The 56607-nt window shown below is 69.8% G+C and carries 53 protein-coding genes and 4 tRNA genes (2 of these 57 running past the window's edge); 23 read left to right on the top strand and 34 right to left on the bottom strand.

Translation table 11 applies throughout. From position 1 onward, the window contains the following. The 4 genes in view from VJN29_RS01145 to VJN29_RS01130 are tightly spaced (at most 60 nt apart) and all read left to right on the top strand, a layout consistent with a single transcriptional unit that may run on beyond the window. Positions 1–1162: the 3' portion of an FAD-dependent oxidoreductase gene (locus VJN29_RS01145; RefSeq protein WP_324141554.1), read on the top strand. Its footprint begins 551 nt before the window's first position; 1162 of the gene's 1713 nt are visible here — the last part of the coding sequence; the start codon falls outside the window, past its left edge; it ends in the stop codon at positions 1160–1162. A 60-nt stretch (positions 1163–1222) separates the two neighbouring features. Then, positions 1223–2560: an adenylate/guanylate cyclase domain-containing protein gene (locus tag VJN29_RS01140; protein WP_324141552.1), complete on the top strand. Its 1338-nt coding sequence runs from the start codon at positions 1223–1225 to the stop codon at positions 2558–2560. Positions 2561–2585: 25 nt separating this feature from the next. Beyond that, the gene (locus tag VJN29_RS01135; RefSeq protein ID WP_324141550.1) at positions 2586–3230 is read left to right on the top strand and encodes a GNAT family N-acetyltransferase; all 645 of its coding nucleotides are present in this window, start codon (positions 2586–2588) and stop codon (positions 3228–3230) included. A 4-nt stretch (positions 3231–3234) separates the two neighbouring features. After that, entirely contained in the window at positions 3235–4359 is a 1125-nt protein-coding gene (locus VJN29_RS01130) for an NAD(P)-binding domain-containing protein (RefSeq protein WP_324141548.1), read from the top strand. 298 nt (positions 4360–4657) lie between these two features. On the opposite strand, the gene ettA is transcribed toward VJN29_RS01130, so the two are convergent. The 4 genes from ettA to VJN29_RS01110 all read right to left on the bottom strand — a co-directional run bounded on the left by ettA (position 4658) and on the right by VJN29_RS01110 (position 10637). Further along, the gene (gene ettA / locus VJN29_RS01125; RefSeq protein ID WP_324141546.1) at positions 4658–6340 is read right to left on the bottom strand and encodes an energy-dependent translational throttle protein EttA; all 1683 of its coding nucleotides are present in this window, start codon (positions 6338–6340) and stop codon (positions 4658–4660) included. A gap of 142 nt (positions 6341–6482) precedes the next feature. Next, positions 6483–7064: a single-stranded DNA-binding protein gene (locus VJN29_RS01120; protein ID WP_324141544.1), complete on the bottom strand. Its 582-nt coding sequence runs from the start codon at positions 7062–7064 to the stop codon at positions 6483–6485. Positions 7065–7224: 160 nt separating this feature from the next. Further along, the gene (locus VJN29_RS01115) at positions 7225–8916 is read right to left on the bottom strand and encodes a GTPase (protein WP_324141542.1); all 1692 of its coding nucleotides are present in this window, start codon (positions 8914–8916) and stop codon (positions 7225–7227) included. After that, positions 8913–10637, bottom strand: coding sequence for a dynamin family protein (locus VJN29_RS01110; RefSeq protein WP_422653711.1), 1725 nt, complete (start codon positions 10635–10637; stop codon positions 8913–8915). The genes VJN29_RS01115 and VJN29_RS01110 overlap by 4 nt, the downstream gene beginning before the upstream one ends. A 165-nt stretch (positions 10638–10802) precedes the next feature. On the opposite strand from VJN29_RS01110, the gene VJN29_RS01105 reads away from it, so the two are divergent. Beyond that, positions 10803–10878, top strand: a tRNA-Arg gene (locus VJN29_RS01105). Positions 10879–10923: 45 nt separating this feature from the next. Here the strand turns inward: VJN29_RS01105 and VJN29_RS01100 are convergent. Further along, positions 10924–12102 (bottom strand): PrsW family intramembrane metalloprotease, encoded by a 1179-nt coding sequence (locus VJN29_RS01100; RefSeq protein ID WP_324141538.1) that lies wholly within the window; start codon positions 12100–12102, stop codon positions 10924–10926. A 50-nt stretch (positions 12103–12152) separates the two neighbouring features. Here VJN29_RS01100 and orn point away from each other — a divergent pair, with 50 nt between their 5' ends. From orn to VJN29_RS01080, 4 genes are all read left to right on the top strand, one after another. Continuing rightward, positions 12153–12788 (top strand): oligoribonuclease, encoded by a 636-nt coding sequence (gene orn, locus VJN29_RS01095; RefSeq protein WP_324141536.1) that lies wholly within the window; start codon positions 12153–12155, stop codon positions 12786–12788. A gap of 80 nt (positions 12789–12868) precedes the next feature. Beyond that, positions 12869–12944, top strand: a tRNA-His gene (locus tag VJN29_RS01090). Between the two features lie 69 nt (positions 12945–13013). After that, positions 13014–13400, top strand: coding sequence for a hypothetical protein (locus VJN29_RS01085; protein WP_324141534.1), 387 nt, complete (start codon positions 13014–13016; stop codon positions 13398–13400). Between the two features lie 25 nt (positions 13401–13425). Next, positions 13426–13501: transfer RNA gene (locus VJN29_RS01080), tRNA-Lys, on the top strand. A 256-nt stretch (positions 13502–13757) separates the two neighbouring features. On the opposite strand, the gene VJN29_RS01075 is transcribed toward VJN29_RS01080, so the two are convergent. Further along, the gene (locus VJN29_RS01075; RefSeq protein WP_324141532.1) at positions 13758–14141 is read right to left on the bottom strand and encodes a VOC family protein; all 384 of its coding nucleotides are present in this window, start codon (positions 14139–14141) and stop codon (positions 13758–13760) included. A 325-nt stretch (positions 14142–14466) separates the two neighbouring features. On the opposite strand from VJN29_RS01075, the gene VJN29_RS01070 reads away from it, so the two are divergent. The 5 genes from VJN29_RS01070 (at position 14467) to VJN29_RS01050 (ending at position 20424) form a co-directional block, all read left to right on the top strand. Then, positions 14467–15600 carry an aminopeptidase P family protein gene (locus VJN29_RS01070; RefSeq protein WP_324141530.1) on the top strand — a complete coding sequence of 378 codons (1134 nt, stop codon included), beginning with the start codon at positions 14467–14469 and terminating at the stop codon, positions 15598–15600. A gap of 157 nt (positions 15601–15757) precedes the next feature. Next, complete coding sequence (locus VJN29_RS01065; RefSeq protein WP_324141528.1) at positions 15758–17227, top strand: APC family permease; 1470 nt, start codon at positions 15758–15760, stop codon at positions 17225–17227. Beyond that, positions 17224–17667, top strand: coding sequence for a hypothetical protein (locus VJN29_RS01060; protein ID WP_324141526.1), 444 nt, complete (start codon positions 17224–17226; stop codon positions 17665–17667). Before VJN29_RS01065 ends, VJN29_RS01060 begins: the two co-directional genes overlap by 4 nt. Positions 17668–17670: 3 nt before the next feature. Then, positions 17671–19017: a dipeptidase gene (locus VJN29_RS01055; protein ID WP_324141524.1), complete on the top strand. Its 1347-nt coding sequence runs from the start codon at positions 17671–17673 to the stop codon at positions 19015–19017. Positions 19018–19050: 33 nt separating this feature from the next. Next, positions 19051–20424, top strand: coding sequence for a threonine/serine ThrE exporter family protein (locus VJN29_RS01050; RefSeq protein WP_324141522.1), 1374 nt, complete (start codon positions 19051–19053; stop codon positions 20422–20424). 31 nt (positions 20425–20455) lie between these two features. On the opposite strand, the gene VJN29_RS01045 is transcribed toward VJN29_RS01050, so the two are convergent. Further along, positions 20456–21952 carry an MFS transporter gene (locus VJN29_RS01045; protein ID WP_324141520.1) on the bottom strand — a complete coding sequence of 499 codons (1497 nt, stop codon included), beginning with the start codon at positions 21950–21952 and terminating at the stop codon, positions 20456–20458. A gap of 204 nt (positions 21953–22156) precedes the next feature. On the opposite strand from VJN29_RS01045, the gene VJN29_RS01040 reads away from it, so the two are divergent. Together VJN29_RS01040 and VJN29_RS01035 are read left to right on the top strand one after the other, a co-directional pair. Beyond that, positions 22157–23362, top strand: a complete 1206-nt coding sequence (locus VJN29_RS01040; protein ID WP_324141518.1) for a peptidoglycan-binding domain-containing protein — start codon at positions 22157–22159, stop codon at positions 23360–23362. A 156-nt stretch (positions 23363–23518) separates the two neighbouring features. Beyond that, positions 23519–23902: a VOC family protein gene (locus VJN29_RS01035; RefSeq protein ID WP_324141517.1), complete on the top strand. Its 384-nt coding sequence runs from the start codon at positions 23519–23521 to the stop codon at positions 23900–23902. Between the two features lie 54 nt (positions 23903–23956). Here VJN29_RS01035 and VJN29_RS01030 read toward each other — a convergent pair whose 3' ends face one another. From VJN29_RS01030 to VJN29_RS01015, 4 genes are all read right to left on the bottom strand, one after another. Then, positions 23957–24304 (bottom strand): co-chaperone GroES, encoded by a 348-nt coding sequence (locus VJN29_RS01030; protein WP_324141515.1) that lies wholly within the window; start codon positions 24302–24304, stop codon positions 23957–23959. Positions 24305–24338: 34 nt separating this feature from the next. Next, positions 24339–24596 carry a DUF3618 domain-containing protein gene (locus VJN29_RS01025; RefSeq protein WP_324141513.1) on the bottom strand — a complete coding sequence of 86 codons (258 nt, stop codon included), beginning with the start codon at positions 24594–24596 and terminating at the stop codon, positions 24339–24341. Positions 24597–24653: 57 nt separating this feature from the next. Next, positions 24654–25127 carry a thioredoxin-dependent thiol peroxidase gene (gene bcp / locus VJN29_RS01020; RefSeq protein WP_324141512.1) on the bottom strand — a complete coding sequence of 158 codons (474 nt, stop codon included), beginning with the start codon at positions 25125–25127 and terminating at the stop codon, positions 24654–24656. Between the two features lie 33 nt (positions 25128–25160). Further along, positions 25161–25241, bottom strand: a tRNA-Leu gene (locus VJN29_RS01015). A gap of 59 nt (positions 25242–25300) precedes the next feature. On the opposite strand from VJN29_RS01015, the gene VJN29_RS01010 reads away from it, so the two are divergent. Beyond that, on the top strand, positions 25301–25690 hold the full coding sequence (locus VJN29_RS01010; protein ID WP_324141510.1) for a RidA family protein: 390 nt from the start codon (positions 25301–25303) through the stop codon (positions 25688–25690). A gap of 72 nt (positions 25691–25762) precedes the next feature. On the opposite strand, the gene VJN29_RS01005 is transcribed toward VJN29_RS01010, so the two are convergent. The 6 genes from VJN29_RS01005 to clpS form a co-directional block, all read right to left on the bottom strand. Then, positions 25763–27334 carry a molybdopterin-dependent oxidoreductase gene (locus tag VJN29_RS01005; RefSeq protein WP_324141508.1) on the bottom strand — a complete coding sequence of 524 codons (1572 nt, stop codon included), beginning with the start codon at positions 27332–27334 and terminating at the stop codon, positions 25763–25765. Continuing rightward, entirely contained in the window at positions 27331–27963 is a 633-nt protein-coding gene (gene rdgB / locus VJN29_RS01000) for an RdgB/HAM1 family non-canonical purine NTP pyrophosphatase (protein ID WP_324141506.1), read from the bottom strand. Before rdgB ends, VJN29_RS01005 begins: the two co-directional genes overlap by 4 nt. Further along, a complete protein-coding gene (gene rph, locus VJN29_RS00995) occupies positions 27960–28712 on the bottom strand; it encodes a ribonuclease PH (RefSeq protein WP_324141504.1) in 753 nt (250 codons plus the stop codon). Before rph ends, rdgB begins: the two co-directional genes overlap by 4 nt. A gap of 112 nt (positions 28713–28824) precedes the next feature. After that, positions 28825–29592: an MBL fold metallo-hydrolase gene (locus tag VJN29_RS00990; RefSeq protein WP_324141502.1), complete on the bottom strand. Its 768-nt coding sequence runs from the start codon at positions 29590–29592 to the stop codon at positions 28825–28827. Between the two features lie 67 nt (positions 29593–29659). Beyond that, positions 29660–30241: a DUF2017 domain-containing protein gene (locus tag VJN29_RS00985; protein ID WP_324141500.1), complete on the bottom strand. Its 582-nt coding sequence runs from the start codon at positions 30239–30241 to the stop codon at positions 29660–29662. After that, entirely contained in the window at positions 30241–30624 is a 384-nt protein-coding gene (gene clpS / locus VJN29_RS00980; RefSeq protein ID WP_324141617.1) for an ATP-dependent Clp protease adapter ClpS, read from the bottom strand. The genes VJN29_RS00985 and clpS overlap by 1 nt, the downstream gene beginning before the upstream one ends. Positions 30625–30686: 62 nt before the next feature. Between clpS and VJN29_RS00975 the strand changes: the two genes are divergently transcribed. Continuing rightward, positions 30687–31976 (top strand): nicotinate phosphoribosyltransferase, encoded by a 1290-nt coding sequence (locus VJN29_RS00975; RefSeq protein WP_324141498.1) that lies wholly within the window; start codon positions 30687–30689, stop codon positions 31974–31976. 3 nt (positions 31977–31979) lie between these two features. Further along, on the top strand, positions 31980–32591 hold the full coding sequence (locus VJN29_RS00970) for an isochorismatase family protein (protein ID WP_324141496.1): 612 nt from the start codon (positions 31980–31982) through the stop codon (positions 32589–32591). Between the two features lie 6 nt (positions 32592–32597). Here VJN29_RS00970 and VJN29_RS00965 read toward each other — a convergent pair whose 3' ends face one another. The 7 genes from VJN29_RS00965 to VJN29_RS00935 all read right to left on the bottom strand — a co-directional run bounded on the left by VJN29_RS00965 (position 32598) and on the right by VJN29_RS00935 (position 43317). Continuing rightward, positions 32598–33629, bottom strand: coding sequence for a polyprenyl synthetase family protein (locus VJN29_RS00965; protein WP_324141494.1), 1032 nt, complete (start codon positions 33627–33629; stop codon positions 32598–32600). Further along, positions 33626–34177: a hypothetical protein gene (locus VJN29_RS00960; protein ID WP_324141492.1), complete on the bottom strand. Its 552-nt coding sequence runs from the start codon at positions 34175–34177 to the stop codon at positions 33626–33628. The genes VJN29_RS00965 and VJN29_RS00960 overlap by 4 nt, the downstream gene beginning before the upstream one ends. Then, complete coding sequence (locus tag VJN29_RS00955) at positions 34174–36270, bottom strand: FAD-dependent oxidoreductase (RefSeq protein ID WP_324141490.1); 2097 nt, start codon at positions 36268–36270, stop codon at positions 34174–34176. The genes VJN29_RS00960 and VJN29_RS00955 overlap by 4 nt, the downstream gene beginning before the upstream one ends. Beyond that, positions 36251–39523, bottom strand: a complete 3273-nt coding sequence (locus tag VJN29_RS00950; RefSeq protein ID WP_324141488.1) for an ATP-binding protein — start codon at positions 39521–39523, stop codon at positions 36251–36253. Before VJN29_RS00950 ends, VJN29_RS00955 begins: the two co-directional genes overlap by 20 nt. A 3-nt stretch (positions 39524–39526) precedes the next feature. Then, positions 39527–41149 (bottom strand): hypothetical protein, encoded by a 1623-nt coding sequence (locus VJN29_RS00945; protein ID WP_324141486.1) that lies wholly within the window; start codon positions 41147–41149, stop codon positions 39527–39529. Positions 41150–41269: 120 nt separating this feature from the next. Further along, positions 41270–41980: an IclR family transcriptional regulator gene (locus VJN29_RS00940; RefSeq protein WP_324141484.1), complete on the bottom strand. Its 711-nt coding sequence runs from the start codon at positions 41978–41980 to the stop codon at positions 41270–41272. Next, entirely contained in the window at positions 41980–43317 is a 1338-nt protein-coding gene (locus tag VJN29_RS00935) for a homogentisate 1,2-dioxygenase (protein WP_324141482.1), read from the bottom strand. Before VJN29_RS00935 ends, VJN29_RS00940 begins: the two co-directional genes overlap by 1 nt. 82 nt (positions 43318–43399) lie before the next feature. Between VJN29_RS00935 and VJN29_RS00930 the strand changes: the two genes are divergently transcribed. Together VJN29_RS00930 and fahA are read left to right on the top strand one after the other, a co-directional pair. Beyond that, positions 43400–44269, top strand: coding sequence for a hypothetical protein (locus tag VJN29_RS00930; protein ID WP_324141481.1), 870 nt, complete (start codon positions 43400–43402; stop codon positions 44267–44269). Further along, positions 44266–45501, top strand: coding sequence for a fumarylacetoacetase (gene fahA, locus VJN29_RS00925; protein ID WP_324141480.1), 1236 nt, complete (start codon positions 44266–44268; stop codon positions 45499–45501). Before VJN29_RS00930 ends, fahA begins: the two co-directional genes overlap by 4 nt. A gap of 11 nt (positions 45502–45512) precedes the next feature. Here fahA and VJN29_RS00920 read toward each other — a convergent pair whose 3' ends face one another. The 4 genes from VJN29_RS00920 to VJN29_RS00905 all read right to left on the bottom strand — a co-directional run bounded on the left by VJN29_RS00920 (position 45513) and on the right by VJN29_RS00905 (position 48706). Further along, the gene (locus tag VJN29_RS00920) at positions 45513–47108 is read right to left on the bottom strand and encodes a DHA2 family efflux MFS transporter permease subunit (RefSeq protein ID WP_324141479.1); all 1596 of its coding nucleotides are present in this window, start codon (positions 47106–47108) and stop codon (positions 45513–45515) included. 166 nt (positions 47109–47274) lie between these two features. Beyond that, positions 47275–48126: an RDD family protein gene (locus VJN29_RS00915; protein WP_324141478.1), complete on the bottom strand. Its 852-nt coding sequence runs from the start codon at positions 48124–48126 to the stop codon at positions 47275–47277. Positions 48127–48161: 35 nt separating this feature from the next. Further along, a complete protein-coding gene (locus VJN29_RS00910; protein WP_324141477.1) occupies positions 48162–48548 on the bottom strand; it encodes a pyridoxamine 5'-phosphate oxidase family protein in 387 nt (128 codons plus the stop codon). Further along, positions 48548–48706, bottom strand: a complete 159-nt coding sequence (locus VJN29_RS00905; protein WP_324141476.1) for a hypothetical protein — start codon at positions 48704–48706, stop codon at positions 48548–48550. Before VJN29_RS00905 ends, VJN29_RS00910 begins: the two co-directional genes overlap by 1 nt. A 102-nt stretch (positions 48707–48808) precedes the next feature. On the opposite strand from VJN29_RS00905, the gene VJN29_RS00900 reads away from it, so the two are divergent. Beyond that, positions 48809–49234, top strand: a complete 426-nt coding sequence (locus VJN29_RS00900; RefSeq protein ID WP_324141475.1) for a MarR family winged helix-turn-helix transcriptional regulator — start codon at positions 48809–48811, stop codon at positions 49232–49234. A gap of 3 nt (positions 49235–49237) precedes the next feature. Here VJN29_RS00900 and hppD read toward each other — a convergent pair whose 3' ends face one another. Then, positions 49238–50461 carry a 4-hydroxyphenylpyruvate dioxygenase gene (gene hppD / locus VJN29_RS00895; RefSeq protein WP_324141474.1) on the bottom strand — a complete coding sequence of 408 codons (1224 nt, stop codon included), beginning with the start codon at positions 50459–50461 and terminating at the stop codon, positions 49238–49240. A gap of 108 nt (positions 50462–50569) precedes the next feature. Here hppD and VJN29_RS00890 point away from each other — a divergent pair, with 108 nt between their 5' ends. Next, positions 50570–51100 (top strand): Lrp/AsnC family transcriptional regulator, encoded by a 531-nt coding sequence (locus VJN29_RS00890; protein WP_324141473.1) that lies wholly within the window; start codon positions 50570–50572, stop codon positions 51098–51100. Positions 51101–51190: 90 nt separating this feature from the next. Here VJN29_RS00890 and VJN29_RS00885 read toward each other — a convergent pair whose 3' ends face one another. The 5 genes from VJN29_RS00885 to VJN29_RS00865 all read right to left on the bottom strand — a co-directional run. Next, the gene (locus VJN29_RS00885) at positions 51191–53041 is read right to left on the bottom strand and encodes a bifunctional metallophosphatase/5'-nucleotidase (RefSeq protein ID WP_324141472.1); all 1851 of its coding nucleotides are present in this window, start codon (positions 53039–53041) and stop codon (positions 51191–51193) included. A gap of 148 nt (positions 53042–53189) precedes the next feature. Beyond that, positions 53190–54953 carry a DEAD/DEAH box helicase gene (locus tag VJN29_RS00880; protein ID WP_324141471.1) on the bottom strand — a complete coding sequence of 588 codons (1764 nt, stop codon included), beginning with the start codon at positions 54951–54953 and terminating at the stop codon, positions 53190–53192. An 88-nt stretch (positions 54954–55041) separates the two neighbouring features. Then, positions 55042–55374, bottom strand: coding sequence for a DUF3039 domain-containing protein (locus tag VJN29_RS00875; protein WP_324141470.1), 333 nt, complete (start codon positions 55372–55374; stop codon positions 55042–55044). Continuing rightward, positions 55371–56192 (bottom strand): glutamate racemase, encoded by an 822-nt coding sequence (locus VJN29_RS00870; protein WP_324141469.1) that lies wholly within the window; start codon positions 56190–56192, stop codon positions 55371–55373. Before VJN29_RS00870 ends, VJN29_RS00875 begins: the two co-directional genes overlap by 4 nt. Positions 56193–56227: 35 nt before the next feature. Then, positions 56228–56607: the 3' portion of a YqgE/AlgH family protein gene (locus VJN29_RS00865; protein ID WP_324141468.1), read on the bottom strand. It continues 181 nt past the right edge of the window; 380 of the gene's 561 nt are visible here — the last part of the coding sequence; its start codon lies off the right edge, out of view; it ends in the stop codon at positions 56228–56230.

Here is a 56607-nt window from a genome sequence, read left to right as displayed (position 1 = left end):
GGCGGAGCGGGTCCTCGACGCGATCGACGGTCCGGATCCCGACGCGGCGACCGGGCCCCTCGTCGTGTGGCTCGCGTCGCTCGGCGGCAAGGTGCTGGTCGACCCCAGCGACGCGGAGATCTGCACCGCGTGGGGCATCCGCACCGACCTCGAGCCCGAGGACCGCGACGTCGACGTGGTCGTCGTCGGCGCCGGACCCGCGGGCCTCGCTGCAGCGGTGTACGGCTCGTCCGAGGGACTGACGGTGCTCTGCCTCGAGGAGCACGCGCTCGGCGGGCAGGCGGGAACGAGCTCGCTCATCCGCAACTACCTCGGCTTCTCGAGGGGCCTCAGCGGCGCGGAGCTCGCGCAGCGCGGGTTCCAGCAGGCCTGGGTCTTCGGGGCCAGGTTCGTGCTCACCAGACGGGTGACCGGTCTCGTGGCGCACGACCCGGTGGGCAGTGGTTTCCGGGTGGACGTCGGGGACGCCGGCAGCGTGAACGCCAAGTCCGTCATCCTCGCAAGCGGCGTCGCCTACCGCCGGCTCGGTGTCCCCTCGCTCGAGGACCTGGCCGGCTCGGGCGTCTACTACGGCGCGAACGTGTCCGAGGCGCACGGCCTGACTGGCGCTCACGCGGTCATCGTCGGCGGCGGCAACTCCGCCGGTCAGGCCGCGCTGCACCTGCACCGGTACGCAGCGGACGTCACCATCGTCGTGCGGACGCCGGATCTCTCCGCGGCGATGTCGCAGTACCTCATCGACGAGATCGAGGCGAGCCCCAACGTCACCGTGGTCCCCAACGCGGAAGTCGTGGGTGGGGGCGGTGACGGCTGGCTCAGCCACGTGGTGGTGTCCGACCGCACCTCCGCTGAACAACGCACGCTCCCCGCGGACGGGCTCTTCGTCATGATCGGCGCGGCACCACACACCGACTGGCTCCCGGACGCGGTCGCCCGCGACAAGTGGGGCTTCGTGGTCACTGGTGCCGGCGTCGACGACGCCGGTTGGACCCTGCCTCGGCCGCCTCTGCCGCACGAGTCCAGCGTCCCGGGCCTTTTCGCCGTCGGAGACGTCCGGAGCGACTCCGTCAAGCGGGTCGCCTCAGCCGTGGGTGAGGGGTCCGTCGTCGTGTCGGAGGTGCATCGCTACCTCGCCCTCGCCCCTGCCCCAGCAGAGAGGTGAGCCTTGGCCGCGACCATACCGACCCCGACCCCGGCACCGCCACGCACGAGGACCGGGCCCTTGGTCGGCGCGCTCCTGCTGGGGATCCCGCTCGCCGGTCTCGTCATGCTCCGCAGCCAACCGGGGCTGGACTCGAAGTACGAGCACGACCCGGCCCATTTCTGGCTCGTCCTCGCGGCCGCCGTCCTCAGCGCGATCGCCGCCTACGGTACGGGGTCGGCGGCATCGCGCCGCGGCGACGTCCGGGTCATGTACCTGTCCCTGACGTTCCTCTCGGCCTCGGGCTTCCTGGCCCTGCACGCGCTGGCGACCCCGCACGTGTTGCTCCCCACGGCCAGCGCCGGCTTCAACATCTCCACGCCCGTCGGAATCATCATCGGCTCGGTCTTCGCGGCCGCCTCGGTGGTCGAGGTGCCCCCGGAACGGAACGCGCGAGCGCTGCGCACTGCCCGGATCCTGCGGATCGGTCTGCTGCTGCTCATGGTGGTCTGGGCGGCACTCTCGCTGTGGCAGCTGCCGCCCTTCGACCAGGGCGTCGGTCCCGAGCGGGCCAGCGGTGCCATGCTCGCCGCGGCGATCGGCGCCACCGGGCTCTACCTCGGCGCGGCCGTGTTCTACTTCCGGCTGTGGCGCCGCCGCGGCGGGCTCCTTCCCGCTGCCATGACCGCCGCCCTCGTCCTCCTCGCGCAGGCGATGGTCGCCGTCACGATCGCGCCGAACTGGTTCCTCAGCTGGTGGGAGTGGCACCTGCTCCTCCTCGCAGCCTTCGTCCTGGTGGCTTGGGGCGCGCAGCAGTCCTGGCATGAAGAGCGCTACGCCGGGCTGTACGGCGAGGCGACGGTCGCCGGTCGCCGCGTCATGAGCATCCTCTTTGCCGACCTCAAGGGCTTCACCAGCTACTCCGAGAGCCACACCCCGGCCGAGGTGACCGAGATGCTCAACGTGTACTTCAACGTCGCGATCCCGGCAGTGGCCAAGCGGCACGGCGGTCAGGTCGACCGCATCATCGGTGACGCCCTCATGGTGACCTTCAACCGGCTCGGCGACCAGGACGACCACGCGCGGCGGGCGGCCCTCGCCGGTCTGGAGCTCCAGACGGAGACGGGACGGATCGCGGCCCAGCACCCGGGGTGGCCGCGGTTCCGCGTCGGCATCAACACGGGCGAGGTGCTCGTCAGCGTGCTCGGCGGCGAGGGCGGCCGGACCCACACCGTCATCGGCGACGCGGTCAACGTCGCGTCCCGCATCGAGGGCCAGGCGCCGGTCGGCGGGGTGGCCCTCACCGCAGACACCCTCGCGCTGCTTCCCGATGCGGTCACCGAGCCCCTGGGGCCGCTCGAGCTCAAGGGCAAGGACGAGCCCGTCCAGGCCCACGTCCTCGTTGCCCTCCCCCGCTGACTCCGCGTGTCGGCAGACTGGATCCATGAGCGGCGTAGCCATCGTCCCGGTGACTCCCGAGCGCTTCGACGACCTGGTCGAGCTGTTCGGCACCCGCGGAGACCCGTCGTGGTGCTGGTGCCAGTACTTCGTCACCTCCGGCGACTCGTACGAGAGGTCAGCCCCACACAACAAGCGCCAGCTTCGCGAGCAGGTGCAGTCTGCGACGCGTCCCATTGGACTGGTCGCGTATGCCGCTGAGCCCGCTTCCGGACGGACCCGCGGCCCCAGCCAAGCCGGGTCCACAACCCCGGTGGGCTGGGTCCGCCTCGGGCCTCGGCCTTCGTTCGTCCGGGTCACGGGGAACCGTGCCTTGCGAGCCCTGGCGCAGACGGAGCACGATGACCTTGCCGACGAATCGGTCTGGGCGGTGACGTGTTTCGTCGTGAAGGTCGGGTGGCGCCGCCGCGGCATCGCGGGTGAGCTGCTCGAGGCGGCGGTCGACCTGGCCAGGAAGTCAGGCGCGTCGGCCATCGTGGGCCACCCCGTCGACGTCGCAGCCCGGTCGACCCGGGTGGGTGGGAGCGAGCTCTACCACGGCGCCGCCTCGACCTTTGCAGCGGCCGGTTTCGAGGTGGTCGGCCGAACCGGCGGGACGCGACCGGTCATGCGCCTCGACCTGACACACTGACGTCGTGTCCACCCCGGCGTCCGTCGACGTGCTCGTCATCGGAGCAGGCCAGGCCGGGCTCTCCGCGGCCCACCACCTCCAGCGGCGTGGGTTCGCACCGATCGGGGCCCGGGACGGGCGGGAGGAGTACGTCGTCCTCGACAACGAGGTTGGCCCGGGAGGGGCCTGGCGGCATCGGTGGCAGTCGCTGCGCATGGCCACCGTGAACGACATCAGTGACCTGCCCGGCATCTCGCAGCCCGACGCCGACCCGTGCGAACCCAGCTCGGAGTTCCTGACGCGCTACTTCGGCGACTACGAGCGGGAGCTCGGCCTGCACATCCTGCGGCCCGTCCGCGTCTCTGCAGTCCGGCGCGAGGACGACGACCCGCACGGGCGGCTGCTCATCGACTCGAGCCGCGGCACCTGGGCCGCCCGCGGGCTGATCAACGCGACCGGCACATGGACCAAGCCGTTCTGGCCGATCTACCCCGGACAGGCGGGCTTCCGCGGCCGACAGCTGCACGTGGCCGACTACGTGTCCGCAGAGGAGTTCCGGGGACAGCACGTCATCGTCGTGGGGGGAGGGATCTCGGCGGTGCAGCTGCTCGACGAGATCTCCCAGGTGACGACCACGTCATGGTTCACCCGCCGCGAACCGATCTGGCGCGATGACCAGTTCACGCCGCAGGCCGGTCATGACGCAGTCGCACTCGTCGAGGAGAGGGTGCGTCAGGGCCTGCCGCCGCAGAGCGTCGTCTCGGTGACCGGGCTGATCTGGACGCCCGTGCTCCGGGCGGCCGCCGAGCGTGGCGTCCTCGAGCGACAGCCGATGTTCATCGCCATCGAGCCCGATGGCGTCCGTCTCAGCGGCGGTGGCTTCCTCCGAGCCGACGTCATCCTCTGGGCCACTGGGTTCCGGGCCGCGCTGGACCACCTGGCGCCACTGCAACTGCGTGCCCGCGGCGGCGGCATCGTCATGGACGGCACCCAGGTCGCCGCCGAGCCACGCGTGCACCTCATCGGCTACGGACCCTCCTCCTCGACGATCGGAGCGAACCGCGCCGGACGGGCCGCCGTCGCGTCACTCGTGAAGTGGCTCGACAGCGTCGACAGCGTCGACACCGCCGGTGCGGTGCACCACACCTGACCTTCCCTCGAAGCCGAGCGGGGGCCTCGGTTGAGCGTGCAGAACACGCCCGGGGCGCGGACTGCACACCCGACCGTGTGCGCGCGGACCCTCTCGTCGAGTGCGCAGAAGATGCCGGCGCGGACTGCACACTCGACACGGAGCGAGCCCAGCGGCATACGGACAAGTGATCCCTCGCCCGCGTGGGCCGGGTCGACGATGGCCTGGATGGCTCGGGCCCGGTCATTGGGGCGACCGCCCGGGTACAGCTCACGAAGCTCCTCGGGTCGCACGACGGTGACGCCGGCTCCTGTCCCCGTCAGTCCCGAGTCAGCTTGCGGTAGGTGACCCGGTGCGGGCGCGCTGCCTCGGGGCCGAGACGCTCGACCTTGTTCTCCTCGTACGCCGCGAAGTTCCCCTCGAACCAGTACCACCTGGCCGGGTTCTCCTCGTCGCCCTCGTAGGCGAGGATGTGCGTCGCGACGCGGTCGAGGAACCACCGGTCGTGGGAGATCACGACGGCGCACCCGGGGAACTCGAGCAGCGCGTTCTCCAGCGACCCGAGGGTCTCGACATCGAGGTCGTTCGTCGGCTCGTCGAGCAGGAGCAGGTTGCCGCCCTGCTTGAGCGTGAGCGCGAGGTTGAGGCGGTTGCGTTCCCCACCCGAGAGCACGCCGGTCGGCTTCTGCTGGTCCGGACCCTTGAACCCGAACTGCGACACGTAGGCGCGCGACGGGATCTCCACGTTGCCGACCTTGATGTGGTCGAGCCCGTCGGAGACCACCTCCCACAGCGTCCTGTCCGGGTCGAGGCCCGCCCGCGCCTGGTCGACGTAGGAGATCTTGACGGTGTCGCCGATCCGCACCTCCCCCGCGTCGGGCTGCTCGATGCCGACGATGGTCTTGAAGAGGGTGGTCTTGCCGACACCGTTCGGACCGATGATCCCGACGATGCCGTTGCGCGGCAGGGTGAAGGAGAGGTCATCGATGAGCAGGCGGTCCCCGAAACCCTTGCGCAGGTTCTTGACCTCGATGACGACCGAGCCGAGCCGGGGGCCCGGGGGGATCTGGATCTCCTCGAAGTCGAGCTTCCTCGTCCGCTCGGCCTCGGCCGCCATCTCCTCATACCGGGACAGTCGGGCCTTCGACTTGGCCTGGCGCCCCTTGGCGTTGGAGCGCACCCACTCGAGCTCGCTCTTGAGACGCTTGGCGAGCTTGGCGTCCTTCTTGCCCTGGATCTGGAGGCGCTCAGCCTTCTTCTCCAGGTAGGTCGAGTAGTTGCCCTCGTAGGGGTAGAGCCGACCGCGGTCGACCTCGGCGATCCACTGGGCAACGTTGTCGAGGAAGTACCGGTCGTGGGTGACGGCGATGACGGCACCGGGGTAGCTCTCGAGGTGCTGCTCGAGCCACTGGACCGACTCGGCGTCGAGGTGGTTGGTCGGCTCGTCGAGGAGGAGCAGGTCTGGCTTCTGGAGGAGCAGCTTGCACAGGGCCACGCGGCGACGTTCTCCACCGGACAGGTTGGTGACGGGCAGGTCCGGGGGCGGGCAGCGCAGCGCGTCCATGGCCTGCTCGAGCTGGTTGTCGAGGTCCCACGCATCGGCGTGGTCGATCTGCTCCTGGAGCTTGCCCATCTCGTCGAGGAGCGCGTCGTAGTCGGCGTCCGGGTTGGCCATCTCGGCGCTGATCTCGTTGTAGCGGTCGAGCTTGGCCTTGATCTCGCCCGCACCCTCCTCGACGTTGCCGAGGACGGTCTTGTCCTCGTTGAGCGGGGGCTCCTGGAGGAGGATGCCGACGGTCGCGCCGGGGGCGAGACGGGCCTCGCCGTTGGAGGGCTGGTCGAGTCCGGCCATGATCCTCAGGATGGTCGACTTGCCGGCGCCGTTCGGGCCGACCATGCCGATCTTCGCGCCCGGGTAGAACGACATCGAGACGTCATCGAGGATGACCTTCTCGTTGTGGGCCTTGCGCGCCCGGGTCATGGTGTAGATGTACTCGGCCATGCCCAGAAGGCTATCTGCGATCGGCCGCGTCACCGAATCCGGCCGCCGCGACGACGCACGCCCATCGCGGGTGCCTCCCAGACGTCCTCCAGGCATCATCCGGGCATCATCCGGGCATCATCCGGGCATCGTCATCCCGGCATCACGCGGCCGGGTCCTCCACGCTGTAGGCGTCGGTGTCGGGGTCGCCGAACGGCTGCACCGGCCCGGCACCTCCGCCCTCGACGGGCCCGTCAAAGGCCTCGCCGTTGGCGTCGACGTTCGCCGGCCGGTGCAGGTCGGCCGCGATGGACACGCCGTTGGTCTCGGCCATCGCGTGCCGCACGGCGGGGTCGGCGTTGCGGTCGACACCGAGGGCCGCCGCCCGGCTCAGCCGTTCGAACGACGAGCGCCCGAAGATGAGGTCGTGCCCGATGTGCTGCGCCTCGATCTCGGCATCGGTGCGAGACTGCCCGTCGCTCGTGACGTAGGTCTTGATCGTCAGGTTTCCCTCGACGATGACCGGCTGGCCCTTCTGCAGGGCCACGGCGGTGTTGGCTGCCAGGGCGTTCCAGCTGATGACGCTGAAGAAGTTCGTGTCGAGATCGACATAGGTGCCGTCGGCGGTGCGTCGGCGAGGCGTGCTCGCGACCCGGAACGTCGTGAAGACGTTGCCGTTGCGCGACGTGCGCTCGACGGGCGCGGCCGTGACGTTGCCGTGGACCGTGATGCGGGTCTCGTTCATGGTGCAACCTCCTGTCGGCGCCGACTTTGTCGGCGGGTGCGGGGCGGCGTCATACCGCTCGTGGACCACGGTCGTCCCCTTCAGCCCGCCGCGACCAGTGCGGTCGCTGCGGCTGTGGATGGCAGCCCGAACGGGTGGAGGATGTGGACAGCGCGCGCCGTCAGCCCGCCGCCCTGTCCAGGTGCTGCCGCGTCTCGCGGTGACGGTCGAGCACCTCGTCGACCGGGACGATGATGCGCTCGTCCGCAACGTTGGCCACCGCTTCGGTGAGCCGTTTCCCGATCATGGCCGTTCGGCGACGCGCTCCGATCCGCGCCCACCACCTGGAGACGACGCCGAGGAGCAGTCCGACGAGCACGCCTCCCACGAGCATGACGAGGGGGGCGGGGAGGATCCCGAGGCTCGGCGTCTCCGGTGTCGGGATCTGGGCCAGCCCCGCGACCCACAGCGCGGCGAGCCAGAGCAGGCCCAGGGCCGCCGTGATTCCCAGGGCCCACTGGATGACGTTGACAACGAACCACCAGATCGGTCGACGAGCGCGCAGCGAGGTCCCGACCATCGCCTGGTCCAGGCCGTCACTCAGGGCTCCCTCACCCTGGTCGACCGCGGCCTCGACGGCCTGGGCCCACTTCACGGGCAGGCCATCGGACGCCTGGCGGACAAAGCTGCGGGTGGCAAGGTCGACCGCCGACACGGCGGAGGCGCTCGGCGCAGGGATGGACGACCGGCCCAGGACGGCACGGACATCGGCGCCATCGATCTCGACGCGGATCGGTGGCCGGCCCCCGGTCCGGTCGAGGCGGAGGCGCCGTAGCGGGTCGGCGGCGAAGCCACGCGTCCACCTCGCGAAGAGGAAGCCCGTGTGGGCGAACGCCTCTCGTCGGTAGTCACGGGCCACGGCATCGAGGACGATCGGCACGCCGGCCGCTCGGGCGAGTGACGCGTCAAGGGCGCCGCGGTCGAGGCGGTCGACGGCAACCTCCGCGTCGGCCACGCCGTGTCGCAGCCGGCGAGCCGCGGCGACGATATCGGCGTTGAGTCGCTGCCGCGAAGCGGCTTTTCCGGCAACCACATTGGCGAGTCGCCCCAGTAGCTCAGGCACCCCAGTCCCAGAAACGGCCGACGTGGCGAGGACCGACGCACCACGTATCCCGTCGGCCCCGAGCAGCTTGGCAAAGTCGTTCTTGAGGACCTTGACCGCGGCGACGTCGAGCCGGTCGGTCTGGTTGAGCACGGCAAGGGTCACCGCGTCGTGGTGCGCCATGAGCGCGACGAACTCGTCATGGAGCCGCGCATCGGCGTACTTCTGGGGATCCGTCACCCAGACGAACATGTCGACGAGCTCGAGGATCCGCTCGGCCTCGCGCCGGTGGGACAGCTCACGAGAGTCGAAGTCGGGCAGATCGAGCAGGACGAGGCCGTTGAGCTTGTCCGTGAGCGTGCCGGCGATCTCGCCATCGCCGTCACTCGTGGGACCGACCTGGTGCCTGGCATCGACGCGAAGCCAGTCGAGCAGCTCGGACGCGTCGGACTCCCCCCAGACGGCGGCGGTCGGCTTGGCGGTCGTCGGCCGGCGCGCGCCGATCGCCGCGACCTGCTCACCAACGAGCGCGTTGAAGAGGGAGGACTTGCCACTGCCCGTCGCGCCCGCCAAGGCCACGACGGTGTGGTCGCCGGCGATCGCGGAGCGCTCCTGAGCATGGTCGAGCACCCGACGTGCCTGCTCGACCGCAGTGCTGTCCAGCTCGTCGGCCCCCGAGAACAGCGCGAGGGAGAGCGCAGTGGTGCGGTTCCCGAGCTCGGCGGCGCCGACGCCCTTGACCTTGGCCCTGCCCATGGTGATGGGGCTCATCGCGCTGACCTCACCTGTGCAACGGCCTTCTTGAGCTCCTTCGCCTGGTCGGTCCTGACCTCCAGGCCCTCCACGGCGGCCTCGTAACGGGCCCGCTCCGCGGCGTACAGCTCCGCCACGCGGTCGAGCAGCTTCACGCGGGCCTGGCGGGCCAGCTCTCGCACGGCCTGGTCCCCGAACACCGCCTCCAGGAGCTTCTGGCCGACGACCGCCGTGCCACCGGCTATGCCGACCTCCGCTCCGGTGATCCCAGCAGTCGAGGCAAAGGTGACGAGCATGAGGACGACGCCGAGGCCGTTGACGCCGTAGGCCATGATGCGAGCGCTCGTCCGTCGATCGCGCCCCTCGCTGCGCACCATCTCGAGGACGTCTGCCTGCCAGTCCCTGACGAGTCGCTGGATCCGCGTGTCGAGGTCGGCCCTCGAGCGCATCAGGCCCGGCGAGCCGCCCAGGAGTGGCTCACCGCCGGGTAGGGACCGCCAGGTCCGAGCGGTCGCCGCCGCCGCCAGGTCGGCCCGGTTGGAGATGAGGGCCTCCACACCCGTCTGCAGCGCCTCACCGAGGTGCTCCGCCTTGGCCGGCTCACCCTTGATGAACGCCGTCACCCGGTCGCGGACCCGAGACACCGTCGATTCGACCTGACGGAAGAACTCGCCCGTCCCGACGAACTCCTGCCATCGCGCCAGGACTTCGCCGCGCAGCAGGGTCCCGTCGTACATTCCCTCCTTGACGTGGGCCACCGCGTCCTCGTACGCCATTCGAGCGGCGTCGACGAGCTCGTCGGCCGCCTTGACCTGCGCAGCCGAGGCGGCAGCCAGCGCGGAAGCCCGCGCGTCGAGTGACGTCAGGGCCCCGGTGAGCGTGTGGCGGACGACCTCGGCCCTGGCCTGGGCGTCCCCCGCGAGAACGCCCAGCCAGTCACGCAGGCGTTGGGTCTGCGTGGCGGGGAGCAGTCCGCCCTCGAGGTCCGACTCCAGGACCGTGAAGATCGGGGACTGATCGAGCTGCTCTTCGCGCAGCATCGCGGCGAGGTGCACCCTGATCTCCTCGAGGCTGTCAGCCGGGACGCGGTCGAGCACGACGGCCACCGAGGTGCCCCGCTCCGCCGCCTGTCGCAACAGGTCCCACGGCACCGCATCGGCATAGCGCGCCGCCGTGGTCACGAAGACCCAGAGATCGGCGGCCGCGAGCAGCTGGGCGGCCAGGTCACGGTTCGCGGACACGACGCTGTCGATGTCGGGCGCGTCCAGCAGTGCCAGTCCGGGCTGGATCGCGTCGGTCGACACGAGTCGGACCGCTCCGGGTCCGTCCGACGAGGAATGCTTGCCCGTGATGCGAGCCAGACCGGGAAGGATGCGCTGGTCCGCGAACCACCTTGCGTCGTCAGGGTGGTGGACGAGGACCGGCGACCGGGTCGTGGGGCGCAGGACACCCGGCAGGGAGACCTCCTGACCCACGATCGAGTTGACGAGCGTGGACTTGCCGGCGCCGGTCGAGCCGCCCACGACGGCGAGCAGGGGTGCATCCAGCGAGGTGAGGCGCGGGATCACGTAGTCCTCGAGCTGGTCGAGCAGTCGCGAGCGCGCGGTGCGGACCTCCTCGACCCGGGGCAGGTCAATGGGGAGCGACGACGCGTCGACCGCGTCCCGAAGCCGCCTCACTGCCCTGAGCAGCCGCGCGCTGCCCTCCCCTGAATCCCCTGAACCAGACACGCAGTTCATCCTTTCGTGTCCCCAAGGACCTATCAAACTCGTCGGTAGCGCCGTCGTGGAGGGACACGCGGGTCGTATGCCGCTGAGCTCGCTCCGCTCGACCGCCTGAGGGAGCGGGTGGCGGGGAGTGGTGGCGTGCCCACGCCTATCATAAGAGCGCCCGGACGCGGGCGAGCCCCTGTAGCTCAGTGGATAGAGCAAGAGCCTTCTAATCTCTTGGTCGCAGGTTCGAGTCCTGCCGGGGGCACCATGTGGTTCGCACGCCACCGCTGGCGCCCAACGGAATCGCGCTCCTTCAGAGCACCGGTGTCCCGATGAAGTCTTTCCGGTGCGCCGTGATCGCCTGCAGCAGAACCATTTCGCGCTGGGCCGCATCTCGTTCGGCAGTGCCGCGGACGAGGCGGGAGCGCAGCAGCGCCAGGTCGCTCGCGCTGTCCTGGAACGCGTCCATGGACCGTTGCGCCGCGCCGCCACCGCGCTCGCGTGCCCAGGCCCTGGCGGCCCGGCGAGTGCCAAGGTGCGAGAGCATGCTCACCTCGGCGTGCGTGAGCCATCCCGCGTCGGCATAGGCGGAGAGGTACTGCCCGATGAGCCGGCCCTCGCGTCGGCGCAGCCAGACGAGGAAGCCGATGAACGCGAGGAAGAGCGGCACCTGGAAGGTGATGTACGCGCTGAGAAAGCCCTCGATCCCGGCGATCGCCGAGAGGTTCCACGCGCCGTGCAGCAGGACCGCGCAGACCCATCCGCCGAGGATGGCGAGCGCCTTGACGCCACGGCCGCGGGTCGAGACGGCAATGCCGATGCCGATGCCGATGAGCGACGTGAAGAGCGGATGGCCGAAGGGCCCCATCAGGCCACGGACGATGAAGGTCGCGGTGAGGCCCTCGTTGCCCATCTCCGTGTAGGCCTGACCGAGGTACAGGATGTTCTCGCTGAAGGCGAAGCCGGCGCCGATCATCCCGGCATACACGATCCCGTCGATGATCCCGTCGAACTCGTGCCGACGCAGCAGGTAGATGAGGAAGATACCGAGGCCCTTGAGCGTCTCCTCCGTGATCGGCGCGAGGTACACGGCGCCCGTCTCGAACGGATCGCTCCAGTGGGACTGGACGAGCAGGGCCATCCCGAGCGAGTTGAGGAAGAAGGCGCCGACGACGGCGATGACGGCGCCCCACAGGAAGGCGGCCACGAGATATGGGACGGGTTCGGCCTCGTAGCGGTCGAGCCAGAGATAGGTCGGCACGATGATGATCAGCGGGATGAGCGCCATGAGCGTGGCGAGGATCGCTACCTGCGCCTCGAGCTGGTTGCCGATGATGCCGAGCAGGATGAGCAACGAGACGAGCAGCAGGACCGCCGCTACCCCGAGGGTGAGGATCCGCCGGAGCATGGGCCGCCAGGTGGGGTTGGGGTCGCGGCTCCATTCCTCGGCCTCCAGCCGGTCGAGCGCTCCGGACGGATCCCCAGAAGTCATGACGGCAGGCTAGTGCAGTACCGATGGCCCTGCGCCTCTATGGTGGTGCGGTGACGACGACGAATGAGGCGGCAAACCAGCGCGCCCGGTCCGACCGGATCATCTGGATCGACTGCGAGATGACCGGCCTCTCGTTGCGGACGGATGCGCTCGTCGAGGTCGCGGCGCTCGTCACCGACTTCGAGCTCACCGTGCTGGGTGACGGGATCGACGTCGTCATCAAACCCCCGGCAGAGGCCATCGAGCAGATGGACGAGTTCGTGCGGGACATGCACACGACCTCTGGACTGCTGGACGAGCTGGACCGGGGCGTCAGCCTGGCAGAGGCTCAGTCGCTGGTCCTCGACCATGTCCGCGAGTTCGTCCCCGAGCCGCGCAAGGCGCCGCTGGGTGGCAACAGCGTGGCGACCGACCGTGGCTTCCTCGCCCGCGACATGCCGGATCTCGAAGCGCATCTGCACTACCGGATCATCGACGTGTCATCGATCAAGGAGCTGTCCCGCCGTTGGTACCCAAGGGCCTACTTCAACGCCCCGAAGAAGGCCGGCGGACACCGCGCCCTGGCTGACATCAAGGAGTCGATCGCGGAGCTGCGGTACTACCGCGAGGCGGTGTTCGTGCCGCAGCCCGGTCCGGACTCCGCGACGGCGAAGGCGCTCGCGGAGTCGCATGTCGTCGAGCGCTGAAGCGGCACTGAAGGACTGAGGGGTGTCACGAGCACCCCTTTCGACCATGTACGATTGGCGTCGCTGTCCGCAGCGACGTGGTGGGTGTAGCTCAGCTGGTAGAGCACCTGGTTGTGGTCCAGGTGGTCGCGGGTTCAAGTCCCGTCACTCACCCCAGGTGATCCCCGCACGTGACCTCACGTGCGGGGATCTTTGCTTCCCAGCGACATGCGTCACAATGGGCGCGTGCTTTGTGGGAGGAAGGGATTCCAGCGGTTCACCGTGGGGCTCATCGTCGGCCTCGTGGTGCTGAGTCTGGCGCTGACCCTCGTGAGTGGCGCCCTGGCCGCTCCCGCCCCGGCGGAGATGGGCGCAGGCGGGCTGGGCCACGTCGCCAACGAGACGACAACACCTCCCGTCCCCGGAATCGTCAGCACGGACAACCCCAAACCCGTGACCGAGACGCCTCAAGGCACCTCCACCCAGGTGACGGACGAGGAGCACATCGGTGGGCTGGTCGCCTACCTCCTTTTCATGCTCGGTGGCGTGCTCCTGCTGCTGCGAGGAAAGCGTCGGGAGCGCCGCGAGCGGGTCGCGGCAATCGGCCCAGAGTCGATTTTGTCGCGCCATTGACGCCCTGCTACTGTTTCCCCTCGTCGCGCCGCTAGCTCAATTGGCAGAGCAAGTGACTCTTAATCACTGGGTTCGGGGTTCGAGTCCCTGGCGGCGCACCATCACTGCAGGTCATTCCTGTAGGAGCGGGGCCGTGTCAAGAGCGTTCGGGGTTGTTCTTGGCCGGCCCGGACGGTTGCTGGGCATGGCTGGGTGCGCGTCGAAGTCAAGGCTCGAGCGGAGCTCGACCGCGCAGCGGCCGAAGCGCCTTGGGGCCGGCGCCCGGAGAGTCGACAGTGTGGCGACGGCGGGCGTGTCGAGAGGTAGTCGTTCTGGACCTCGGTCCCCACCTCGCGGGTGGGAGTCCGATGGGGTGGCTCACCCCCAACCGCCGTAGGGGACAGTCAGGATCTCCAGGCTGTGCCCGTTCGGGTCGTTCCAGTAGAGTCCCCGGCCGCCATCGTCGTGGTTGACCGCTCTGGGACGCCGGTGGAACGGATCGGCCCACCAAGCCAACCCGCGCTCCTTGATGCGCTCGTGGATCTGGTCGAACTCCGGCTCAGAGACAAGAAACGCATAGTGCTGCGCGTGCGGCTTGCCGTGGTCGTCTGCGACATCGAGGGAGACATCATTGCTGACCTGGACGACGACGAAGGGACCGAACGTCGTCGGCTCCGGGAGGCCAAGGATCTCGACCAGGTGCCGGGCTGTCTCCTGCTTGTCGCGGGCCAGGACGATCGTGTGGTTCAGCTGAACAGCCATGTCGCTCCTTCTCCAGTGCGGACCCTCCAACCCAGTCTGACCGCGCGGCGCGAGTTCCGGGCTGCCGGATGCCACGCATGTGAGTAGGAGGGCGCCCTCACGGGTGCGGTGGGCCTCTCCCCCGTTGGACCGATGTCCTGACCGCGGTGGCAATCGGGCCTTCATCTGGTCGAGCCACGGTCGCGCCCTGACCTTTCGCGCACACCTCCTTGTCCTGCCCAACGCCCTTGCGCTTCCCCACGCCACTCCGCGCTCACCCGATATGGGTGACCACGCCTCACGAATCACCTTCCTAACGTGGTGGCAGACGCGAAGGGAGACCGTCATGGAGGGGCTCGCGAACGTGCCCAAACCGTTCAACGCGGACGATTACCTGGCACGTGCCAAGAGGGTGGTCGCCTCGGCCGCGGAAGAGGGCCTCGACGGGGTTCTCGTCACGCCGGGCCCCGACCTCGTCTGGCTCACCGGCTACCAGCCGACAGCGATCACCGAGCGGCTCACCGTGCTCGTGCTGGCGCGCGGGCAGGAGCCGACACTGCTGGTCCCGGCGCTCGAACGGCCTGACGCCGAAGCGGCCGAGGGCGCCAAGGGCCTCGCCGTCAAGGACTGGGCCGACGCCACCGACCCGTATGCGGCCGCGGCCGACCTGTTGCGCCCGGATGGTGCGTACGGGGTGTCCGACTCGGCCTGGGCCCTTCACCTGCTCGGACTCCAGGCCCGGCTGCCGGGGTCGAGGTACCGGTCCCTCACCGAGTGCCTGCCGATGATGCGGGCGGTCAAGGACGCGGAGGAGCTGGAGCGGCTCGCGGCCGCGGGCGCCGCGGCCGACGCGGCATACGGCGAGATCGTCACGCGCCGGTTCGCGGGGCGACGTGAGACCGAGGTCGCCGCCGACCTCGCCGCGCTCCTGCGCGAGTTCGGTCACGAGCAGGTCGACTTCACCGTCGTCGGATCCGGCCCCAACGGCGCCAACCCGCACCACGAGGCCGGCGACCGGGTGATTCACGTCGGGGACGCGGTGGTGCTCGACTTCGGCGGGCTCAAGTACGGCTACGGGTCCGACACCACGCGCACCGTGTGCGTCGGCGAGCCGACCGACGAGATCCGGAAGGTCCACGAGATCGTCCGCCTGGCCCAGCAGGCCGGGGTGGACGCGGTCCGTCCCGGCGCGTCCTGCCAGGACGTCGACCGCGCCGCTCGAGCCGTCATCGGCGAGGCCGGGTACGGCGAGGCTTTCATCCACCGCACCGGGCACGGCATCGGCGTCACGACGCACGAGCCGCCATACATGGTCGAGGGCGAGGAACGCCCCCTCATCCCGGGCATGTGCTTCTCGGTCGAACCCGGCATCTACCTCGCCGGCCGGTTCGGCGTGCGCATCGAGGACATCGTCACGGTCACCGAGGATGGGGTGCGCCGCCTCAATAACACCGACCACGGGCTGCGCGTCGTCGAGTGATCCCCGGGGCGGTTGGTCACCCGAAACAGGTGATGCGGGTCCCTCGGCCGCGCAAAACCATTGACGTGTCGGACGTCCGGCGACTCCACCGAGGAGGGATCGAGATGCGGTCTGATCACGTGTCCATGTCGATGAGCACCGATGGGCGGTGGGCGACATGAGTACAGCGGACGCGTCCGCGGACCAGCCACTGGTGCCTGCGGATGCCAGGGCGCGGGCCAAGGTACCCGCCAGGGCCTACATCACCTGGGTCGCACTGGCCCTGATGACCACCAGCTCCGTCGCGAGCCTGCGACCGGCGCCCACCATGGCGCTCTACGGTCTGGCCGCCGTGTTCCTCTACCTCGTGCCGGCGATCGTGTTCCTGCTGCCCACCTCGTTGGTCTCGGCCGAGCTGGCCTCGGGGTACGACGGCGGCGTCTACAACTGGGTATCCCGCGGAATCTCCAAGCCGATGGGCTTCCTCGCGGTGTGGTGCCAGTTCGCGATGACGATCTTCTACTACCCGAGTCTGCTCGGGTTCGTGGCGAGCACCCTGGCGTACGTGATCAACCCGGAGCTCGCCTCCAGTGGTGTGTGGACGGCTCTTGTCATCGTCGTCATCTACTGGTCCGGCGTCTGGGTGTCCTCGCGCGGCACCAAGGGCGTCGCCGGCCTCGCCAGCGGCGGGCTCATCATCGGCACCCTGATTCCGGGCGTGATCCTGGTGACCCTCGGTGTCGTCTTCCTCGGGCAGGGCAACGCGTCGGCGGCACCGATGGACGCCGACCATCTGCTCCCCGTCTGGGCCGGGCTGTCGAGCCTGGTGCTCATCGTCAACAACTTCCTGTCGTACTCCGGCATGGAGATGAACGCCGTGCACGTCGGCACCCTGCGCAACCCCGCTCGGGAGTTCCCGCGCGCGATCTTCTTGGCCATGGGCCTGGTGCTGCTCATCTTCATCCTCCCCGCGCTCGCGATCAGCTGGATCGTCCCGGCCGAGCAGCTGTCCCTGACCGCCGGCATCATGCAGGCGTTCGACACCGTGTTCGCGTACTTCGGCTCACAGTGGTTGACGCCGATCATCGGCATCATGCTCGTCACGGCGTCCCTGGGTGGCATGCTCACGTGGCTGGCCGGCCCCTCCAAGGGCCTGCTGCTCATCTCACGCCAGGAGGGCTACCTCCCGCCGTTCCTCCAGAGGCTGAACAAGAACGGCGTCCAGCAGAACATCCTGGTCACCCAGGGAGTCGTCACCACCGTGATCGCGCTGGGCTACGCGCTGGTCCCCACCGTCTCCAACGCCTACTGGATCTTCTCGGTCATCACGACACAGGTCTACCTCATCATGTACCTGCTGATGTTCGTCGCAGCGGTTCGGTTGCGCCGCAACGACCCCGACCACCCTCGCGGGTACCGGGCACCGATGCTGGGAGCCCTGTGCGGCGTCGGCTTCGCCGCCTCGCTCGCCGCACTCCTGGTCGGCTTCATCCCGCCGTCGCAGTTCGAGTCCGGCAACCCGGGCGTGTACCTGCTCATCGTCGCAGGCGGCGCGCTCGGCCTCGGCCTGCTCGTCCCATTCCTCTTCTACCGGCTGCGCAAACCGTCCTGGAAGCTGCCCGAGGGTTCGGAGGTGAGCCCATCATGACCGTCACCGAACAGTCCACCGACTCCGAGCGGAGGACGATCTACATCGTCGTGGGCGTCGTCGTGCTGGTACTTCTGGTCATCGCCCTGTTCTCGTACCGCTCGAAGGAGGCCACCCAGCAGGCCGATCAGAAGGCGGACCAGTTCATCGCCACGCTCTCCGCCGCGGGCGCTGCGACGCCCTCGAAGGACATGGTCGTTCGCGTCCTCGGGGACGACGGCGGCGCCATCTGCCAGGACCCGAATGCAGCCCTGAGCAGAGCCGCCCTGCTGGACCGGCTCATGAACGGTGCGGCCGGCCCGGGGATGCGACCGGTCATCGCCGACAACCGCGCGGTCAAGGGCGAGCTGCTGGTCATCCAGATCTACTGCCCGGACGAGCTTCCGACGTTCGAGGAGTTCGTCAACAGCCTGAACCTCGATGACATCGTGAAGGATTGAGTCGTGGAGCTGCGTGACCGGGTCGCCGGTCTCATGGAGCAGGCTCGCGCCGAACTGGCCGAGCTCGTCGCGATCCCGTCCGTCGCGGACCCGCGGCAGTACCCGCCCGAGGAGTGCGCCCGCGCTGCGACGTGGGTGCTCGACGCCTTCGCCACCGTCGGGTTCACCGACGCACGCCTCGCGGAGACCGCTGACGGCAGCCAGGCCGTGGTCGGCTCGCGTCCCTGCGGCGACCCCGACGCGCCGACGGTCCTGCTGTACGCCCACTACGACGTCCAGCCGCCGCTGAACGAGCAGGCTTGGCGCACACCGCCGTTCGAGCTCACCGAGGTCAATGGCCGTTGGTACGGCCGAGGTAGCGCGGACTGCAAGGGCAATATCGTCATGCACCTCACGGCGCTTCGGGCGCTCGGTGACGACGTCCCGGTGAACCTCAAGCTCGTCGTCGAGGGCTCCGAGGAGCAGGGCACGGGGGGGCTCGAGGCCTTCGTCCCGCCCAACGCCGACCTGCTCCGGGCCGACGCGATTCTCGTGTGCGACACCGGTAACGCGTCAGTCGGGGTCCCGGCAGCCACCGTGAGCCTGCGGGGCATGGTCAACGTCGTCGTCTCCGTCGAGGCCCTCGCGTCGGAGGTCCACTCCGGCATGTTCGGCGGAGCCGCACCCGACGCGCTGGCGGCCCTCGTCGCGATGCTCGGAACGCTGCGGGACCGCGAGGGCAACACGACGGTCACCGGTCTCGACAACTCCGGCGCGTGGATGGGGGAGCCCTATCCCGCAGAACAGTTCCGCAGCGACGCGGGGGTCGTCGAGGGTGCGGCGCTCCTCGGGGACGGCTCGGTCTCGGACATGCTGTGGGCGCGGTCGTCGGTCACGATCCTTGGGATCGACTGCCCACCGGTCGTCGGGTCGGCGGCAGCCATCTCCCCGCGAGCCCGGGCCCGCCTCAACCTCCGCATCCCGCCCGGCACGGCCCCAGAGGAGGCCGAGAAGGCGCTGCACCAGCATCTGCTCGCCGCGGCCCCTTGGGGTGTGCACGTGACGATCGACACCGAGGCGACGGGATCCCCCTTCCATGCCGCGACCGACGGCCCTGCCTACGGGGCCATGGCGGCCGCGATGCAGGAGGCGTACGGGAGGCCGATGGCCAAGCTCGGCCAAGGCGGCTCGATCCCACTGTGCAACGTGTTCGCCGAGACCTATCCCGACGCGGAGCTGTTCCTCATGGGCGTGGAGGAGCCGCAGGCCCTCATCCACGCCCCGAACGAGAGCGTCGACCCCTCCGAGATCGCGAACATGGCGCTGGTCGAGGCTCTCTTCCTCCAGCGGTACGCGACAGCCCGCGGCTGAGCGCGCACCTGACGGCGCTGGCGCTGTTCCATCGTGGCACCCAGGCAGTCATCGCCATCGGACGAACCGCGCACCCCGGGCCATCGGCGCCCGGAGCGCAGGGGCTTCTGGGGGCGCATCGCCCACATCGCCCAGAATCTCGCCGGCGAAGTCCCCGCCACACCCGAGCCGGTGGTGGCGCAACCACCCGAGCAGGTGCTGGAGCTGCTCCGCAACCTCGGCGTCGCCCTGACCCGGACGGGTGAGCCGGCGGACCGGGTCACCCAGATCCTCGACGAGGTCGCCACGATGTATGGCGCCACCGGCGTGACGTTCTTCGTCGTGCCCACGGGGCTGTTCGTGCGCATCGACCTCGGACCGGCGAGCCAGGTCGACTTCAAGACCGGCGGCAGCACGCCCATGCGCCTCGACCAGGTGGACGCCCTCTACCGTCTCGTCGACGACATCCGGCACGCGACGGTCGACGCGGCGACCGCGCACCGTCGCCTTGACGAGCTGCTGTCCGCGCCGCCGCGGTTCGGATCCGTCGTGGCTGTCATCGGCAGCGGCGTCCTCACCCTCGGACTCGGGCTCATGCTCAACCCGACCGTCGCGGCCATGCCGGCCTTCGTCCTGCTCGGGTTCCTCACCGGATTCATGCGGTGGTGGGCGGACAAGGACCCGATGCTCTCGCTGATGCTGCCGGTCGCCACGGCGTTCGTCGTTACGTGGGCGGTCTTCGGCTGGGTGGCCCCACTGCTCGACGCCCCGCCACTCGAGATCGTCATCCCGGCCCTCGTCACGTTCCTGCCGGGGGCCGCGTTGACCATGGGCACGGTCGAGCTGTCGAGCGGGGACATGCTCGCGGGCTCGGCCCGGTTGGTCTACGGCCTCGAGCGCCTGCTGCTGCTCTCGTTCGGCATCGCGATGGGCGCACAGCTGGCCGGCATACCGACGCTGTCCGGCGAGCCCGCCCGCGCACTCGGTGCGTGGGCGCCGTGGGTCGGTGTGCTCGTCTTCGGGGTGGGCCAGTATGTCGCGTCGTCGGCGCCGCGGCGAACGCTCGGCTGGCTGCTGGTGGTGCTCTACGTCGGGTATGCCGTCCAGTTCCTCGCCGGGCGCACGCTGGGATCGCTCGGGGCGAGCTTCATCGCGGCAGCCGCCGTGCTTCCGGTGTGCTACGCCATTCAGAGCCGGAGGAGCGGGCCACCGGTGCCGGTGACGTTCCTGCCCACCTTCTGGCTGTTGGTGCCCGGGGCCCTGGGCCTGCAGGGCGTCGCGCAGATCATTGGCGCCGACGAGGCCGCCGGGCTGGGCGACTTCCTCAACGCGCTCATGTCCATCGTTGCCATCGCGGTCGGCGTGCTCGTGGGCTCCGGCATCTCGGAACGCCTCGGCCGCGCCACCTCGACCTGGCGCGGGATCTAGGAGGGACTGGTCCGCCTCGTCGCCGGACGAGTCACGGGGTCTGTTGCAGCACCGGCGTGGCCGAGGTGGGCAGGGTGTGCAGCGGAGCCGCAGCGGCGGATGCAGCATCCTGCACCGTGCCGCGCGCGGTCTGGTGGCGACCCATGACGACCGCCATGAGGAGCCCTGCGACGCTGAACGCGGCCATCATCCACGACGCCGCACCGAGGCCGGACGAGAGGGCATCGGCGCGGGACGCACCCTCAGCCGTCTGGCTGGCGATCACGGCGCCGTAGATGGACGCGGCGAGCGCGGTCGCGACGGCCGCCCCGACGTAGCGGGCCATGTTCGAGACGCCCGAGGCGGCGCCGACCTGGTTCGCGGAGACGCACGCCGTCGAGGCCGAGGACGCCGGGCCGTTGGACAGGCCCATGCCGACAGCGATGGCGATGAGCGGGAGGACGAACGCGCCGTACCTCCAGTCCGACTGGACGAAGCCGACGGCAGCGAATCCCACCGCGGTCAGGAGGAACCCGAGCCCGATGACCTGCCTCCCACCGACACGCGCGGCCAGCTTGGGCACGAACGCCGCGATCGCGACCAGGCCGGCCGTCGCCGGAAGCGTGGCGATCCCGGCTTGCAGCGGGCTGAAGCCGAGGGTGGCTGGGTCTTGGAAGTACAGGCTGAGCAGGTACATCAGGCCGTTGATCGTCCCCGCGCCGATGAGGATCGCGATGGTGGCCCCGACGAGGATCCGGTTGCGCAGCAGGGCCAGATCGAGCAGCGGCACCTCCACGCGACGTTCGACCACGACGAACAGGTAACCCGCGACGACCGTCACGACGAAGCACCCGATGGTCGCCAGGGAGCCCCAACCCCAGACGCTTCCCTGGCTGAGGGCCAGGATGAGCGGGCCCAGGATGAGGGCGACCAGCACGGTGCCCGCGTAGTCGATGGAGCCGGACCGGCTGGGATCCCGCGACTCGGACACCGTGAAGTAGGTCAGCACCATGCAGACCGCGCCGACGACGGCGTCGACCCAGAAGAGACCCTGCCAACCGGTGACGCCCACGAGCACGCCCCCGAGCAGCGGGCCCGCAGCCGCGCCGACGGCAGCGGCCGCGCCCCACAACGAGACCGCGCGCAGCTGTGCTTCACCGCTGTTGGCGACCGAGAGCAGGCTGAGACCACACGCCAGGATCGTCGACCCGGCAGCCCCCTGGATGAACCGCCCGGCGATGACCATCTCGCCCGAGGACGAGAGCGCGATCAGCACACAGGACGCCACGAACAGCAGCAAGCCGAGCTGGAAGACGCGCTTGCGCCCGAAGACGTCGCCCAACGAGCCCGACGTGATGATCACGGCGGCGCCCACGAGCGAGTACCCGGTCACCGCCCACTGGAGGGTCGTGACGCTCATCCCCGTGTCCTCGCTGATCGCCGGCAGCAGGATGCTCACCGCTGAGGTGTTGGCGTTGACGACCAGCGTCGAGAGGCAGGTGGCCGCGAGGACGCCGCCGGCGCGTGTGGTGACCTCGACATCGCTCATGACGTCACGCTAGGTGGCGAGACGTCCCCTGACGTCACCCTTATCGGGCGAGCGCGCGACCCCCGATCACAGCAGAAGGCTCGCCCGAAACGGGTGAATGACTGGGCTGAAGCAGCAACTACGGTGCGAACCACGGGAGTCCGACGCGCACAGAGCGTGCTCCCGGACGAGGAGGGGTTCATGCCTGTCGGTTGGACGCGACCAATGTCCGCACGGCCCCCCCGTGGCCGGACCCGCTCCCTCGGCGTGGCCGCCGCCGCTGCCCTTTGCCTGCTGGGCGGGTGCAGCAGCACGGGCGGCGACACGGCCCTGCAGGCCGCCGAGGCGAAGGTGACCAGCGCGCAGAAGGCTCTCGATGATGCCAAGTCAGCGGCCGCCGCGGCCAGCGCGCAGTTCTGTCGGGCCAGCGCGAGCTACATCACGGCGCTGGACCGCTATGGAGACGTCCTCAACCAGACGGCGCCGACGGTCGGGGACGTCAAGACCGCCGGCGACGACGTGAAGCAGCCGGGCAAGGACGCGGCGTCGTCGGGACAGGCTGCCGTCGAGGCGCACCAGGAGGTGGCCAACGCCGAGCAGGACCTCGCCACGGCCCAGGCCGAGCTCGACGCCGCCCGCGCTTCGGCGACGGGTGGCACCGTGAAAGGGCCGGCGACGCTGGCGACACCGACTACGACTACGACTACGACACCGACTACGACACCGACGGTGCCCACCGAAACCGTGACCCGTGTCCAGCAGGCCGAGAGCGAGTTCGCGACAGCACAGGGTGGCATCTCGGATGACACCCCGCTACGCGCAGCTTCCCAGCAGTTCAACGCGGCGGCCGTCGCGCTCGAGATGTCCTGGCTGCAGCTGTATGCCGCGGCTGGTTGCCTGACCGAGGCACAGCAGGAGGACGCCGCCAAGGTGGTCCACGACTACACCGCAGCGGTGCAGCAGGACCTGACCGACGCCGGCTACTACACGGGCAAGGTCGACGGAGTGTATGGCCCGGCGACTGTCGCCGCGGTGGAGGCGTTGCAGAAGGAGCATGGACTGCCGGTAACGGGGGCGATGGACAAGGCCACCGAGGCGGCCTTGCGGTCCGACCTGGCGGCCCGGGGCGGCGTGGCCGCGGAAGCCGCTGTCGCCTCCACCGCGGCGCTCCAGCAGACGCTGAAGCTCGCCGGGTACTGGGACGGTCCGGTGGACGGGCAGTGGTCCGACTCCCTCACCGACGCGTTGAAGGCGGTGCAGAAGGACCTGGGCGTCCCGGAGACGGGGACGGTCGACGCCACGACCGTTTCCGCGTTCGAGAAGGCAATCGAGAAGTCGAAGGAGACCCCGACGGTCACGACCACGGTGACCCAGACGACGACGGCGTCGCCGTCCCTTACGTCAGGGACCACCGGCGCCGACGGGCAGTAGCTGCGTCGCGAAGCAGGACAGCCGGGGAGCAACCGACCAGTCCGGTGGGCGCAGGCCGGATGGCGAAGCACTCCGCAGCGGCGGACGCGTCGCCCGCACGAGTGCCTGTCGCCTTTGTCCAATCCCAACGCGTCGATCGCTGGCAGAGTGTCGGACATGACGACGAACGCATCGACGACCGCGCGCCTGGCCATGATCACCCTCGACTGCGCCGACCCGGGCCCGGTCAGCTCATTCTGGGGTGACCTGCTCGGCTGGGAGCTGACCTACGGCGACGACAACTACGCGATGCTGCAGGGGCCGTCGCACGCGCTCGGCTTCGGGCGGGTCGACGACTACGAGCCACCCGCCTGGCCGAACCCGCAGGGCACCAAGCAGTTCCACTTCGATCTCGCTGTCGACGACATCCCGGCAGCCGAGAAGCGAGCCGTCGAGCTCGGAGCCTCGGTGCCCGCCGAGCAGCCTGGCGAGGACCGCTGGAAGGTGCTCCTCGACCCGGCCGGCCACCCGTTCTGTCTGACCAACGCTGCGAACTGGTAACGAGCGCGGTTGCCCGAGCCGGCCCAGCGGCACACGGCAAGGACCGGATCCGGCTTAGAGGTAGAGGCCGGTCTGGCCGTCGTCGATGCGGGATGCGGCGACGGCATGGATGTCCCGCTCCCGCAGCAGCGCGTAGTCGTGTCCCTGCAGCTCCACCTCGGCCCGCTCCTCCGGGTCGAAGAGGACCCGGTCCCCGAGCTGCACCAGCCTGACATTCGGACCGGTGGCGACCACCTCGGCCCAGACAAGGCGTCGGCCGACCGAGGCCGTCGCAGGAATGAGGATGCCGCCGCCGCTCCGGCGCTCGCCCTCGCGCTCGAGGCTGACGAGGAGTCGGTCGTGGAGCATGCGGATCGGCAGCTTGGACGCTGCCGACCCGCTCGTTGACGTGCTCTTTGCCATCTGCTTGCGCTGGTCCCCGGATGCCCAGCGAGGGTCAGCGGTGCCGGCGCCGGCGAAGCAGGCCAACCACGACAACGAAGGCAACCACGGCACCCGCGACCGCCGCGATCCGCTCGACCCGAAGGTCGCCATCGGGCGTGTGGGTCGCCTCGTTGATCCGGAGCGCGAGGCTCTGCACCTGGCGCTGCACCATGACCTGGGGCTGCGCCCGATAGGCAAGCTCGTTGACGGTTCCCTCGAGGCGCGCTCGGGCGGCCTCGATGTCCCTCTCGATCCGTGCAGTGTCCGTCATGACGGGTCCTTTCGGCAGGCTGGTGTCGACTCTAGTGGGGCGAGGCGCCAGCGAGCGTCAGGCCGCGATGCCGAGGTCGCGTCGGAGCTTCGCGACGTGACCGGTGGCCTTGACGTTGTAGAGGGCGTGCGAGATGACGCCGTCCTCGTCGATGACGAACGTCGAGCGGATCACGCCCTCCATCGTCTTGCCGTAGAGCTTCTTCTCCCCGTAGGCGCCGTAGGCACGGTGGACGACGAGCGACTCGTCCGACAGCAGCGGAATGGTGAGCGCGTCGCGCTCGCGGAACTTCGCCAGCTTGGCTGGCTTGTCCTTGCTGATCCCGATGACCTCGTAGCCGTCCCGGCGGAGCGACTCGAGTGAGTCGCTGAAGTCGCAGGCCTGCTTCGTGCACCCGGGGGTCATGGCTGCCGGGTAGAAGTAGACGATCACCTTCCGTCCGCGGAGGTCGGCGAGGCCCACCGATGCGCCGGTGTCGTCGGGAAGCGTGAAGTCGGGGGCCTGGTCGCCCGGCTCGAGTCGGTCGCTCACGGGGTCTCCTTCGTCGGGGGTGGTTCACGAGAGTGCGGACGGCGGGACTCGAACCCGCACGCCGATGGCACAGGAACCTAAATCCTGCGTGTCTACCAGTTCCACCACGTCCGCCTGTGCGGCCCTGCTGACCTCGAGAGCCGGGGACCAGCCTAGTTGCCTAGGCTGACGGCATGCGGCAACGGATGAGCACGGGCAGCCCATGGGAGGACCTCGTCGGCTATTCACGTGCAGTGCGGGTCGGCGACACGGTGCACGTGTCCGGCACCACCGCCGTCCGGGACGGGCAGGTCGTCGGCGCCGGAGACGCCTACACCCAGACGAAGGTGGCGCTCGACATCGTGACCGCTGCCCTGGCCGAGCTCGGGGCCACGCCGGCCGACGTGGTCCGCACGCGAATGTTCGTCACAGACATCTCTCGATGGGAGGAGTACGGCCGGGCCCATGGTGAGGTCTTCGGGGATTTGCGGCCGACTGCCTCCATGCTCGAGGTCTCGGCGCTCATCCACCCGGACCTCCTCGTCGAGATCGAGGCGGAGGCGATCGTCGACGCGCAGGCCTGACTGGAGAACGACCATCCCGTATGCCGCTGAGCTCGCTTCCGGAAGGCACGTGGCCACGGGTGCGTGGCGAGCTCACTCGACGCGCACGGTCACCGTGTGGAGGCCTTCCGCACCGTTGGGCGCCGGGGGTCGCACGTCGGCCGACTGCAGCGTCCCCCTCATGTCCCGCGCACGCACCCGCAGCGTGTGGCTTCCGGGCGTCGCGTCCCAGTCGAGGACCCATTGGCGCCATGCGTCGATGCTCGCGTCTGCCGCCAACCGCGCCGGCTCCCACGGACCGTCGTCGACCTGGACCGCCACCTCGGCGATCCCGCGATGCTGGGCCCATGCCACTCCCGCAACCGCGACGCGGCCGGCAGGCACCGTGGCGCCTGAGCGAGGGACGTCGATCCGCGACGAGGTCTTGATCGGGCCCTCGGCTGACCAGCCTCGCGGAGTCCAGTAGCCGACGTCCTCCGCGAACGTCGTCACCTTCAGCTCGGTCACCCATTTGCACGCCGAGACGTAGCCGTACAGCCCCGGCACGACGAGCCGCACGGGGAAGCCGTGCTCGAACGGCAGCGGCTCACCGTTCATGCGCACGGCGAGCAGGGCGTTGCGGTCGTCGGTCATGGCCGTCAGCGGTGTCCCGCACGTCCACCCGTCCGCGCTCGTCTGGAGCACCATGTCGGCGCCGAGCCGCGGACCAGCCTGTGCGAGCAGCTCGCGCACCGGCCAGCCGGTCCACACGGCGTTGCCCACGAGGTCCCCACCGACCTCGTTGGAGACGCAGGTCAGCGTCACGAGCGACTCCCGCATCGGCTTGTCCTGCAAGGTGTTCCAGTCGATCTCGACCTCCCGCTCGACCATCCCGGTGACCCGGAGGCGCCACTCGTCGGCGTTGAGCCGCGGCACGACGATCGCGGTGTCGATCCGGTAGAAGTCATCGTTGGGCACGATGAACGGGGTCGCCCCGGAGATTCTCAGGTCGGCGCCCGCCGGCACCGAGATCTTCGTTGCCCGGGCGGGTGCGCGAGCGATCGCCTCGCGCGAAGCCGTGGCCGCCGCCGAGCCACCCCAGAGCAGCCCGCCGACGTATGCCGCTGAGCCGCCTGCGGCTGCTCCCAACAGAAGGCGTCGCGCCGGGTTGTCCGCCCCCACATCGTCCACCGCCCGGGTGCCGCGGCGGAGGAACCACAGGCCCACGACGGTCCCGAGCAGCGTCGGAACAGCGTCGAGGAGTGACGCGTCTGGCCTCGAGAGGACCGCCGCCACGCCAGCGGCCCCGAGGGCGCTGAATGCGACGAGGGCCGCCGTGAGCCTGGTCCGGGCGAGCACGCCGATGAGGGCACAGAGGGCGGCAAGGACGACGACGACGCCGACCAGGAGGGCGCGCTTGTCATTCGTGCCGAAGGCGGCGATGGCAAGGTCCTTGAGCCACGGAGGTGTCCGGTCGACGAAGGCGCTGCTGACCGCGGCGATCGGGGCGGCCTGACCACCGGTCCTGCCGACCCCCTCGAGGAGCGCCGCGACCAGGGTGCTCAGCCCGACGGTGAGCAGCCCCGCGACGAGACCGTTCGCCGCGTCGGCCAGGGCAGACCCCGGCTGCGCCGCGGTTGGCGTGCTCGCGACCGGGTCGCCTGCCGTCGGGCTGGTCGAGGTCATTGGCGCAGCAGCTCCCTCAGGTGCGGCGCCAAGGCGCGAAACGCGCGGAACCGGTGCGAGACGCCGTTCTTCTCGTCCGCCGCATACTCCGCGAGCGTGCGTTCCCTCCCCCGGTCCGGCTGATCCTCCGGAACGAAGATGGGGTCGTAGCCGAAACCGCCCGTGCCCCGGGGCTCGTGAGCGACCCGGCCGGGAAAGCGGCCGGTCTCGACCGCTGACCGCCCATCGGGGAGGACGAGTGCGGCCGCACAGACGAACGCCGCACCACGGTGCTGCTCGCGGACGTCGCCGAGCTGGGCGAGCAGCAGCTCGAGATTCGCCCGGTCGGCACCCGGTCCCTTGCTCCCGGACCAGCGGGCGCTGAAGATGCCCGGGGCGCCTCCGAGCACGTCGACGGCAAGACCTGAGTCGTCCGCGAGCGCCGGGAGGCCCGTCGTCCCCGCCGCGGACTGCGCCTTGAGCACAGCGTTCTCGGCGAAGGTGACACCGTCCTCGACGACGTCCGGTGCATCGGGGAACTCGTCCAGGCCGACGATGTCGAGGCCCAGCTCGCCGCAGACGTCAGCGAGGATCTCGCGCAGCTCCTCGACCTTGTGGTGGTTGCGCGTGGCGAGGACGACCTTCGTCATGAGGCCGCCCCCTCGGCACCAGGGGCGAGCGCCGCCTGCTGCGCGGCGGTGAGGTCGGCGCAGCCCTTGGCGGCCAGCTCGAGCAGCTCGTCGAGGAGGGCTCGCTCGAATGGCTGCCCCTCGGCGGTGCCCTGCACCTCGATGTAGCGACCGTCACCGGTCATGACGACGTTCATGTCCGTGTCGGCCGTGACGTCTTCCTCGTAGTCGAGGTCGAGGGCCGCCTGCCCGCCGACGATGCCGACCGACACCGCCGCCACCGAGCCGGTCAGCGGCTGCGCACTCTTGCCGATCAGGCCCTTCGTCCGGGCGTCCGCGATGGCGTCGGCGAGCGCCACGTAGGCACCCGTGATGGCGGCCGTCCGTGTCCCCCCGTCGGCCTGCAGGACGTCGCAGTCGAGAATGATCGTGTTCTCCCCCAAGGCCTTCGTGTCGATGACGGCGCGGAGACTCCGTCCGATGAGCCGGGAGATCTCGTGCGTGCGGCCACCGATCCGGCCCTTGACGGACTCGCGGTCGGAGCGGGTATTCGTCGCGCGCGGCAACATGGCGTACTCGGCCGTCACCCAGCCGGTCCCCTTGCCCTTCAGCCAGCGCGGCACTCCCTCGGTGAACGAGGCTGCGCAGAGGACCCGGGTGCGCCCGAACTCGACCAGGACGCTCCCCTCCGCATGGTCGAGCCAGCCGCGGGTGATCCGGACCTCGCGGGTCTCGTCGGGGGCACGTCCGTCATGTCGTGTGGCAGTCATGCCCAGAAGGCTAGCCATCCCTCAACGGTAGGCCTCCCCGCGCCCCGATGAGCCAGCCCGCGCCCGACGTCACGGAGACGTAAGACCCCGCTCAGCGGCATACGACATCGCGTCACACGACGTACGTGGCACCCGGCTTGGCGACCTCCACCTCACCCGGCCACACTGCGGCGGCCTGCGCGCAGCAGACGTCGGGGTCGTTCCACGAGGGGATGTGCGTGAGCATGAGGCGCTGCACTCCTCCGGCGCGGACGGCCGCCTCGGCCGCGCGGCTCCCGGACAGGTGGATGCCACGGGTGTGGTCGCGGCCGTCGACGAAGGCGGCGTCGGCGAGGACGAGGTCCGCGCCGGTCATCAGCGGCGTCAGCGCGTCACACAGATCGGTGTCGCCGGTGTAGGCGAGCGTGCGGCCGCCTGCCTCGACCCGGAAGCCGTAGGACTCGATCGTGTGCTTCACGCCGACCGGCGTGATCGTGAACGGGCCCAGGACGATCGGCTCGAGACCGCGGATCGTGCGGAACTCGAAGACGCCCGGAACGTCCTCGATCGCCTCGTTGCCGTAGGCGTGGGCCAGGTGCTCCCCGAGTCCCTCGGGGCCGTAGGTCGGCACCTCCTTCCGCCCAGACCCGCCCGGCACGTACTTGACCATGACGTAGAGGCCGCACAGGTCGATGAAGTGGTCGACGTGCAGGTGGCTGATCAGCACGGCGTCGACGGTGAGCGGGTCGAGGTGGCGCTGGAGGTTTCCGAGCGCGCCGTTGCCCAGATCGAGCACGATGCTCCACGTGCGGCCCTCGGACTCCGCCCGCAGGAGGTAGCACGAGGCGGGCGAGTCGGGGCCGGCGAAGGACCCGGAGCAGCCGACGATGGTGACTTCCACGGACTGAGCCTAGGTGCCAGAGCCGACGCTCACGCGCGACTTGCGCGTTCTGTACGTCACAGGTTTGTCAGTCCCCATCCATGAGCGCCTGGGTCAGGGTTTCCTGGAGCCAGGTGAGGAAGTCGTACCAGGCCATCGCGTAGCCGAGTGGGTCGTCGTCATCGATGACCTCCATGTCCGCGTGGAGCCGCTCGGCGTCCTCCTCCGTGCGCATGCCCATCCGCTCCCCGAGGAGGAGGCGGACGTCGGTCAACGCCATGAGAAAGGCCGGGGCCTGCGCTTCGTCGAGCGCCACCTGGTCGTCCGATGCGGCCGCGAGCCGCTCCATCGCTATGTCGAGGTTGGCACTCTTGCGCTGGCGCAGCCCCTCCTCGGTGAGGCGTCGGAACTCTGCTGCGACCGCGTCGTCGCCGCGGTGCGCATCGGGTAGCAACCGGTCGAGCGCCGGATCGCGCTCCTCGGCCTGGTCCTCACTGGCGACGGAGACGCCCATCGAGGCGACGAGATCCGCGAAGGCATCCCCCGTCGACTCGACCTCGGGGGACAGGACGACCCGGGTCTGCTGCATGAGGCCATGGACCATGAACCGCTCGGTCTCGTCGAGGAGGGCGACGTAGCGTCCGTCCTCCGGCAGGAAGGCGCGGGCCATCACTCGTCCTTCTCGAAGGTCGCCCACAGGCCATAGCCCTGGAGCGACTCGGCGTCCCGCTCCATGGACTCGCGTGGCCCGTTGGACACCACCGCCCGACCCTTGGTGTGGACGTCCATCATCAGCTTCTCCGCCTTCGGACGGAGATAGCCGAAGTACGTCTCGAAGACCCACGTCACGTAGGTCATGAGGTTGACGGGGTCGTTCCACACGATGGTGACCCAGGGGACGTCGGGCGAGACGACCTCATCGGCCTCGGTGACCTCCTCGGTGACCTCTTGGGTGACCTCTTGGGTGACCTCCTCGGTGACCTCCTGGGTGGCTTCCTCCGTGTCCGGGCTGCGCACCGGTGCCGCTGGCGCGAGGGACATGCTCGTCAGGATCACGCGTCCACCCTATGACCGCCCCGTCACAGTGCGGACCGTAGGCTGCCACCGTGAGCGCCATGAGCACCGCACTGCTGACCGACCACTACGAGCTGACGATGGTGCAGGCGGCACTGGCTTCGGGTGAGGCACAGCGAAGGTGCGTCTTCGAGGCGTTCGCTCGGCGGCTGCCGGACGGCCGCCGCTACGGCGTCGTCGGAGGGACGGGGCGGTTCCTCGAGGCGCTGGAGAGGTTCCGCTTCGGTGACGCCGAGCTGCGGTTCCTCTCGGACACGCACGTCGTCAACCAGGCGACGATCGACTGGCTCGCGGCCTATCGGTTCAGCGGCACGATCACCGGCTATCCCGAGGGCGAGGTCTACTTCCCCTACTCGCCGGTGCTCGTCGTCGACTCGACCTTCGCCGAGGGGGTCGTCCTCGAGACGGTCATCCTGTCGATCCTCAACCACGACACGGCGATCGCCTCGGCTGCCTCCAGGATGACGTGTGCGGCCGGCAACCGGCCGTGCATCGAGATGGGGGCGAGGCGCACCCATGAGGAGGCCGGCGTCGCCGCGGCGCGGGCGGCCTACGTGGCCGGCTTCGAGGCCACGAGCAACCTGGAGGCCGGGCGACGTCACGGCGTGCCGACGGCCGGTACCGCCGCGCACTCCTTCACGCTGCTCTACGACTCCGAGCGCGACGCGTTCACCGCCCAGGTCGAGTCCCTTGGCAAGGGCACCACCCTGCTCGTCGACACGTATGACGTCAGGACCGCGGTCGACCTCGCCATGGAGATCGCGGGCCCGGAGCTCGGTGCGGTGCGGCTGGACTCCGGCGACCTTCTCAGCCAGGCGCAGGAGGTCCGCGCCCAGCTCGACGCGGCGGGCAACAGGGACACGCGCATCATCGTCACGTCCGACCTCGACGAGTACGCGATCGCCGCCCTCGCGGCGGCGCCCGTGAGTGGGTACGGCGTGGGCACCGCCCTCGTCACCGGGTCAGGCGCGCCGACCGCCTCGATGGTCTACAAGCTCGTCCAGCGTGAGAACGCATCGGGCCAGCTGGAGAGCGTCGCCAAGAAGAGCAAGGACAAGACGTCGAGGGGTGGCCGCAAATGGGCCCTGCGTCGGCTGGGTCCCAGGGGGCTGGCCGAGGCGGAGGTCATCGGGATCGGGGAGCGTCCGCGCGACGACGGCAACGACCGCCCGCTCATGGTCGAGCTGGTGCGCGACGGTGCGGTCATCGACCACCAGGACATCCACGAGGCTCGGGAGCGCCACGCCGCGTCACGGGCGGAGCTGCCCCGGGCCGCGACCCAGCTGTCGCGTGGCGAGGCCGTGATTCCGACCACCTTCGAGGAGCACTGAGACATGTCCACATCCGATGGCAGGGCGCGGCGTGCGCTCATCATCGTCGACGTCCAGAACGACTTCTGCGAGGGCGGTTCGCTCGCCGTCGAAGGCGGCGCCGCTGTCGCAGAAGCCATCTCGGCGCATGTGGATGAGCACGCCGCCACGTACGACCACATCGTCGCGACCGCCGACTGGCACGTGGACCCGGGCGACCACTTCGCGGAGGATCCGGACTACGTTGACACGTGGCCGGTCCACTGCGTTGCCGGCAGCGCGGGTTCGGCCTTCCATCCGAACCTCTCTGGCGCCCTGGACTCGGTCCAGGCCGTCTTCCGGAAGGGCGAGTACTCGGCTGCCTACAGCGGCTTCGAGTGCCACGGGATCGGCCCGGACAGCTCGACCCTCGCGGACTGGCTCGTGGAGCGTGGCGTCTCCCACGTCGACGTGGTCGGGATCGCCACGGACCACTGCGTGCGGGCCACCGCGCTCGACGCCCGTCGCGAGGGACTGGACACGACGGTGCTGCTCGGCCTCACGGCGGGTGTCGCACGGAACACCACCGAGGCGGCGCTCGCGCAGCTCGAGGAGGCCGGCGTCCGGCTGGAGGGTGCCCCAGTCGTCCAGGGGTGACCCGCTTCAGCGGTCGCGTTCGACCATGTAGGTGACGAGCTCCCGGATGAAGCGCCGGGCCGGCGAGTCCGGGGCGGCCGCGAAGGCCTCCTCGAACGCGACGCCGGCGGCACGAGCGATGCCGCGGGCGAACTCATCCGCGAAGGCGACGCTCCCGTGGTCGTCCATCAGGGTCATGATGTGCTCCGCGACCTCGCTCGAACGCTGGGACGGGTCGAGGGCGAGGTAGCCGACCACCTGCCTGCGGTCGCTGGGGCTGGCCGCTGCCAGGAGGTGGATGAGCATCAACGTGCGCTTGCCCTCACGAAGGTCGCCGAGCGTCTCCTTGCCGTAGACGGCCTCCGACCCGGTGAGGTTGAGCACGTCGTCGCGGATCTGGAAGGCCGCACCCAGGTAGAACCCGAACCGGAGCATCGGCTCGAGGTCCAGGGCGCCCCTGGACCCGACCAGGGCACCGACCCGCAGCGGCAGGAGCGTCGTGTACCAGCAGGTCTTCTTCATGATGAGGTCGAGGTAGTCGTCCGGGGTGAGATCGGTGCGTCCATCGCGCCGCCAACCGAGCTCGCGGGCCTGGCCGTCGACGGTCTGGCGTGCCATGAAGTCGAACTCGGACCAGACTCTGGCGGCGAGTCGCCGCCCGAGCGCGCGCTCGTTGTCCCTCAGGGCACCGAGCGCCACCACTGCGAGGCCGTCGCCTGCGTTGATCGCGAGCGCGGGTCCGTACTTCCGGTGGAGGGTGGGCTCGCCGCGCCGGAGGTCACTGTCGTCCTCGACGTCGTCGTGGACGAGGAACGCGGTGTGGAGCAGCTCGATGGCGGCGGCCGAGGGCAAGGCTTTCTCGACGTCGCCGCCGAAGGCGCTGCACGTGGCGAGGCACAGGGCGGGGCGCAGCCCCTTCCCACCTCGATCGAGGTACTCCGTGGCCGGGACCTCCAGGTACGGCGACAGGTCGCCCGACAGGTACGCGGCAGCAGCGCGCCGGGCGAGGCCGGCGTAGGAGGCGAGCTCGTCGACGAACTCCGTGTCGATCGCGCTCATCTGGACCTCGGGCGGGTGGCGACCTCGAGACGGACGGCAACCGGCTCTGACGGCGCGAGCGACCCGATCACCAAGCCGTGGTAGACGCCGACGGCCTGTCCGACCGGCACGGCCACCCGGATCCAGACCTGCTGCCGACCATGGGCTTCCACCGCTGGTGTCCTGCTCGGGCTGATCGAGATCGCATCCAGCGGAATGACAGCAGCTCCGGAACACGTCAGGGGCGTCACCTCGAGATGGATCCCGCTCACTGGGGATGACGTGGGGTTGTGGATCCACAACGGGCCCTCGGAGCTCGATCCGGCCCGCGTGGTCGGCAGCACGAGGGTTTCCACCGAGTTGGGCGCCGGCCGCTCCCGGAGGCCGTCGAGGATGGCTGCCCTCAGGCCGTCCGGCTCACCGGGCCAGGGAAGCTCCCCGCCCGTGAGCACCCCGTCGACCAGCTGGACATAGCGACTCACCACGGCGGCAGCGGAGAGGAACGCGAAGCGCTGGACGTCGTCGACCAGGGTCCGGAAGTCGTGACGCGGCTCCTGCTCACCACTCATCGCGCCGCCTCGCCGCGGGCCCCGCCACTGGCCTCCCCGGACGCGATGGAGCGGGCAGCCAGGATTCCCGAGCGCGTCGCGGCCTCCAGGCTGCCCGCATCGAACCCGCAGGCGGTCCAGTCGCCGACGACGGCGAGATTGCCGAAACCGGTCCTCCCGGCTGCGAGCCGATGTCGACCCGAGCCGGGCAGAGACTGGACATAGCGGTCCGACGGGTCGACATTGGCGCGGAGGTACTGCGCGGCCAGTCGATCCGGACCGCTGCGGCCCTCGTCGTCCCGGAGCAGCTGCCACCGGAAGCCTCGAGAGTCGGTCGCACCGGGCCACAGCGCTCCCACCTCGTCGTCGAGGAAGTGCCGGAGCCGCTCGCGGACGAGGCTGTCCGCACCGTCCTGGTCCGCACCGTCCCGGTCGTCCGGAATCGGACCACACAAGTACGCGATGCTGCGTGGCGCACCGTTGGCCGGCCACCGCTCCTTGGGCAGCAGGTGCGACATGGCCGCCCACGTGGCGAAGGACTGCCCGAAGCCCGTGAGTGTCACCCCGTCCGGCCCGGACCAGCCGAGGTCCTCGGGTGACGCGTCCATCCACAGCTGTGCTGCCTGGGTTGCCACGGTGCCGATGTTGGCAACCATCCGTCGCCACGCCGGATCCGCGACCACCAGCTCCGAGGCGACGTACGGAACCATGCCGACCGACACGGCCAGGACGGCCGTGTCGAAGTCCGCACCCGCGACCAGCCTCTCTGGGCCCGCCCCCTCGGTGGGTCCCCAGTGCGACTCGCTGCGATCACCGGGATCCCCGCCGAGCTGGTCGACGAGCGGTTTGTCGGGCCAGCACGGCAGCCCCGCGACCCGGATGAGCGGCTCATATCGGTTCCTCGGCGGAACCAGGTCTGCCTGCCGGGTCAGCTCCACCGACCCGATCGAGCGGTCGCCGGCGAGGACGAGGCGGTCGAGGCGGTGGAAGAACCGGAACTCGACCCCGCGCCGAGCGAGGGCCTGGTACATCGGGGCGAAGACGACCTCCCCCATCCCGGCTCGCATGCGCCAGAAGACCGACCCCTTGTAGTCGAAGAGCATCCGGCCGGCGAGCTGAAGGCCGAGCCCCGCCGAGAACCGCGGGCGGTGATGATGCCCGCCCTCGAAGGCGAACGTGAGCTCATGCATGCCGCGGACGATCGGCGAGTCCAGCGTTTCGGGAGCCGCACCATGGGTGGCGATCCACTCACGGAAGTCGAGATGGTCGATGCCACCGAAGTCGTGACTGGACAGCAGTCCATCCGCCACCATCCCCTGCAGACACGCGACGACGAGGTCGACCAGCAGCCACGTCCGTCGCAGCGCGGGCTCGGCGAGTACCCGGGGGCGCACCTCATCGCGCCACGTCTCCACCACCACGCCAAGCGCATTCAGGGCAGGAGCGTCGAGAACCATCGGTCCTGCTGCCCGTGCGGCGCGCTCGAGAACCTCGGCGAGTACCGCGAGGGCGGTCAGGGCACCGGCGCGAAACGCCGTCTCCACCGTGGTCGTACCCGTCCTCGGGACCGGGGAGACGCTGAGGTAGGGGCGCGTGGGCCCCGTGCATGGCGGATCGAGTCCCGCATGGAAGTCCATGAGCAGCCCCACGACACGAGAGGCCACGTCGAGCGGGCCGAGCGAGCGGTCCTCGGCACCGGGCTCGCCGGGGAGCATGGTGTTGCCCGAGAACCGGGTCACGAAATGGGTCCACTCGGCACCGTCCCAGTCGGCAAGTCCCACGTCGCCAGCGGGTTCGAGCGCGTCGCGCCAGGTGCGGATCGGGCAGCCAGGATCCGTCGTGCCTCGGTCGAGCTCGCCGTACACCTCACGGAGGACGCGGAAGGTGGCGTCGTAGCAGCCGAGCAGGACGTGCAGGCCATGTTCCTGGATGCGCCCGTGGGGTCCTCGGCTGCTCGCCCCCTTCCCACCGAGGCGCCAACCTCGTTGGTACACCGTGATCGAGTCCAGCCGATCCCGCCAGCCGGCAGAGCTGAGCTCCCACGCCGTGACGAGACCCGCCATGCCACCACCGAGGATGACGATCCGTGCCTTGTCAGTTTTCGAGGATCTCATCGGCAGCGAAGGTGTCGGCGGTGACGAGGGCAGGCACGGCTGCTCGAGCAAGGGTGAGCGTGTGTCGCCAGTCGGAGGGCCGGCGTTCGTGGGGAAGGCCGGCGACGTCCAACGATGCCCTGAGCCGTTCCACCCGAGCGTCCTGTTCGGTTGCCGTCCGCACCGCCTGGGCAAGGTCGGCTGCTGCGTCGTCAGCGTCGTCAGCGTCGTCGCTGCGTGCCAGCGTGTACCTCGCCCGCTGGCGAAGAAGCTCCGGAAGGTGAATGCCCTCGCCGGTCTTGTGCACCGCGTCCACCGCTTGCGCCACGAATTCGAGAGCTCGGTCCAGCTCGCCGGCGTCGGCGTAGAGCCGCCCGAGGTAGCCCAGATGAGCGGCCGAGAAGGACTCCTGACCGATGAGCCGGAGAGCGCCGACCGCGCCCTCGACGTGGTCCCTGTGGGTCTGGCTACCGGGAGTACCGGCGAGGCTGTAGGCGGAACCGATGACGGTCCAGAAGGCGTAGCCATGCTCCCGGCCGATGGCGACGACCTCGACACCGGAGCGCCAGGCAGCCTCGTCGTCACCGACGAACCGACGGATCCAGGCGACGAAGGTCTGGATGAACGCGGCGCTGAAGGGACCGCGAGGGAACCCGACGCTCTGGGCGCGTTCGACCGCCTCGCGCTCCCAGCGGCGTGCCCCTTCGGGTTCGCCCCGCAAGGTGCAGATGCTTGCCATCGCGATCTGCGAGACGGCCAGCGGGTCGTGCGGCAGGGGCCAGAACGGGGAGACTGCCTCGGCCTGGGGCCGGGCCAGGAAACCCTCCATGCCACGCTCGAGATGCTTCCACGCGGTGTCGAGGTTGCCCGCGAAGAACTCGAGCCATCCGGCGCACACCTCGACCTCCGGCACGAACCAGGAGAAGGCCGGTTGACGGACCATGGCCTGGAGTCGATCCGTCAGCCCGCGTGCCGTCGCGAGGTTGCCGCTCACCAACCAGTAGGCCCAGATGGCGATGAGTGAGAGGAGCACCTCGGGTTGCGTCCCGAGCCTCGTCGCGAGCACCTCGGCGCGGCGGTGGTCGAACTGCACTTCAGGAGCGGCATATCCCTGTGTCGCAGTGACGCTCAGACCCCGCAGCATCCGCGCCGTCAGCTCTGCGAGATCGCGCTCCTCCGACTCGGGGAACGTGTCGAGCAGCTCCAGGGCGCGGGTGAGCAACCGGGTGGCCTCGCGGTGCGCGCCCCGTCCCTGCTCGGCTTGCGCCGCGCTCACGTACAGTGCGGCCGCGCGCTGGCCCATCCCGGCGAGGTCGAGGTGGGCCGCGATGAGAGCGGGCTCGGCGCCCTGCCCCGACATGACCTCCGCGATGGTGGCGTGCGTCTGCTTGCGCACGTCGAGGACCTGCGTCTCGTAGGCGGCGTCGCGCATGAGGGCGTGCCGGAATCGGTATCGGCCTGCGGCCGAGGACCCGACGGGCTCGATGACCCCCTCATCAACGAGGATCCGTACCTGTTCCGTGACAGTCGCCTCGTCCCCGACCACCGCCGAGACGAGTGCGGCGTCGAACGTCGGCCCCACGGTCGCGGCGACCTGCACGACCCGCAGGTCGACCGTGGGCTGTTTCAGTCGCCAGGTGAACAACTCCTGCAAGCGCAGCGGCATCGGCTCGGTCCGACGGTCGGAGATGCACGAGCGCGTCATCTCCTCGATGAACAGGGGGATTCCCTCGCCCTGCTCGATGATGGACCTGCGCTGGTCGTCGCTGAGCACGGTGCCGGTCGAGAGGTTGTCGACGAGGCGGCTCGCCTCCTTCGCGTCCAGCCGACCGAGCTCCAGCCGGACGGCAGCCTCCTGCCAGGGGATCGCCGTGCTGTCCCGCGTGGTGGCCACCGTGAGGATCGAGTCTGGTGGTGCGGCAGCGAGGCGTTCCAGCAGGGCAATCGTCGACGGGTCGGCCCAGTGGAGGTCCTCCACGACGAGCAGGTGCGGCCGGCGCCGGGCACCGAGGGCCGAGAGCCACTCCACGATCCGGCCGAGGGTCTCGTCGAGAAAGGCGCTCGGGTCGAGCTCCGGAGCTGGGTAGTCCCCGTCCTGGGTGCTGCCGATGAGGGGCCCAAGGAAGGCCACGTACCGGGCCGGGTCCAGCTCCAGCGAGTCGAGGTGCGCGACCAGCTGCTGGAATCCGACAGCATCGTCGCCGGACGCACCCAGGACACGTTCGAGCATCCTGGCAATGGGCCACAGCGAGACGTTGGCGTAGAACGGGAGGCAGCCGGCCCCCAGAACCGCGCCTCCGCTCGCCTCGACCCGGTCGAGAAGCTCGGCGACGAGCCTCGACTTGCCGATGCCGGGCTCTCCGACGACGAGGAAGGTCGCCCCCGTCGCCGGCGACCATGACTCACCGATCGCCTGCCAGGCAGCGAGCAGGCGGTCCCTTGGCTCGTCCCGCCCGACGAGCCCGGCCTTGCGGTACCGCTCCACCTCGAAGCGCGCCGCGGCATACCGGGGCCGTTCGACGGCGAACACCTCGACTCGGCGGCTGACTCCCTTGAACTCATGCTCGCCCATCGAGTGCATGAAGAAGTCGGCGTCGACGAGCTGCTCCGTGACGTCGCTGATCACGACCATGCCCGGCTCGGCGGCCTGCTGGATCCGAGCGGCGAGATTCGGCGTGATGCCCACGATGGAGTCGCGCTCGGCAGCCGACACGTCAACCCCCAGATGCGAGACGACGACTCGCCCGGTGTGGACCCCGACCCTGATGTCGGCCGTCAGGCCGAGGCGCCGTTCCAGGTCGGCCTGGGCGTCGCGCATCGCCACCGCCAGGTCAAGACCCGCGAGGACCGCTCGCCGGGCGTCGTCCTCGTGCGGCTCGGGATAACCGAAGCCGGCGAGGATGCCGTCGCCGGGGAACTGCAGGAGGGAACCGTTGTAGCGCTTCACGGCCTCTCTCGCCGCTGCCCGGTAGAACGTGAAGAGGTCCCGCAGCTGCTCCGGCTCGACCTGCTCGGACAGCAGCGTGGACCCCACCAGGTCGGAGAACAGCAGCGTCATCAGCGCCCGCTCCCCCGTCGGCCCGTGTTGGCGGGCCGCCAGCCGCTGCAGGATCCGGGCAGCGCGCCGGTCGTCCGGATCGACGGCCCGCACCTCTTCCGCCGTGGCGCGCGCCTGCTCGAGATCGCCGGCGGCCAGAGATGCCTCTGCCGCGGTGAGAAGTCGCTCGAGGAGTCGCGTGAGTCTCGACTCGGCGGACGTGCTCGTTTCGCTCACCGGTCACGCACCGACAGCCCCGGAGACATAGAGCTGCGCGGGGATTCCCTGTGGCCCGCCGGTGATCGCCAGCTGGCCGATGTAGAGACCGGCTGAAGCGGACGCCTCGGCGGACCTGAGGCGTACTCCGTACTCGTTGCCGCCCAACGACTCGACATTCAGCACGAGGCTACTCGCTGGGATCCTCGCTCCTCCCGCCTCGATCGACACGAAGTCGGACGCCGTCGGGCGAGCCCCTGCCGCAAGACCGGGAACGCGAACGAGCGTGCTGTCCAGCCCCTCCCGGGCCACGGGTGCGGCTGCTCCCAGGCCCCCAGCCGCACCGGTCGCTGCCGATGCACCTGCGGCGCCGGTGGCGGCTGCTCGCCGGGCGCGGTTCTCGCCGGATCCATCGTCGGGGCGGTTCCCAGCCGGCCCGGAGGTCGACCGGAGGCCCTCGCGCCCGAAGGCATCAAGCGCCTGGAAGCCGTGAAGCCATGCCCGCGACCAGTCCTGGGCCAGCTGTGACCAGTAGAGCCGTCCGTCCTCGAGCAGGTCAGAGGTCGTGTACTCACGAGAGCTCACCCGGGAGGTCACGTCCTCGATGAACTCGACGTAGGCTTCGGCGGATTCGGAGAAGTCGTCAATGCACTGCCTGAGGCTCTCGGTCAACATCGGGAGGCCCGGCAGAGTCGCGGGTCCGCCCTCCTTGGGGTCGCCCTTGTCCCCTCCCTGGACAGCGGCGCGCACCCAGTCGGTCCAGAACGGGCAGACCCACTCGGCGACCTGGTCCCAGAGGAAGTTCGTGAAGCTGACGATCTTGAGGACTCTCACACTGCAGAGGTCGTCGTCCAGCTTGTTGGCCAGGATGAAGCCTCGGTCCACGTCGAGCTGGTTGTCCAGGCTGAGCGAGAGGTCGTAGGTCATCCCCGCAGCGCGATCCCCGTCCTGCCAGTAGTTGCAGTGCAGCAGCGTCGTGATCTGCCGGAGCGGCAGCTGCACCACTTCACGGAACAGGCCATGCCAGTGCGGGTCACCCGGGCGGCCCAAGGGGATCGGCTCGGAGGTCTCGACGAGACTCATCTCCTTGAAGAAGAGCGGGCCCCAGTCGTCCCATTGGCGAGGGTCGAGCCACCTGGCCAGATCCCCGAAGTCGGCATCGGTCTCGAACTCGGAGTAGATCCACGTCGCCGACAGGCCGCCGATCCGCACCTCCTTGGTTTCACAGACACTCTCGCTGATGAAGGCGGCCTCCCGGCCGAGGAGCCCGGCCGATCGCAGGGCAGGGGCGACGCCCTCTCCCGCATCTGCGAGTTGCTTCACCCTCTCCAGCAGGGCGCGGGCCTCCAGCGACCGGCGGTCCGGCGCGACGGAGTCGGCCAGCCTGAGGTACGCGTCGTCGTTGTCACCGCGCTCGGGATAGTCCGCCTTCGCCAGCTCGTAGAGCACCGCAAGCCGAGCGGAGTGCGGTATCTCATCGGTGCTGGCCATGGCGACGACCACCAGGGCCTCGGGCAGGGAGACGGGCCGATACCCGGGCATCCTCTCGACGTCAACGGAGCGGGCGTGGATGTGCAGACTGAGCAGCGCGTGATAAGGCGTCACGGCGCTCTCATCCGCAGCCCGTTCCCGGGAACGATCTGCCATGGCGGTCCCCTTGCCATCATCTCAGGGCCGCCCAGTAGGGCCCCTGATCCTCAACAGCCCAGTGTAAGGAAGGTCATATCTGTTGTCCGGGGAACGCGGCAGCCCCGTGCCACCCAAGAGTCAGCGCAGCACGGCGGCGAGCGCCCGGGCGGCTCGCTCGAGCCGTGGCCCTGCCACTGCGGGGTCGATCGGCTCGAGCGCGACCACACCGACGGAGGCCTCGACGACCCGGTCCGGCTGACCCGCCTCGGTCGCTGGCAGGACGGGAACGGCGAGCCCGTGGGCCCCCGCCTGGATCTCACCGACGCTGACGACGAGGTCCGCGGATCCGGCCCGGGCGCCGAGGATGGCTCGGCCGCCGGCGCCCCTGTCGAGGGGGTGCCGGGCGCCGGATCGGTAGGCCACGTGGAAGTCGGTCCATGTCGGTTCGACGACGACGAGGGCCAGCCCTTCGTCACCCTCGGACACGGTCAGATGGGCGGTCGCCCCCACTGCGTCGGCCAGCTCCTGAAGGATGGGGCGGGTCTCGGTCCGGACGAGGGGGGTGACCGCGGCGGCGAGGCGGCTGACGCCGAGGCCGAGGCGCACGCGCCCATCGGGCCGCCTGGTGACGAGATGGTGGGCCTCGAGGGCCGTGACGAGCCGATAGACGACGGGGCGGCCGACCTCGAGCTGCGCGGCCAGCTCGGTGATCGTCAGGCCGCTGGCACGGTTCGGACGGGCCAGCAGCTCGAGCAGCTGGATCCCGCGGTCCAGCGTCTTGGAGCTCTCCCGAGCGCGCCGTGGGGAGGCACGAAGGGCGGCACCAGATCCGTTGAGGGGTTCGGCCATCACCCCTCCGTGTGGACTCCGTCGCTGCCCTGTTGACCGGCAGCCTGCTGACCGGCCCCGGGTTGACCGGCCCCGGGCTGACCCGCCCCCTGACCGCCTGCCTGCCTCCCGACGCCCCGGGACCAGGAGAGCGCATACGCGCCATCGTCCGCTGCGAGGCCGGCCTCACCGAGCTCGAGCGGCCGGAAGGTGTCCACCATGACGGCCAGCTCGTCGAAGTAGTCCACGCCGATCGACCCCTCGGTCGCGCCCGGCTGGGGTCCGTGCGCGTGCCCGCCCGGGTGGACCGAGATCGAGCCTCGACTGATGCCGGAGCCCTTCCGGGCCTCGTAGTCGCCGTCGACGTAGAACATGATCTCGTCGCTGTCGACGTTGGAGTGGTAGTACGGCACCGGGATCGAGAGCGGGTGGTAGTCGACCTTGCGCGGCACGAAGTTGCAGACGACGAAGCCCATGCCCTCGAAGACCTGGTGCACGGGCGGCGGCTGGTGCACGCGGCCGGTGATGGGTTCGAAGTCGCGGACGTTGAAGACATAGGGGTAGAGGCATCCGTCCCAGCCGACGACGTCGAGCGGGTGGAAGGGCAACGCATGTATCGACCCCACGACACTGTTGCCGGGACCGGCCCCTCGCCCGCGGTGCTTGAGGTAGACCTCGGTCTCCTCGTCCGCGCTCGCGCCGACGTCCTCTGCCAGCAGGGGTCCGGCGGGCCCGCGCAGGTCTCGCTCGCAGTACGGGGCGTGCTCGAGAAGCTGCCCATACCGGCTGAGGTAGCGCTTGGGCGGGGAGATGTGGCTGTTGGCCTCGATGCAGTAGGCCCGGAGCGGGTTGGCGTCATCCTCGACCGGGAGCCACCGGTGCGTGGTCGCGCGCGGGATGATGACGTAGTCGCCCTCGGCGACATCGAAGGCGCCGAACACGGTCTCGACGTGCGCAGCACCCCGCTCGACGTAGACGCACTCGTCGCCCATGGCGTTGCGGTACCACGGGCTGGGCCGGGCGGCGACGGCGTAGGAGATCCGCACGTCACCGTTGCCGAGGACGAGCCGTCGGCCGGTGACGACGTCGGTCTCCGGCACGGCCGCGTCGTCGAACAGGTCGTGCAGCTTGAGGTGCCGCGGCGTCAAGGGATGGTTCGGTGTCGTCGACTGGTCCCGCACGTCCCAGACCCGCGACGCCGAGACGGTGGACGGGATGTTGCGGTGGTAGAGCAGAGACGAGTCGGAGGAGAAGCCCTCCTCGCCCATGAGCTCCTCGTAGTAGAGCTCTCCTCCCTCACGGCGGTGCTGCGTGTGCCGCTTCGGCGGGATGTTCCCGGTTGCCCGGTAGTAGGCCATGTCTACTCCTCGGTCCAAGGCTCGCGTCCGTTTTCCGGACGTTGGTGTCTCCCTAAAGACACACTGGAGTACCCTCCGGGACATGTCAAGGTCGACCGGCTTTCCCCACCACGCCCGGATCTTCGAGCACCTCGTCGACGACGCGGCCGTCTTCCCGCCGGGGCTGGCGCCCACGGACGTGGCCGTCCGCGAGCACGTGGATCTCCACCATGGGCCGTATGCCGCTCAGCTCGGTCCGCTGCTCGTGCCGGCCACCGCGGCGGCTGAGGTCGCCATCCTTGCCGCTCGTGACCCTCGGGCGTCGGGCTCTCCGCTGCAGGTCGGTCTCGTCGTGCGCCCCGGCGGGTCGCTCGAGCCACTGACCGATGCGGTCCACCTGCTGAGGGACGAGCCCGCCGTACACGTGGCGAGTGTCGAGGTCGGCTGGTCGCCTGCCTGGCGGCAGGTGCTCGGGCTGGGGCTGCCCGTCGTGGTCGAGGTCGCAAGCGGGGCGGCCCAGGCGCACGCGCTGGACGAGATCGCCGGCACAGGGACCCAGGAGGCCGGCGTCCGAGCCAAGTTCCGCACCGGCCAGACGCCGACCTGGCCGTGGCCGGACGAGGCGGCGCTGGCTGGCTTCGTCCGCGCGACGGTCGCGCGGCGTGTGGCCTTCAAGCTCACCGGCGGCCTGCACCACGTCGTGCGAGGCGACGATCGCGGGGAGCCCATGCACGGCCTGCTCAACGTCCTGGTCGCCACCCACGATGCGCTCGAGGGGGCGGGGACTGCTCATCTGGCGCGCACTCTCGGGGTCACCGACGTCGAGCACCTCGTCGAGCGGCTGACCGCCCTCGAGGCCGAGGACATCGAGCGGCTTCGGTCGTCCTTCACCGGCTTCGGCTGTTGCGGCGTCCTCGATCCCCTGACCGAGCTCGAGGCCCTGGGCCTCCTTCCCGAAAGGACCAGTGCGTGACCACCTGGCTTGACGTCCCGGCCGACCACCCCTTCGGCATCGACAACCTGCCCTACGGGGTGTTCTCCACGAGCAGCGACGCCACGAGGCGCGTTGGCGTCAGGATCGGCGACGTCGTCCTCGACGCGGGCGCCGTGGCAGCGATCGGTCGCGATGCCGGTCGGGTGGGGGCCGGTCCTGATCTGGCGACCGCCTGGCAGGCGCCGAGCCTCAACGCGTTCCTCGCGTTGGGCCGCCCGGCGTGGACCATCGCACGCGCGTGGTTGACCGAGATCCTCGCCGACGACGTCCACCGCTCCCGGGTGGAGCCCCACCTGCACCGCCTCGACACCGTCACGATGCACCTGCCGATCGAGGTGGCGGACTACGTCGACTTCTACGCCAGCGAGGACCATGCGTCCAACGTCGGCAAGATCTTCCGGCCGGACAATGCCGCGCTGCCGCCGAACTGGAAGCACCTGCCCATCGGCTACCACGGCCGGTCGGGCACGGTCGTCGTCTCGGGGACCGACGTCGTGCGCCCCAGCGGTCAGCGCAAGGCACCGAGCGATCCCGCCCCGCTCTTCGGCCCGAGCATCCGCCTCGACATCGAGGCCGAGCTGGGCTACGTCGTCGGCGGAGCCACCGAGGTCGGGACGCCGGTCTCCGTCGACGAGGCGGCCGACCACCTCTTCGGCGTCGTCATCCTCAACGACTGGAGTGCTCGAGACATCCAGGCGTGGGAGTACGTCCCGCTGGGCCCCTTCCTCGGCAAGTCCTTCGCGACGTCGATCTCGGCGTGGGTGACGCCTCTCGACGCGTTGGCGCAGGCCCGGCTGGCCCTTCCGGGGCAGGAGGAGCCGGCCGTCCTGCCCTATCTCGAGGGGCCTGCGTTCGGGCTCGACATCCACCTCGAGGTCGCCCTCAACGACACCGTCGTCTCCCGACCTGAGTACGCGGGCATGTACTGGTCACCCGTCCAGATGCTCGCGCACCTCACCGTCAACGGCGCATCGCTGCGCAACGGTGACCTCTTCGGGTCCGGCACCGTAAGCGGCCCGGAGAAGGGCACGCGCGGCAGCCTGCTCGAGCTCACCTGGAACGGCACGGAGCCGCTCACCCTCGGGGACGGCTCGACCCGCGGCTTCCTCGAGGACGGCGACACCGTGACGATCAGCGCCTGGGCCCCCGGACCGGACGGCACCCGGATCGGGCTGGGCGAGGTCTCGGGGACGATTCGCCCCAGCCCCTGACGACCGGTGGGTCAGTGCAGGACGACCGGGGCCACGCTCTGGTCCGGCCCGTCGCCCTCCACGTCATCGAGCAGGTGTGACACCTCCCGCCGGCGTGGCAGGAACAGCGCAGGAATGAGCGTCAGGCTGACGAGGACCGCACCCACGAGGAAGGTCTGGGCGAAGGCCTCAGCGGCCTGCTCGAGCCCCTCTGCCACGCCGGCCGGACCACCGATCTGCCCGGCGATGGACGGGTCGCGCCACGTGGCGATGGCCGGTGCCGCGAGCGGCTTGGCGGCGAGCAGGTTCGTGAAGACCACCGAGATGACGGCGATGCCGATGGAGCTGGCGACCTGCTGGGTGATGTTGAGCAGCGTCGAGCCGCGGGCGACCTGGTGCGACCTCAAGGTCCGGAGCGCCGACGTCATGAGCGGCATCATCGTCGCACCCATGCCGAGACCCATGATGAACAGGACCGGGATCAGGTAGCCCCAGTACGGCGTGTCAGCGGTGACCTGGGTGAGTGCGAACATGCCGCCCGCGATGAGCAGCAGGCCGACGGGGACGATGCGGCCCACGGGGAACCGGTCCGCGAGCGCGCCGGCGATGGGCATCGTGACCATGGCACCGACGCCTTGTGCCGCGACCAGCCAGCCGGAGTCGACCGGGGACTCGCCCCGGACGAGCTGGAAGTACGTCGGCACGAGGAAGAGCGCGCCGAAGAAGGAGGCCGCGAAGAGGAACATCGTGATCGTCGCGACCGTGAAGTTCCGGTTGACGAAGAGGCGCAGGTCCAGCAGCGGGTGCTTCGGCCGGAAGCTGTAGAGGACGAAGGCGAGCATCATGAGCACGCCGATGGTCGCGGGCACGCCGACCTTGAGCGAGAAGAAGGTGCCCTCCCCCGGGATGGAGCTGATCCCGTAGAGGAAGAGCGCGAGACCGGGTGACATGAGGAGCATGCCGATGACGTCGAACGACTCAGACGGCTCCGGCCGGTCCTTCGGCAGGGCGAGCCAGGCGTAGGCGATCGCGGCGATGCCGAGGGGCAGGTTGATCAGGAAGATCCAGTGCCACGAGTAGTGGTCGATGAGCCAACCGCCGAGGATCGGGCCGAAGATCGGGCCGAGGAGCATGGGGACGCCGAGGATCGCCATGAGCCGGCCCATGCGCGCGGGGCCGGCAGCCCTCGTCAGGATGGTCATGCCAACGGGCATGAGGAGTCCGCCACCGAGCCCTTGCAGGACCCGGAAGAAGATGAGCATGCCGATCGAGTCGGCCGTAGCGCAGAGGACCGAGCCCGCCGTGAAGAGCGCGAGAGCGAGCATGTAGACCCGCTTCGTGCCGAAGCGGTCCGCGGCCCAGCCGGTCAGCGGGATGACGGTCGCGAGCGCGAGCGTGTACGCCGTGATCGTCCACGCGACGGTCGAGTACGGAAGCGGGTTGGCCGGGTCGGTCGAGAACACCTCGACGAACGTCGGCAGGGCGACGTTGACGACGGTGATGTCGAGGATCGACATGATCGAGCCGAGGACGACGACGCCCGCCATCTTGAGGACGGCGGCGTCGATCTTGTCCGGGTACTGCTCCGTTCCCCCGGGTTGGCTGGTCGTCGAGGCGGGTGCGGACACGTGTCCCCCTGGTCGTGGAGATGCTTGGCAGTGGAGAGTTGGCCGAGCTGGCCGTCGGCGTCGTTGCCGCAGCAGCGCAGATTCGCGCGCATGCCATTGTGCTACGACACCGCTCCCCATCCCAAAGGCTTATTGGGAGACGCGGTCAGCCGCGGTCAGCCGCGGGTCACATCGGGCGGCGCGGCTGCTTCCCCTGCGTGACCAGGGTGTTGGCCACCTTGTCGTGCAGGGCCTGGCGGCGCCCGTCCCACAGCGGCCACAGGAGATCGACGAGGTTGAGCAACCCGATGAAGGTGCCGACCAGAGGGATGACGCGACGCTTGATCGCCGTGGGCAGGTCGATCGGACCGGGTCGGTCGGCGTGGCGCACGCTGATCCGAAGCGCCATCTTGCCCGGCGTCTGGGCCAGGGTGACCCAGAAGGCGATGGCATAGACCGACGCGACCAGCCACGACAGCAGGCCCATCTTGATCGACACGCCCGCGATGGACGACGCGAAGTCGTTTATCGCGGCTTGGTCACCAGCCTCGATGCCGGTGCTGAACTCATCGACCACGTCGGCGAACTCGGGCACGAAGATGGGCGTCAGGAATGCGAGGATGACGCTGAGGATGATGCCGTCGAGCAGGTAGGCAACCACCCGCTTGCCCCACGATGCAAGGGGGACACCGTCTGCGGTGACCGGACCTTGCGCCCACTGCTGCGCCTGTGGGGCGCCTGGGTACTGACCCGCCCCCGGGTAGCCGGGGTGCTGCTGGTACTGCTGGCTCTGGTGTTCCGGGTGCTGTTGGTACGGCTGGCTCTCGCGGCCCTGCTGCCCGCCGCTGGGGACCTGCCATGCGCCCCCTTGGGGCAGCGGAGCCGTCGGAGGCTGCTGCTGCGGCTGGCTGATGGTGGACTGCGATGCCGTCGGCGACTTCCTGGGTGCGGTGTGGCTCGTCCAGGTCACCCCATCCCAGTAGCGGAGCAGGTCGGGATTGCTGGGGTCGTCGTACCACCCTGAGGGCTGCTGGCTCATGCTCCAACTCTGCCATGAAGCAGCGCCCTCGCCGTTCATCGACGCCGGGATCCACCGCGCTCACGCGGGAGGCCGTCCAGGCCCCACGACATGATCTCGGTCGGGGTCACCCTGATGGTCGCGGCGTGCTCATCCACCCGGGCGTGACCGCGGATGATGACCGCCCACGGCGCCCACCCCCGGGTCGTGTCGACCCCGTCGATGGTGACCGCGGCGACTCGGGTGGCGCGCACGTGCCGGGCACGTCGCGTGGCCGGCACGTCGTGCCCCCCGAGCACGAGCTCGCCGGCGGCGACGTCCCATGACCAGCCCGTCGGGACGACATGCGGCATGCCCTTCGGGTCCACGGTGGCGATGCGCCCGAGCGCCAGCGGTGGTGGGTCGGTGAGGAAGGCCAGCTGCTCGGGGGTCGGCGCTGCCATCAGGGCCGTCCGCCAGTGGTGGTCCGCCGGAGCAGGATGAACCAGGTGACTCCCGTGGCGACGAGCAGGCCGGACCCGAGCAGGACCGGCACGACGGTCCTGGCGGCGACGGTCCCGGCGCCAACGGTGGCGGTGCCTCCCGCTGTGATGGTGGCCATGATTCGCCTCCTGGATGGTTGAGATGATCAAGCAGTATTGAACAACCATCACGCGCTCAGTTGATGTTGTCAACCATTAATCTGCTCCACTATGCTTCCTGCATGACGAGCCTGGGCTCCCGCAGGGCGGCCGAGGCGGCCGCGCTCTCGGGCCGGCTCTTTCAGGTCGTGGACCGGGCCAGGACCGACTTCGAGGCCGTGGCCGCCGGGCTGGGACTGACCGGACAGCAGGCGCGGGCGCTCCTGTTCCTGCACGCACCGCGCCCGATGAGCGACCTCGCGGACCACCTCCAGTGCGACCGCTCCAACATCACGGGGATCGCCGACCGGCTGGAGCGCGCGGGAGCCGTCGAGCGTGTCGCCGGCGCGGACCGACGCGTCAAGCTCCTCCGGCTCACGCCCGCCGGGGAGCGCCAGCGGGAGCAGCTCGCGGAGGTCGTCGGCCGCGGTTCCACCGTCATGGCGAAGCTGAACAAGCAGCAGCGCGCCCAGCTCGCTGCACTGCTGGACGCGCTGCTTTCCGACTGACGGCTACAGGTTGCCGCGCCGGTCCTGCTCGCGCTCGATCGACTCGAAGAGCGCCTTGAAGTTGCCCTTGCCGAAGCCCAGCGACCCGTGTCGCTCGATGACCTCGAAGAACACCGTGGGGCGGTCGCCGAGCGGCTTGGTGAAGATCTGCAGGAGGTAGCCGTCCTCGTCGCGGTCGACGAGGATCTTGCGCTTCTTCAGCGCCTCGATGGGGACGCGGACCTCGCCGATGCGTGCCCGCAGCTCGGGGTCGTCGTAGTACGCGTCCGGCGTGTCGAGGAACTCGACACCCTCGGCGCGCAACGCATCAACCGTGGTGAGGATGTCGTTCGTGGCGAGCGCGAGGTGCTGGGCGCCGGGACCGCGGTAGAACTCGAGGTACTCGTCGATCTGGCTCTTGCGCTTGGCGATCGCGGGCTCGTTGAGCGGGAACTTCACCCGGTGGTTGCCGTTGGCGACGACCTTGGACATGAGCGCCGAGTAGTCCGTGGCGATGTCGTCACCGATGAACTCGGCCATGTTCACGAAGCCCATGACCTTGTTGTAGAAGCCGACCCACTCGTCCATCCTGCCCAGCTCGACGTTGCCGACGATGTGGTCGAGAGCCTGGAAGAGCCGCTTCGGTGCACCCTCCCGCTTGACGAACGTGGACTGGGCGGGAACGTACCCGGGCAGATAGGGACCCCCGTAGACCGCGCCCCCGACCTTCCGCTGGACGAGGGTGTGGCGGGTCTCGCCGTAGGTGGCGATCGCCGCGACGCGGACCGTGCCGTGCTCGTCGGTGAGGTCGCGGGGCTCCTCGAGCACCGTGGCGCCGGCCTTCCTCGCCTGGGCGATGCACCGGTCGACGTCGGGGACCTCGAGGGAGATGTCCACGACGCCGTCCCCATGCGTGGCGTGGTGCGCGACGAGCGGGCTGTCCGGGCTCACCGCGCCCTTGACGACGAAGCGGATCGAGCCGGACTTGAGGACGAAGGCCTTGTGGTCACGGTTGCCGTTCTCGGGGCCGGAGTAGCCGACGAGCTCCATCCCCCAGGCGCTCTGGTAGTAGTGCGCCGTCTGGGTGGCGTTCCCGACGACGAACACGATGGCGTCCCACCCGGTGACGGGGAAGACGTCCTTGGTCTCGTCGTACTCCACGAGCCCGACGAGCTGCTTGAGCTGGTCGAGGTCGAGATCGGCCTCGCGCTCCTGGTCGGTCAGGTCAACCTGCACGTCAGTGGTCATGAGCCGGAGATTCGCAAAGCCGGGCCGAGTGGTCAACAGAATCCGTTGAAAGTGGGCAGCATGCACAAAATGCTGGCCGTATGCCGCTGAGCACAGGACACTCTGTCCATGACCTCCCAGCCGTCCCCGCCGTCCCAGCCAACCACCACGCGCGGTCCCGTCGATGCGCTCGACTGCCGCATCCTGCTCCTGCTCCTCCACGAACCGGGCGTCGGCGTCCTCGGGGCGTCGCGGCGCCTGGGCGTGGCCCGGGGCACGGTGCAGGCGCGGATCGACCGGCTCCAGGCCCGAGGCATCCTTCGCTCGATGGCCCCGGACGTCGACCCGGCCGCCCTCGGCTATCCCGTGACGGCGTTCTGCACACTCGAGATCCGCCAGGGTCGCGGTGGCCACTCCCCCGTCGTCGACCATCTCGCCGCGATCCCCGAGGTGCTCGAGGCACACACCATCACCGGGTCCGGGGATGTGCTCATCCGGATCGTCGGGAGGGACAACGCCGACCTCCAGCGGGTCATCGACCAGGTCGTCGACGACACGCACGTGACCCGGGCCTCGACCGTGATCTCCCTGGCGACCCGCCTCGACCACCGGATGGTCCCGCTCGTCGAGCACCTCCTTGACCAGCAGTCCCCGCCCTGACCGCAAGACACCCGCTCACCACGTGGTCACCCCGGCTGCAGCCGGAGCCACCGCCCGGTGAGCGGGTGTGTTTCGGAGTGGTCGGGCCGGTCAGGGGGTGATCGTCAGCGGCGTCCCGGCCGAGACGAGCCTCCAGTCGATCGCGGAGAAGGTCGACGGGTCGATGACGCCCTGGGCGCTGACCCAGTCGATGAGCATCTGGCGGATCTCGATCTGGCGGTTGTAGACGACGGGAGCGGACGTGACATGCGGGAAGTTGCCGCCGCCGGACTGCCGGTAGTTGTTGATGGCGATGACGAACTCGCCGCTCATGTCGATGGCAGCGCCGTCGTACGACAGGTTGAGGATCCGCTGACCGGGGTCCTGGGCGACGTCGATGTCGTAGGTCAGCGCGGCATCGAGACCGCCCATGATGTCGTAGTTGTAGTCCGGTGTGCCGTTCGGGGCGGTGTCGGTCACGGCGTTCGTCAGGTCATCAGGCGCGAAGGGCCCCGTGCCGCTGACCTTCTTGAAGTACCTCGAGGAGTACTCGAGGTAGTCCTTGACCTGGGCGCCGGTCAGGACGATGGCGAGCAGCGTGTTGTCGTAGATGTAGAGACCCGCGACGTCGCGGACGGTGACGTCGCCGGCCGGAATGGCGGCGTTCTTGTTGAACGGCGCGGCGATCGACAGAACGGGCAGGCCCTCCTGCGGCGTTCCCGCGAGCGCCTGTTTCACCGCGTCGGCCTGCACGTGGTTGATGAAGTCCATGGCCGCGGTGTCCTCGTAGCGGGACGTCGCAGCGGACATCGGCGAGAGGCACTCGCCGACCACGCTGTTGACGTAGTCGCGCACCCTCTCGTGCGAGTCGCGCAGCAGCGCAGCGATCTCCGGGTCCTCCGGTGCGGTGTTGGAGTTGAGGGTGGTCGCTCCGGAGGAGGCGACCTGCCACTGCCCCCGGACCTTGACGAGGTCCAGATCCATGACGGTGACGCGCATGCCCCAGTAGAGCGGCTCCGAGAGCAGCACCTGCTTGCCCGTCTGCTGGTTCGTGACGAACCGCTGGGGGATCTCCTTGTGCGCGTGCCCGACGAGCACCGCGTCGATCCCGGGCACCTGCTCCGCCATGAGCGAGGCGGCGTTCTCCGGATACGGCAGCGCGTCACCGTAGGACGACGACGTGTCTGCTCCGGAGTGGACCGAGACGATGACGACATCGGCGCCAGCAGCCTTGAGCCTGGGGACGAAGAGCGCCGCCTGCTCGACGATGCCCGGGAACCTGACCCTGCCCTCGACGTTGGCCTTGTCCCAGATCGCCACGCCGGGCGTGACCAGGCCGAGGATGCCGACCCGGACGGGCTTTGAGCCCGGCACCTTGACGGTCTTGATGACGTACGGCCGGAAGACCGGCTGGCCCGTGTCCCAGTCCACCGAGTTCGCCGACAGCAGCGGGAAGTTGAGCTGGTCCTCCCAGGTGCGCAGCAGGTCGAGGCCGTAGTTGTACTCGTGGTTGCCGAGGGCGGCGGCGTCGTAGCCGACGAGGTTCATCGACTGGGCCATGGGGTGCTTCGAGCCTTCGGTGATCGGATCGATCTTCGCGTAGTAGTACGCGAGGGGGGTGCCCTGGATCGTGTCGCCGGCGTCGAGGGTGATGCAGGTCTCCGCGCCGCGTTCGGCCCGGACCGCCTTGATGAGCGTGGCCGCCTTCGCGAGACCGACGTGGTTGCCGGCCGAGTCCTGGTAGGTGGCGTCCTTGAAGTAGTCCCAGTTGTAGACGTTGCCGTGCAGGTCGGTCGTGCCGAGCACGGTCAGCCGAAGCGGCCTGCCGTTGCTGCCACCACCGCTGCCCGCTGCTGCAGAGGTGGGCGCGCCGGCCAAGGTGAACAGGCCCGCCCCACCCACTGCGGCCATGGTGAGCAGTTGCCGCCGGGTCGTCTCGGACCCGAGGAGGTCTTTCGTCATCAGCTTCCCCTAGGAGATCGTCGCCCCCACCGGCTTGGAAGGTGGAGGGCGCATCGACCCTAGCCGGGTGTCCGAACCGACAGGTGAATACGCCTTGGCAGATGGTGACGACATTGCCGAGGACCGCTCGGCACCATCGGCTGCTGCATCAGCGCCGACCGACGAGCCAGTTGCGGATCCGCTCGATCCGCTCAGCGACCTGCTCACTGGAGGCAGCGGCGAGGTCGGGCCCGCCGCACGCTCGCCGCAGGTCCAGGTGGACGGTGGCGTGCTGATGGCCTTTCTGCCTCGCGTAGGCGGAGACGAGCTTGTTCAGCTCCTTGCGCTGCGCGGCCAGCGCCCGGTGCTGGGCGACGGGCGCAGCGCCCGCCTTCGGTGACTTCCTCACCTGGTTGCGTTGCCGCTCGTGGAGCAGGGCGGCCACTTGGTCCGGCTCGAGGAGGCCGGGCAGGCCGAGGTAGTCCTCCTCCTCCTCGGACCCGATCTGGGCGTGCGTTCCCCACTGCTGCTTGTCGAAGAGCACGTGGTCGAAGTGCGCGTCCGACTCGAGCGCCTCGAACGAGCCCTCGTCGGCGCCGACCGCCTTGGCCTCACGGTTGGCCTCGTCGATCAGGGACTGCTCCTCCGCCCACATCGCCGCGATGTCGTCCGCGTCCGAGGGACGGCGGTCGAGGGCATCGAGGGCATGGTCTCGCTGCTCCTCGAGGCGGGCCGCGTGGTCGAGGACGACGGGCACCGAGGGCAGGAACACCGACGCCGTCTCGCCTCGCCTGCGCGCTCGCACGAACCGTCCCACGGCCTGGGCGAAGAACAGCGGCGTCGAGGTCGAGGTGGCATAGACCCCGACGCACAGGCGCGGCACGTCGACTCCCTCGGAGACCATCCGCACCGCCACCATCCAGCGCGAGGTGCCCGCCCCGAACTCCTCGATCCGCTTCGAGGCGCCGGCGTCGTCGGACAGCACCACGACGGGAGCCTCACCGGTGAGCGCGCGGAGGTGAGCGGCATACGACCGGGCCTGCGTCTGGTTGGACGCGATGACGAGGCCGCCCGCGTCGGGAACCCCGCGCCTGACCTCGCTGAGGCGTCGGTCGGCAGCCGCGAGCACCGAGCCGATCCACTCGCCCTTCGGGTCCAGGGCGGTGCGCCAGGCCTGCGCGATCTGGTCCTTGGTCATCGGCCTGCCGAGGCTCGCGGAGATCTCGTCGCCGGCCTTGGTGCGCCAGCGCATGTTGCCGCCGTACGCCATGAAGAGCACGGGACGGACGACGCCGTCGCGCAGCGCCTCTGCGTAGCCGTAGCTGTAGTCGCTGGACGAGGTGAGCACGCCCTCGGGGTCCAGCTCGTAGCGGACGAACGGGATCGGTGACGTGTCGGAGCGAAATGGCGTGCCGGTCAGCGAGAGTCGGCGAGTCGCCGGCTCGAACGCCTCGCGGATCCCGTCACCCCAGCTCTTGCTGTCGCCGCCGTGGTGGATCTCGTCCAGGATCACCAGGGTCGGCCGGGCCAGCGTCAGCTCTCGGTGCAACGCGGGCCGCGACGCCACCTGGGCGTAGGTGACGGCAACGCCGTGGTAGTCCTCGGAGTGGCGGCCGACGGAGTTGCTGAACCTGGGGTCGAGGCTGATCCCGACGCGCGCCGCGGCGTCCGCCCACTGCGTCTTGAGGTGCTCGGTGGGCGCCACGACGGTGATCCGGTTGACGGTGCGGCGGGAGAGCAGCTCGGTCGCGACCCGAAGGGCGTAGGTGGTCTTGCCCGCACCTGGCGTGGCCACCGCGAGGAAGTCCCGCGGGTCGTCCCGAAGGTACGCGTCGAGGGCCTCCTGCTGCCAGGCCCGCAACTTGCTCGCGGTACCCCAGGCGGCGCGATCCGGGAAGGCGGGTGACAGGTGAAAGGCGGCCCCTGAACTCATAGGCCCCCCACCGTAGGGGATGTCGAGAGGCGACGTGCCGAGGCCCCGCCCTGCTGGGCGGGGCCTCGATCGCGTGGTATCGGCCGACTCAGGGGGCGCCGCCCGAGTCGCCCCCGGAACCTCCGTCGCCACCGTCCTGAGGGTCGCGCAGGCCGTCGTAGATCTCCTTGCAGATGGGACACACGGGGAACTTCTGCGGGTCGCGGCCGGGCACCCAGACCTTGCCGCAGAGGGCGACCACCGGCTCTCCGCTGAGCGCGCTCTCGAGGATCTTCTCCTTGCGAACGTAGTGCGAGAATCGCTCGTGGTCGCCCGGCTCCTGGAGCTCCTCGCGGACCTCCTCGCGCTCGATGGTCGCCGTGCCCGTGCTGCGCAGGGGCTGCGGCTCGGTCTCGAAGGGATCGGGAGGCATCACGCTCATGACGTGAGTGTAGGCCGGGGGGCCAGCCGGCCGAGCAGCCTGGCTCCGGGGGGGTACGCCGCGAGCCGCTCCGGGAGGTGGCCCGGGCGACCGCTGAGCAGCACGGTCGGCGCCGTCGCGCTCGGGGCCGCCTGCTCGTCCGGCTCGAGGCCGAGGCGGCGCAACGTCTGCCGTGCGACGGCGACCGGGGAGTCGAAGATCGTCACGTCGGCCCCCGTTCGCCGGCTCCATGCCTCAGCGATGCGGTCGCCGACGAGTCCGTAGTGCGTGCACCCGAGGACGAGGGCGCTGACGTTCCCGGGAGAGGCGGCAACCGCAGCCGCAATGGTCCGGTCGATCGCGCGCGGGTCGGCCTGCTCGATGGCCTCGGCGAGGCCGAGCGCAGCGATCGAGTGCGTCTCGATGTCCGACGCGAAGGCGTCGACGAGTCCGCGGAGGTAGCCGCTCGTCGACGTGGCAGCGGTCGACCAGATCGCCACCGGTCCGCCGGTCGAGGCCGCCGGACGGATCGCCGGGACGGTTCCGACGATGTGGACGTCCGGCTCGAACTCCCCGCGGAGCGCCTCGAGACCGTGGACCGACGCGGTGTTGCAGGCGACCACGATCGCGTTCGGCTGGTACGTCGCGGCGGACCGGGCGAGGGCGAGGACGAGCTCCCTGACCTCCTCGTGCGGACGGGGGCCGTACGGCATGTGGTCGGGGTCGAGCGCCAGCACGAGCTCCAGGTCGGGCCGGAGGCTCTGGAGGGCGTCCGCGTAGCCGAGCAGGCCGATGCCGCTGTCGATGAAGGCGACCCGAGCGGGAGCTGGCGGGCCCACGCGAGGGAGGTCAGCGGCATACGGCATGAAGGGGCTCAGTTCATCGACGGGTCGTCGGGGAAGTTGGCGACGAAGGCCAGGCTGTCGCGCTGGCGCCGGAGAACGGCGCGCCAGAGACCGTCCGGGTCGGCGGTGAACGCGTCACGGACCTCGGCATCCACGACGTACCAGTCCCCGCGGCGGATCTCGCCCTCGAGCTGACCGCCCTCCCAACCCGCATAGCCGGCGAAGATCCGCATCCCCGCGAGCTCAGCGGCAACCACCGGCGTCGGGACGTCCAGGTCGACGAGCCCGATCGAGCCGAAGAGTCGCTTCACCCCGAGTGGCTCCGGTTCGTCACCCGGCACCGTGACGATGCCCAGGGCTGACGACGTCGCGACCGGCCCACCCTGGAACAGGACGGGCGGGGCCGTCA

Origin of the sequence: Intrasporangium sp., assembly GCF_035280925.1 — a bacterium.
Taxonomy (GTDB): Bacteria; Actinomycetota; Actinomycetes; order Actinomycetales; family Dermatophilaceae; genus Intrasporangium.
The sequence above is the reverse complement of the archived record's forward strand: the minus strand, read 5'-3'. Positions and strand labels throughout refer to the sequence as shown.

Bases quoted from the DNA above. Each gene is read 5' to 3' on its own strand.
- VJN29_RS00910 (WP_324141477.1), bottom strand. From the start codon at position 48,548: ATGGCAGCGCCGACCCCCGAGCAGCTGGCCTTCCTCACCGACCCACCA.
- VJN29_RS01075 (WP_324141532.1), bottom strand. From the start codon at position 14,141: ATGGCTGTTCAGCTGAACCACACGATCGTCCTGGCCCGCGACAAGCAG.
- ettA (WP_324141546.1), bottom strand. From the start codon at position 6,340: ATGGCCGAGTACATCTACACCATGACCCGGGCGCGCAAGGCCCACAAC.
- VJN29_RS00975 (WP_324141498.1), top strand. From the start codon at position 30,687: ATGAGCACCGCACTGCTGACCGACCACTACGAGCTGACGATGGTGCAG.
- VJN29_RS00905 (WP_324141476.1), bottom strand. From the start codon at position 48,706: ATGGCCACCATCACAGCGGGAGGCACCGCCACCGTTGGCGCCGGGACC.
- VJN29_RS00875 (WP_324141470.1), bottom strand. From the start codon at position 55,374: ATGAGCGTGATGCCTCCCGATCCCTTCGAGACCGAGCCGCAGCCCCTG.
- VJN29_RS00985 (WP_324141500.1), bottom strand. From the start codon at position 30,241: ATGGCCCGCGCCTTCCTGCCGGAGGACGGACGCTACGTCGCCCTCCTC.
- rdgB (WP_324141506.1), bottom strand. From the start codon at position 27,963: ATGACGAAGGTCGTCCTCGCCACGCGCAACCACCACAAGGTCGAGGAG.
- VJN29_RS00930 (WP_324141481.1), top strand. From the start codon at position 43,400: ATGTCAAGGTCGACCGGCTTTCCCCACCACGCCCGGATCTTCGAGCAC.
- VJN29_RS01035 (WP_324141517.1), top strand. From the start codon at position 23,519: ATGACGACGAACGCATCGACGACCGCGCGCCTGGCCATGATCACCCTC.
- VJN29_RS01010 (WP_324141510.1), top strand. From the start codon at position 25,301: ATGCGGCAACGGATGAGCACGGGCAGCCCATGGGAGGACCTCGTCGGC.
- VJN29_RS01065 (WP_324141528.1), top strand. From the start codon at position 15,758: ATGAGTACAGCGGACGCGTCCGCGGACCAGCCACTGGTGCCTGCGGAT.
- VJN29_RS00955 (WP_324141490.1), bottom strand. From the start codon at position 36,270: ATGAGATCCTCGAAAACTGACAAGGCACGGATCGTCATCCTCGGTGGT.
- VJN29_RS00940 (WP_324141484.1), bottom strand. From the start codon at position 41,980: ATGGCCGAACCCCTCAACGGATCTGGTGCCGCCCTTCGTGCCTCCCCA.
- VJN29_RS01115 (WP_324141542.1), bottom strand. From the start codon at position 8,916: ATGAGCCCCATCACCATGGGCAGGGCCAAGGTCAAGGGCGTCGGCGCC.
- VJN29_RS01025 (WP_324141513.1), bottom strand. From the start codon at position 24,596: ATGACGGACACTGCACGGATCGAGAGGGACATCGAGGCCGCCCGAGCG.
- VJN29_RS00915 (WP_324141478.1), bottom strand. From the start codon at position 48,126: ATGAGCCAGCAGCCCTCAGGGTGGTACGACGACCCCAGCAATCCCGAC.
- VJN29_RS01110 (WP_422653711.1), bottom strand. From the start codon at position 10,637: ATGAACTGCGTGTCTGGTTCAGGGGATTCAGGGGAGGGCAGCGCGCGG.
- VJN29_RS01070 (WP_324141530.1), top strand. From the start codon at position 14,467: ATGGAGGGGCTCGCGAACGTGCCCAAACCGTTCAACGCGGACGATTAC.
- rph (WP_324141504.1), bottom strand. From the start codon at position 28,712: ATGACTGCCACACGACATGACGGACGTGCCCCCGACGAGACCCGCGAG.
- VJN29_RS00885 (WP_324141472.1), bottom strand. From the start codon at position 53,041: ATGACGAAAGACCTCCTCGGGTCCGAGACGACCCGGCGGCAACTGCTC.
- VJN29_RS00935 (WP_324141482.1), bottom strand. From the start codon at position 43,317: ATGGCCTACTACCGGGCAACCGGGAACATCCCGCCGAAGCGGCACACG.
- VJN29_RS00890 (WP_324141473.1), top strand. From the start codon at position 50,570: ATGACCTCCCAGCCGTCCCCGCCGTCCCAGCCAACCACCACGCGCGGT.
- VJN29_RS00945 (WP_324141486.1), bottom strand. From the start codon at position 41,149: ATGGCAGATCGTTCCCGGGAACGGGCTGCGGATGAGAGCGCCGTGACG.
- VJN29_RS01100 (WP_324141538.1), bottom strand. From the start codon at position 12,102: ATGACTTCTGGGGATCCGTCCGGAGCGCTCGACCGGCTGGAGGCCGAG.
- VJN29_RS00880 (WP_324141471.1), bottom strand. From the start codon at position 54,953: ATGAGTTCAGGGGCCGCCTTTCACCTGTCACCCGCCTTCCCGGATCGC.
- VJN29_RS00960 (WP_324141492.1), bottom strand. From the start codon at position 34,177: ATGAGTGGTGAGCAGGAGCCGCGTCACGACTTCCGGACCCTGGTCGAC.
- VJN29_RS01040 (WP_324141518.1), top strand. From the start codon at position 22,157: ATGTCCGCACGGCCCCCCCGTGGCCGGACCCGCTCCCTCGGCGTGGCC.
- VJN29_RS00970 (WP_324141496.1), top strand. From the start codon at position 31,980: ATGTCCACATCCGATGGCAGGGCGCGGCGTGCGCTCATCATCGTCGAC.
- VJN29_RS00900 (WP_324141475.1), top strand. From the start codon at position 48,809: ATGACGAGCCTGGGCTCCCGCAGGGCGGCCGAGGCGGCCGCGCTCTCG.
- VJN29_RS01005 (WP_324141508.1), bottom strand. From the start codon at position 27,334: ATGACCTCGACCAGCCCGACGGCAGGCGACCCGGTCGCGAGCACGCCA.
- VJN29_RS01045 (WP_324141520.1), bottom strand. From the start codon at position 21,952: ATGAGCGATGTCGAGGTCACCACACGCGCCGGCGGCGTCCTCGCGGCC.
- VJN29_RS01135 (WP_324141550.1), top strand. From the start codon at position 2,586: ATGAGCGGCGTAGCCATCGTCCCGGTGACTCCCGAGCGCTTCGACGAC.
- VJN29_RS01060 (WP_324141526.1), top strand. From the start codon at position 17,224: ATGACCGTCACCGAACAGTCCACCGACTCCGAGCGGAGGACGATCTAC.
- VJN29_RS00965 (WP_324141494.1), bottom strand. From the start codon at position 33,629: ATGAGCGCGATCGACACGGAGTTCGTCGACGAGCTCGCCTCCTACGCC.
- VJN29_RS01120 (WP_324141544.1), bottom strand. From the start codon at position 7,064: ATGAACGAGACCCGCATCACGGTCCACGGCAACGTCACGGCCGCGCCC.
- hppD (WP_324141474.1), bottom strand. From the start codon at position 50,461: ATGACCACTGACGTGCAGGTTGACCTGACCGACCAGGAGCGCGAGGCC.
- VJN29_RS01030 (WP_324141515.1), bottom strand. From the start codon at position 24,304: ATGGCAAAGAGCACGTCAACGAGCGGGTCGGCAGCGTCCAAGCTGCCG.